The sequence below is a fragment of the Saccharothrix stipae genome (assembly GCF_054781895.1).
Window position 1 is genome coordinate 288,357 of the sequence record NZ_BAAGTN010000007.1, and the last position, 56,324, is coordinate 344,680.

Here is a 56,324-nt window from a genome sequence, read left to right on the forward strand (position 1 = left end):
GGGCTACACGCCGAACCTCTACGCCTACAACCAGGCGTTCGCCTACTCGGACTTCCACTACTCCGCCGCGCTCTCCTTCGCGCTCGGCTTCCTGGTGTTCGTGGTGGCCTACGCGTTCGTGTTCGTCAACAACCGCAGGCGGGGGAAGCGCGCATGACCCTCGGCAGAGGCACCGATCCGATGAAGGTGAGGACCCGGCTCCCGCACCTGTTGATGGGCGTGGGCATCCTGTACTTCCTCGTCCCGCTGCTGTGGGTGGTCGTCGCGGCCACCAAGAGCCAGCCCGACCTGCTCGACAGCCCGGCGCTGTGGTTCGCCGAGTTCAACCTGTTCGAGAACATCGGACAGCTGTTCCGCGAGGACGACGGTGCGTACGGCAAGTGGCTGGTCAACACGGCGTTGTACTCGGGCCTGAGCGCGGTGGGCGCGACGACCCTGGCGGCGGCCGCGGGCTACGGCCTGGCCAGGTTCCGGTTCCCGGGCAAGCGGTTGTTCGAGACGGCGTTGCTGGGCATGATCATGGTGCCGGCGACCGCGCTGGTGCTGCCGACGTACCTGATCCTGTCCGAGGTGGAGCTTGTCGACACGATGTGGGCGGTCGTCCTGCCCTCGCTGCTCAGCCCGTTCGGCGCGTACCTGATCCGCGTCTACGTGGACGAGAGCGTGCCCGTGGAGCTGATCGACTCGGCCCGCATCGACCGGGCGGGCGAGCTGCGCATCTTCTGGCAGATCGTGGTGCCGGTGATGCGGCCCGCGATCGTCACCGTCTTCCTGTTCACGCTGGTCGCCACCTGGAACAACTACTTCCTGCCGCTGGTGATGCTCAGCGACGCCGACCTCTACCCGCTGACCGTGGGCCTGACCACCTGGTTCAACACCGCGCAGCAGGAGGCAGGCACCAGGATGTTGTTCAACCTCGTGGTGACCGGCTCACTGCTGGCCATCGTCCCGCTCATCGTCGCCTTCGTCCTGCTGCAGCGCTTCTGGCGCAGCGGTGCGGCCGCGGGCGCCCTGAAGTAGGAGCACCGTGCTCAACGCCTCCGTTGCCCTCAATCCCGACTACGTCATCGCGCCCGTGCGACGCCGGCTCTTCGGGTCGTTCGTCGAGCACATGGGCCGCTGCGTCTACACCGGCATCTACGAACCCGGCCACCCGACCGCCGACGAGGACGGTTTCCGCGGTGACGTGCTGGAGCTGACCCGTGAGCTCGGGGTCGAGCTGGTCCGCTACCCCGGCGGCAACTTCGTGTCCGGCTACCGCTGGGAGGACGGCGTCGGCCCGGTCGCCGAACGCCCGGTGCGCCGCGAGCTCGCGTGGCACAGCCTGGAGACCAACGAGGTCGGCATCGACGAGTTCGTCCGCTGGGCCCGCAAGGCCGACGTCGAGGTGATGTACGCGGTGAACCTCGGCACCCGGGGCGTCGCCGAAGCGCTCGACGTGCACGAGTACATGAACCACGAAGGCGGCACGCACCTGTCCGAGCTGCGCCGCGCCAACGGCAGCGAGGCGCCGCACGGCGTGAAGCTGTGGTGCCTGGGCAACGAGCTGGACGGCCCGTGGCAGCTCGGGCACAAGACCGCGCACGAGTACGGCCGGCTGGCCGCCGAGACGGCCCGCGCGCTGCGGCAGGCCGAGCCGGACCTGGAACTGGTGGCGTGCGGCAGTTCTGGCTCGGCGATGTCGACCTTCGGCGCGTGGGAGTCCACGGTGCTGGAGCTGACCTACGACGAGGTGGACCACATCTCGCTGCACGCCTACTACGAGGTGCTCGACGGCGACGTGGACAGCTTCCTCGCCTCCGCCACGGACATGGACCACTTCATCGACAGCGTGGTGGCCACCGCGGACGCGGTCGGCGCGCGGCTCAAGAGCAGCAAGAAGATCACGCTCTCGTTCGACGAGTGGAACGTCTGGTACATGAAGCGGTTCCAGGCCGCGCCGCCGACGGAGTGGGAGATCGCGCCGCGGGTGATCGAGGACCAGTACGACGTCACCGACGCCGTGGTCGTCGGCAACCTGCTGATCTCGTTGCTGCGCCACAGCGACCGGGTCGCGATTGCGTGCCAGGCGCAGCTGGTCAACGTGATCGCGCCGATCCGCAGCGAGCCCGGTGGTGCGGCGTGGCGGCAGACGATCTTCCACCCGTTCGCGTTGACCTCGCGGTTGGCCCGGGGCCGGGTGCTGCGGGTGGAGACGTCCTCGCCGACGTACCCGACCAAGCGCTTCGGCGACGTCCCGGTGGTCGACGCGGTGGCCACGCACGACGAGGAGACCGGTGACACGGTGGTGTTCGTGGTGAACCGGCACCGGTCGGAGCCGGTGGACCTGCGGGCCGGCCTCGCCGCGTTCGGCGACGTGGAGGTGGCCGAGGCGTGGACCGTGCACGACCCGGACGGCTCGGCGACCAACACCGAGACCGACCCGGACCGCGTCGTGCCGAAGCCGCAGGACGCGACCATCGCGGACGCCGACCTGCACGTCGTCCTGCCGCCCGTCTCGTGGACGGCGGTGCGCCTCACCCGCACCTCCTGACCCCCGAGAGTCCAACGTTCGCGTCGCGTGAGTCCTACGTTCGCGTCGCGTGAGTCCTACGTTCGGACACCCCGAATTCAACGTTCGGATCGGGTGCCTCACCCGGCTCCGTGCGCTGAGCGTTGAATTCGGGGTTCCTGGATGTAGGACTCTCGTGCGGTGAACGTAGGACTCTCGCGTGCTGGAGGTAGGACTCTCGCGGTTTGGTCAGGCGCCCACGTAGTCCGCCAGGTGCTCGCCGGTCACGGTGGAGCGCTTGGCGACCAGTTCGGCCGGGGTGCCCTCGAAGACGATCCGGCCGCCGTCGTGGCCCGCGCCCGGACCGAGGTCGATGATCCAGTCCGCGTGCGCCATGACCGCCTGGTGGTGCTCGATGACGATGACCGACTTGCCCGAGTCCACCAGCCGGTCGAGCAGGCCGAGCAGCTGCTCGACGTCGGCCAGGTGCAGGCCCGTGGTCGGCTCGTCGAGGATGTAGACCTCGCCCTTGTCCGCCATCTGCGTGGCCAGCTTGAGCCGCTGCCGCTCACCGCCGGACAGCGTGGTCAGCGGCTGCCCCAGGGTGAGGTAGCCGAGGCCGACGTCGGCGAGCCGGTCGAGGACCTTGTGCGCGGCGGGCGTGCGCGCCTCGCCGTCGCCGAAGAACGCCTCCGCCTCGACCACGGACATCGCGAGCACCTCGGCGATGTTCCGGCCGCCCAGCGTGTACTCCAGCACCGACGCCTGGAACCGCTTGCCGTCGCAGTCCTCGCACGTGGTCTCGACGGTCGCCATCACGCCCAGGTCGGTGTAGATGACACCGGCGCCGTTGCACGTGGGGCAGGCGCCCTCGGAGTTGGAGCTGAACAACGCGGGCTTCACGCCGTTGGCCTTGGCGAACGCCTTGCGGATCGGTTCGAGCAGACCGGTGTAGGTGGCCGGGTTGCTGCGCCGGGAACCCCGGATCGCGCCCTGGTCGATCACCACCACGCCCTCGCGGCCCGCGACCGAGCCGTGGACCAGCGAGCTCTTGCCGGACCCGGCGACACCGGTGAGCACGCACAGGACGCCGAGCGGGATGTCGACGTCGACGTCGCGCAGGTTGTGGGTGTCGGCGCCGCGCACCTCCAGCGCACCCGACGGCGTCCGCACCGACGGCTTCACCGCCGCCCGGTCGTCGAGGTGCCGCCCGGTGAGGGTGTCCGCGGCCCGCAGCCCGTCGACCGTGCCCTCGAACACCACCTCGCCACCGCCCGTGCCCGCGGCGGGCCCGAGGTCCACGACGTGGTCCGCGATCGCGATCACCTCGGGCTTGTGCTCCACCACCAGCACGGTGTTGCCCTTGTCCCGCAGCTGCCGCAGCAGGGCGTTCATCCGCTCGATGTCGTGCGGGTGCAGGCCGATGGTGGGCTCGTCGAAGACGTAGGTGACGTCGGTGAGCGACGAGCCGAGGTGGCGGATCAGCTTGGTGCGCTGCGCCTCACCGCCGGACAACGTGCCCGACGGCCGGTCGAGCGAGAGGTAGCCGAGGCCGATGTCCACGAACGAGTCGAGCGTCCGCCTCAGGTTGGTCAGCAGCGGCGCCACCGAGGGCTCGTCCAGCGCGCGCACCCAGTCGGCCAGGTCGCTGATCTGCATCGCGCAGACGTCGGCGATGTTCTTGCCCTCGATCTTGGACGAGAGGGCTTCCTTGGCCAGTCGGGTGCCGCCGCAGTCGGGACAGGTCGTGAAGGTCACCGCCCGCTCCACGAACGCCCGGATGTGCGGCTGGAGCGCGTCGAGGTCCTTGGACAGGTAGGACTTCTGGATGGAGGGGATCAGGCCCGAGTAGGTCAGGTTGATCCCGTCGACCTTGATCTTGGTCGGCTCCTTGTGGAGCAGGTCGTGCAGCTCGCGCTTGTTGTACTTGCGGATCGGCTTGTCCGGGTCGAAGAAGCCGCAGCCGCGGAAGATGCGCCCGAACCAGCCGTCCATGCTGTAGCCGGGGATGGTCAGCGCGCCCTCGTTGAGCGACTTGCCGTCGTCGTACAGGGCGGCCAGGTCGATGTCGTTGACCGAGCCCATGCCCTCGCACCGCGGGCACATGCCGCCGAGGCGGTTGAACGTCGCCTTCTCGGCCTTGGTCTTCCCGCCGCGCTCGACCGTGATCGCGCCGCTGGCCTTCACCGACGGGACGTTGAACGAGTACGCGTTGGGCGGGCCGATGTGCGGCGTGCCGAGCCTGCTGAACAGGATGCGCAGCATCGCGTTGGCGTCGGTGACGGTGCCGACCGTCGAGCGCGGGTTGGCGCCCAGCCGCTCCTGGTCGACGATGATCGCGGTGGTCAACCCTTCGAGCACGTCGACCTCGGGCCGCGCCAGCGTGGGCATGAAGCCCTGCACGAACGCGCTGTAGGTCTCGTTGATCATCCGCTGCGACTCCGCCGCGACCGTGCCGAAGACCAGCGAGCTCTTGCCCGACCCGGAGACGCCGGTGAACACGGTCAGCCTGCGCTTGGGGATCTCGACGCTGACGTCCTTGAGGTTGTTCACGCGCGCGCCCTGCACGCGGATCGTGTCGTGGCTGTCGGCGGCGTGCGGCGCGGGCGACTGGGTGCCCTGTTGGGCGCCCTTCTTGGCCGGGCTCATTCGTGTCTCCATCTGGTCGGGCGGCGGTAGGTCGCGCTGCGGCGCACGTGGGTCGGGGGGGTGCGATCACCCCGCTCCGGCGGCGCGTCGGGGGAGCGGGACGTCGACGCGGGGCCGTGCGCGGGAGCGGGGCGGCACTCATCGGGCTGGGGCACTCACCGGTCTGCGGCACTCATCGGGCTGGGGCGATCGGCTCGGGCTGGGGCGGATCGGCCGCGGTGGCCGGGCGGCTCAGCGCAGCTGCTGGATGCGGATCAGGTTGCCCGCCGGGTCGCGGAACGCGCAGTCGCGCACGCCGTAGGGCTGCTCGGTCGGCTCCTGGACGACCTCGGCGCCGCCGGCCTGGAGCTTGTCGAACACGCCGTCGAGGTCCTTGGTGGCGAGGTTGATGCCGGCGAAGGTGCCCTTGGCCATCATCTCGACGACGGTGCGGCGCTCGTCCTCGGTGATGCCGGGGTCGGCGGCGGGCGGGTGCAGCACGACGGACGTGTCGGGCTGGCCGACGGGGCCGACCGTGATCCAGCGCATCCCCTCGTACCCGACGTCGTTGCGGACCTCGAAGCCGAGGGTGTCGCGGTAGAAGGCCAGCGCGGCCTCCGGGTCGTCCTGCGGGAGGTAGGTCTGGTGAATGGTGATGTCCATGGCCGTCACGCTAGGTGAGGCTCGGGGGTCGGCGCTTCTCGATTCCTGATCGGTCTGGTGACCTGCTTGGCCACGCACGGCGGCATCCCCTCCGTCTCACCCGTCGCCTGCCGCCGGTAAGTGCTGGGTGGCACGCCGACCAGCTCGGTGAAGCGGGTGCTGAAGGTGCCCAGCGACGAGCAGCCGACCGCGAAGCAGACCTCCGTGACGCTGAGGTCGCCACGGCGCAGCAGCGTCTTCGCGCGCTCGATGCGCCGCGTCATCAGGTAGGAGTACGGTGACTCACCGTAAGCGCGTCGGAACTGTCGGCTGAGGTGCCCGGCCGACATGCTGACGCCGCGGGCGAGCGCCTCGACGTCCAGTGGTTGCGCGTACTCCCGATCGATCCGGTCGCGGACGCGGCGCAGCAGCGCGAGGTCGCGCAGGTGCTGCGCCGCAGCTGGTGTGCTCGTCACGTGCGCGATCGTGCCACATGGACGGACGCCGAGCAGGCTTTCGCCGCGACGGGTGGCAGGCTGGCGATCATGGTCACGCGGGAGTTGTTGTTGATCGGCGGTGGCGCCGGGGTCGGCAAGTCGAGCGTCGGTTGGGAGGTCTCCCAGTTGTTGCAGGCGCGCGAGACGCCGCACTGCTTCGTGGAGGGCGACTTCCTGGACCAGATCCACCCGGCGCCGGCGGACGACCCGCACCGCACCGCGATCACCGAGCGGAACCTGGCCGCGATCTGGGCCAACTACGCCGCCCTCGGCCAGCGGCGGCTCGTGTACACGAACACGGTGAGCGTGCTGGAGGAGCCGATGCTCCGGCGTGCCATGGGACCGGGGGCGGTCCGGTCCACGTTGGTGCTGCTCACCGCCGAGGAGGCGACCGTCCGGGAGCGCCTCGCGCGCCGTGAGATCGGCTCCCAGCTCGCGCCGCACGTCGAGCGGAGCCTGGCGATGGCACGCCTGCTGGACGCGGAAGCGCCGCCGCCGACCGTGCGCGTGGCGACGGACGGCAGGTCGGTCGAGGAGATCGCCCACGAGGTCGTGCGCGTCGCCGCCTGGTGAGCCGCCGTCACCGTCACCGTCACGGGAGGGAGGCGGGCAGCCCGAACGCCGGGAAGTGCCCGGCCCCCACGAACGAGGTGACCTCGCAGATCAGGTCGTCACGCAGGGTCAGCACGTTGATCGCCCACGCCAGGTGCGCGCCCGCGGCGTCGTCCCACAGGTAGCAGGCGACGGCGGGCTGGCCGTTCGCGCCGGTCTCGACGTGCCGCCACGGCGGGCAGCCGGTCAGCGGCACCCGCACGGCGAAGTCGGTGACCGCCTCGATGCCCCGGTACCAGTGCGGCAGCGGCGGCATCGACCAGGTGACGTCCTCGGTCAGCAGCGCGACCAGAATGTCGGCGTCACCGCGTTCCAGCGCGCCCGAGAAGTCGGCCACGACCTGCCGCAGGCGGGCGTCGTCGATCAGGCGCAACGTCTGCTGCTGCGTGCGCGAGGGCACCTTCTCCGCGACGACCCGTCGGGCCCGGGCCAGCGCGGAGTTCACCGACGTGGTCGAGGTGTTCATCATCGCGGCGATCTCGGCCGCCGAGAAGCCGAGCACCTCGAACAGCAGCAGCGCCGCCCGCTGGTTGCCCGGCAGGTGTTGCAGAGCGGCGACGAACGCCAGCTCGACGGCCTCGCGCTGCGCGTAACGCCCGTGCGGTCCGCCGTCGCCGAGGCCTGCGTCGGGGTACGGCCCGAGCCAGGCCACGTCGGTCGACGGCACGTCGCCGATCACCGCGCGCTCGCTGGACGGCCCCAGGTCGACCGGGAGGGCGCGCCGACCCCGGCTCGCCGCGGTGTCCAGGCACGTGCGCGTGGCCACCGCGTACAGCCACGAGCGCAGCGAGCCGCGTCCTTCGAAGCGGCCGAGCCCGCGCCACGCGCGCAACAGGGCGTCCTGGAGGGCGTCGTCGGCGTCGTGCGTGGAGCCGAGCATGCGGTAGCAGTGGGCGTGCAGCTCCCGGCGCAGCGGTTCGACCAGGCGGGTGAACGCGGCGCCGTCACCCTCGCGTGCCCGGTCCAGGTCGGGGTCGTCGACCGCCGCCGCGGAACTCGTCGGGGAAACTTCGCTCACGAACGACGATTCTGCCCCACCCCGGGAGTCACTACCGGCGAACGAGCACTTCAGAGGACCTCCGGGAGGAACCGCCATGACCCAGACCGCCACCGTCGACACCCTCCGCGTGCCCGACGCGCTGTTGCACTACGAGGTGCGCGGCCGGGGACCGCTGGTGGTGCTGGTCGCCGCGCCGATGGACGCCAGGTCGTTCGAGCCGCTGGCCGACCTGCTCGCCGCGGACCACACCGTGCTGACCACCGACCCGCGCGGCATCAACCGCAGCAAGGTCGACGACCCGGACCGGGACGCGACCCCGGAGCTGCGCGCCGACGACATCGCCCGGCTGGTCGAGCACCTCGACGCGGGCCCGGCCGCGGTCCTCGGCTCCAGCGGCGGCGCGGTCAGCGTGCTGGCGCTCGTGCAGGCCCGGCCGGACCTGGTGCACACCGCGATCCCGCACGAGCCGCCGCTGGACCAGCTGGTCCCCGACCGGGAGGACCTGCTGCGGCGGACCGACGAGATGATCACCACCTACCGCGCCGGTGATTCCGTCGGCGCGTGGCGGCAGTTCATGGCCATCGCGAACATCCAGATGCCCGACGAGGTGGTCGAGCACGTGTTCGGCGGCGAGCGCGACCCGCAGGACCTGGCCGACGAGCGCTACCAGTACGAGCACATGCTGCGGCCGACGGTCCACTGGGTGCCCGACTTCGACGCGCTGCGCTCGGCGTCGACCCGGATCGTGGTCGGCATCGGCGAGGACTCGGTCGGCGAGCTGTGCGAGCGGACGTCGACGGCGCTGGCGGCCGGGCTCGGCCTGGCACCGACCAGGTTCCCCGGCGGCCACATCGGCTTCGCCGACACCCCGGACCGCTTCGCCACCCGACTGCGCGAGGTGCTCAACCAGTCCTGACCGCCGCGGCGGCGGACGACGCTGGTCAACGCCGTCCGCCGCCACGCCCATACCCGCGTCCAGATGCGACGCTGGGCGACATTGCGCTGATCGTGGCCGCCGACCGGGTGCAGGCTGCGGTCAGGTTGGCGTCCGAGGTGATTGGCCTCGCCGACGAGGCGGCGGAAGCGGCCAGGGTGGTGGCGGCTTTGGCGGCACGGGTGGCAAACGGGGAAGTGGCACCAGGCGTGACGGGTGTCGCGTCAGGTGCGTACGCGGTGGCGGTCGACGGTGACCGATAGGGCGGCCACCGCCAGTCCGGCCAGGCTCAACCCGACGCCGACCCACGCGGTGGAGGTGTAGCCCCAGCCGGCGCCGATGGCGAGACCGCCGAGCCACGCGCCCGCGCCGTTGGCGATGTTCAACGCCGAGTGGTTGGACGACGACGCCAGCGACGGCGCGTCGGGGGAGGCGTCCATCAGCCGCACCTGCAACGCCGATGCCAACACCTGCGACACCAGCCCGATGAGGAACACCGTGCCGAACGCCATCACCGGCGAGGTGGCGGTCAGCGCGAACACGACCAGCACGACCGTCACCGCGATCAGCGAGCCGAACACCGTGCCCATGACCGAGCGGTCCACGAACCGGCCGCCGACCGTGGCGCCGAGAGTCATGCCGAGACCGAACACCGCCAACACCCACGGCACCGCGGACGCGGACAGCGCGGTGACCTCGGTGGTGATCGGCGAGATGTAGGAGTAGACGGCGAACATGCCGCCGAACCCGATCATGCCGGTGAGCAGCGCGAACCACACCTGCGGACGGCGGAACGCGCTGAGCTCGGCGCCCACGCTCGCGTCGCGTGCGGCAGGAACGCGGGGCAGCCACCTGGCCACGGCCAGCGCCGTCACCAGCGCGATCACGGTCACCGCGAGGTAGGCGACGCGCCACCCGATCTGCTGACCGGCGGCGGTGGCGACCGGCACGCCGACCAGGTTGGCCAGCGTCAGGCCGACCATGATCCGGGCGACCGCCGTGCCGCGCCGCTCCGGTGGCACGAGCGTGGTGGCGACCACGGCGGCGATGCCGAAGAACGCGCCGTGCGGCAGGCCGGCCACGAACCGCGCCGTCATCAGCAGGCCGGTGTTCGGCGCGATGGCGGACAGGCCGTTACCGAGCGCCAGCGCGATCGTCAGGCCGATCAGCAGGCCCTTGCGCGGCAGCTTCGCGGCCAGCCCGGCGATGAGCGGCGCCCCGACCACCACGCCGAGCGCGTAGAGGCTGATCGCGTGGCCCGCGGTAGGGATCGAGATGTCGAACGTGGCCGCCATCTGCGGCAACAGGCCCATGGTGGCGAACTCGGTCGTCCCGATGCCGAACCCGCCGAGCGCGAGCGCGGCCATCGCGGCCCCGCCGTTCTTGCCCCGCGGACGGGTCGCGGTGGACTCGACCGTCGCCGTCATGCGTCGCTCCTGTCATCTGTCCCGAGTCGACAGTGACCGCGCGACTGGTTTGCTTAGCTACTGAAACGATTTTAACGGTCCCGCCGCGCGCGTCGGCGCCCGTGCCGCGTGCTGCTGCTCACACGGGGCGGGCGCCGACGCGGCCGGTCAATCCCGCGGTTCGCCCTCCGGGATGTCCAGCGCGGTGCCGTAGAGGCGGGTCGCCGGGAACGTGATGGTCAGGCGGCGGTCCGGCTCGCCGTTCCCGCCCTTGTCCTCCACCAGTTCCGCGTCACCCTCCACCGCGGCGAACGACCACACGTCCGGCCCGCTGACGTGCAGCGCGACCCTCGGGTTGGCCCGGATCTGGCGTGCCTTGAGGCGGTCGGCCGTGGTCGAGACGCGGATGACCCGTTCCTTCGCGTCCCACTGGTACAGCACGGTGGACAGGTGGGGGTGGCCGCTGCGCTTCACCGTGGCCAGCACGCCGAACTGCTGCTTGCCGAGCAGGTCCACCAGCTCGTCGTCGGTCAGGGTGCGGGGCGCGGGGCCGGCGTTGACGGTCATGTCGATCTCCTTCGGGGGATGAGAACGGGGGAGGGTCAGGCAGTGGGGCGCTTGCGCAGCACGATCAGCGTGACCGCGAACGCGGCGGCGAGCAGGCTCGCGGCGACGGTGAAGGCGACGTGGTAACCGGCGGTGAGCGCGGCCGGCTCGGCGACCCCCGATGCCAGCTCCCCCTCGGTCCGCGCGGCCGCCAAGGTGGACAGCACGGCCACGCCCACGGCCATGCCGACCTGCTGGGTCGTGTTGAACAGCCCGGACACCAGGCCCGCGTCGTCCGGCTTCGCGTCGGACATGCCCAGCGAGGCCAGGGCGGGCAGCACCAGCCCGCCACCGGCGATCAGCAGCATGACCGGCAGCAGGTCGGTGACGTAGTCGGCGTCCACCGGGACCGCGGTCAGCTTCACCATCGCGCCCGCCAGCAGCACCAACCCGACCAGCAGCACCGCGCGCTCGCCGAACCGGGTGTTCAGCCGCGCCGAGACGAACAGCGACACGCCGCCGATGGCGACCGCGGCCGGGAGCATCGCCAGCCCGGTGGCCAGCGCGCCGTAGGCCAGCACCTTCTGCATGAACAGCGCGACGATGACCTGGAACGCGAACATCGCCGACAACGTGAGGACCTGCACCAGGTTCGCTCCGACGACGTTGCGGGAGCGCAGGATCCGCAGCGGCATCAACGGTGTCCGCGCCTTCGCCTGCCGAACGGTGAACGCTGCCAGCAACGCGGCCGACACGGCGCCGAGGCCGAGCGTGTGCGCCGCCGTCCAGCCGTACTGCTCGACCTTGACCACGGTGTAGATGCCGAGCATCAAACCGCTGGTCACGAGCGCCGCGCCGAGCACGTCGGCACCCGCGGACAGGCCGGCGCCCCGGTCGGTCGGCAGCACCCGGATCGCCAGCAGCACGGTGGCCACGCCGATCGGCAGGTTGATGAAGAAGATCCAGTGCCAGCTCAGCGCGTCGGTGAGCACGCCGCCCAGCACCTGGCCGATGGACGCGCCGGCCGCGCCGGTGAAGCTGAAGACGCCGATCGCCTTGGCGCGTTCCGCGGGCTCCGTGAACAGCGTCACCAGGATGCCGAGCACGACCGCCGACGCCATCGCGCTGCCCGCGCCCTGGAGGAACCGGGCGGCGATCAGCAGTCCGGGTGTGGACGCGGCGCCCGCCAGCAGCGACGCGGCGGTGAACACGGCGGTCCCGGCCAGGAACATCGTCTTGCGGCCGATCAGGTCGCCGAGCCGCCCGGCCAGCAGCAGCAGGCCGCCGAACGCGATCAGGTAGGCGTTGACCGTCCAGCTCAGGCCTGCGTCGGAAAAGCCGAGGTCACGCTGGATGGCGGGCATTGCGACGGTCACGATGCTGCCGTCGAGGATGGTCATGAGCATCGCGGCGGACAGCACGACCAGCGCGGACCAGCGGTTCGCACGGGGCGTTTCGAGCGGTGTGTCGAGCGAGGGCGACATCGGTCTCTCCTGTTCGGGTGGTGACAGGAGGAACCGTAGCGGATAGTTCCGTTGCAGACAATCTCTTGCGGACTTACCTCGTGCTCTCGCGGGCCCGACGAGCCGTCTGCGGTGCCGTGATCGGGGTGGCCAGATGGCCACTGACCAGCAGGTTCAGTGCGTGCAGGAGGGCCTCTCGATCTTTTTGGGGCAGCGAGTCCAAGGCGGCCCGGTGCACGCCGTCGACGATCGCCTGGCTCTGCGCGGCCAGCTCGGCGCCCTTCTCGGTGACCGCGATGATCCGGGCCCGCCGGTCCGTGCTGGACGGCCGGCGCTCGGCGAGGCCGGCCTTCTCCAGCGCGTCGACGGTGACGACCATCGTGGTCTTGTCCATGTCGCCGAGTTCGGCCAGCTGGATCTGCGTGCGCTCCTCTTGGAGGGCGTGCACGAGCACGCAGTGCATGCGCGCGGTCAGGCCGATCTCGGCCAGTGCCGCGGCCATCCGGGTGCGCAGCACGTGGCCGGTGTGGTCCAGGAGGAACGACAGGTCGGACTCGGTGCGGGCTGGGGCCATGGCGGACATGGCCCCAGTCTAGCTACCGGGACAACACTGGATTATCCGCAAGAAATCTAGTTGACGGGCGGGTGGGCGTTGCGCAGCAGTTCCTGGAACTGCGCCGAGTGCCAGTGGCCGGCCGGCGGCGCGTTGCGCCACGCGCCGGTCGGGTCCGGGCTGGCATCCGGGCGGCCCTGGTAGTCCGGGTCGCACATCCGGTTGTGGTTCTGGTCGCCGATCGGCAGCGGGAGGCTCGCGCCGTCCGACTCGCCCGGCGGCTTCATCCACACGTACGCGTCGACGTTCGGCCGCGGCGCGGCGACGGGCCGTTCGCCCAGGCCGGTGCCGGTCTGGTTGCACCAGTTGTCGATCCGCAGCCTGCGGTCGACCCGGCTGGTCTCGACGTAGGTCTCCACGTTCGACTCCCACCCGGGCCCGGTCGGCCGGTTCGGGCCGCCCCACCCGTTGCGCGAGGTGTCGACCAGCACGCCGACGCGCGGGTCGAAGCCCGCTGCGAACGCCTCGGCCCGAATGCGGTCCACAAAGGACAGCTCGTCGAGGAACGGGTTCCAGTCCACCCACCTGGTCTGCTGGATGTGCTGCCCGTTGATGACGGTCTTGACGATGAACTCCTCCCGCAGCGCCGAGTAGTTCGCCGTGTTGGCGATGAAGCCGTGCACGGCGCCCAGCGTGCTGCCGCCCGAGCTCGCCGCCTTCACCAGCAGCGCCACCGCCGGCTTGCGGTTGTCGTCCCAGCCGATGTGCCCGTGGTGGCTGATGTCGAGGTAGTTGTAGACGTTGCGGATCGCGCCGAGCTTGGCCAACGCGTACCCGATGGCCTCGGTGTAGGCGCCGGACGCCCTGACCTGCTCGCAGCTCAGGGTGGCCTCGTACCGGGGCTGCACGTGCGTGACCAGGAACGGCAACGAGTTGGGCTCCACGACCGCGACCACCCGCAGCCGCGCGTAGGCGGGCTCGGCCAGGATCCGGGCGATCGGGTCGATGAACTCCTGCTTGTAGCGCGGGAGCTCGCCGAAGGCCAGCTCGCCGTTGGTGGACAGCCAACCGCAGTCGCGGCCGGGCGCGTTCCACAGGACGAGCTGCACCAGGCCGGCGCGTTGGCGCAAAGCCTCGTCCAGGTGGGCGCGCAGGCCCATCCTCCCGTCCGAGCCCTCGATCGACGCGATGTCGTCCAGCCACACGCCGGTGGGTTGGCCGGCGACGGCCGTGCCGCCCGGTTCGGCGGCGGCGCGTGCGGCCCACTCCGGGTTGACGTAGGCGCGGGTGCCCACGTACGGGTTGTCCACGCGCGGCGGCACCCAGTGCGGTGCCGCGTCGGCCGGGGCGGTGACCGCGAGCCCGGCGGCGAACACGACCGCCGTCAGCACGTGGCCGACGCGTATGAGAGACCTCATGAACTGCTACCTCCGGTGATCACAACGGTGTGCAGGAGGCGGTGTGCTGCCACCGTACCGCGCCGGCGAACGCCTGGGTGGAGGTGTGCCGCCGCCACCCCTTACCTTCGTCAGGGGTGGATCCGGTCTGCGGCCTGATGCCCGGGCACGCCACCGGTTCGTAGCTTCACCGCATGAGAACCACCCTGATCGGCGCGGTGATCGTCGCCGCGGCCCTCCTGACCCCGGCCGCCCACGCCGAGCCGGCACCGGCCTCCATCGACGACTACATGGCCGGGGTCGTGCACGACACCGGTCTGCCTGGCGTGTCGATCGTGGTGACCCACGACGACCGCGTGGTGCACGCCGCCGGCTACGGCGAGGACTCCGAGGGCGCGCCGGTCACCGCGGACACGCCGATGCGGATCGCCTCGGTCAGCAAGTCGTTCACCGCCATGGCCGTGATGACGCTGGTGGAGGACGGGCGGATCGGGCTGGACGAGCCGGTGGCCGACCAGCTGCCCGGCGTCACCATGGCCGACCCGAGGTTCACCGGCGTGACGGTCCGGCACCTGCTGAACCAGACGTCGGGCTTCTCCGACACCACGATCGACGTGACGGCGCTGGAATCGGCGACGTCGCTCGCGGAGTACGCCTCCGGCTTGGGCGAGGCGACGCTGGCCGCCGACCCGGGCACGCGCTACGAGTACTGCAACGTGAACTACGACCTGGCCGCCAGGCTGGTGGAGGTGGCGAGCGGCCGGTCGTTCGGCGAATACCTGCGGGAGCGGGTGTTCGCCCCGCTCGGCATGGGGCGCAGCGCGGTGTCGGCCGAGGAGGTCCGGCCCGCCGACGGCTACAACTCGCTGTTCGGCGCCTGGGTGAGCCGTGCCGAGCTGCCCGGGTTCCTCGACTCCAGCGGTGGCGGCGGGGTCATCACCACGGCCGCGGACATGGGCCGGTGGTTGATCAGCCAGACCGGGAACGGCGTGGCGCTGGTGTCGCCCGAAGGGCTGCGCACGATGCACACCTCGTCCACTGTGGACGACTACGCCATGGGCTGGATCCCGCGGGACGGCACGCTGGTGCACCCCGGGAACCTGTTCACCTACTCGGCCGTGCAGGCGGTCGTGCCCGGCACCGGGTACGGGTTCGCCGTGCTGGCCAACAGCGCGGCGCTCCAGGACGACACCTACGACATCCTCCTGGGCCTGATCGCGTTGAGCGAGGGGCGGCAGCCGGAGCCCGTCGGTGGCGCGCGGCAGCTGTTCGAGCTGGTGCTCGGCCTGATCGCGCTGCTCGCCGTGGGGCTCGGCGTGCTGGGCGTGCGGCGGTCGGCCCGGTGGGCACGGCGTCGTGCGGGCTCGCCACCGTGGCGGGTGTGGCCGCGGTTCGTGCCGTTGCTCCTGCCGGCGGCCGTGTTCGCGGCCTACCCGGACCTGGTCTCGGTCCTGATGAACGGGCGGGCCGTCACGTGGGCGCAGCTGACCTACTTCGCCGCGCCGCTGTCGATCACCGTGCTGGTGGTGGCGCTCGCGGGCGTGGCGACCGCGATCGCGCGCCTGCTGCGATTGCGTTCGACGGTCCACTGAGGAGAGACGTAGGGTGCGGGCCATGCGGAACGGGGCGGTGCTCGCGGTCGTCGCGGTCGCGGGACTGGTCAACGGCCTGAGCACGGACGCGATGCCGGCGTGGCGGCAGCTGGCGTACGTGGTGCTGGCGGTCGTGGCCTACCTGCTCGGCCGGCACCTGCCGGTGCGTCGCGGCGGGCTGGTGGTGGGCCTGGTGGCCGCGGCCGGACTGGTCATCACCGCGGTGCGGGTGTGGGAGGGCGTCGGCGCGTTGGCGAGCCTGGGCCTGTCCGTGCTGCTGCCCTGGCTCGCCGGTCGGTTCCGGCGGCAGCAGGCCGAGCTGGTCGAGGCCGGACGGGAGCGGATCGTGCGGTTGGAGCGGGCGCAGGAGTTGGTCGCCGAACGCGCCCGGCTGCTGGAGCGCGCCCGGATCGCGGCCGACATGCACGACTCGCTCGGCCACGAGCTGGCGTTGATCGCGCTGCGCGCCGGCGCGTTGGAGCTGACCGCCGACACCGACTCGACCCGTGCGGCGGCGGCCGGGTTGCGCGCGTCGGCGGTGACCGCCACCGACCGGTTGCGGCACACCGTCGGCGTGCTGCGCCAGGGCGTCGGCGCGCCGGTCGAACCGCCGGACGAGAGCGTGGAGGTGTTGGTGGAACGGGCCGCACGAGCCGGGCTGCCCGTGGTCCTCACCGAGGTCGGCGACACGACACCGCTGTCACCGCTGGTGGACCGCGCGGTGCACCGGGTGGTGCAGGAGTCGCTGACCAACGCCGCCCGCCACGCGCCCGGTGCGCCGGTGACCGTCGAGGTGCGCCGATCGGCCGACGAGGTGCTCGTCACCGTGGTGAACCCGGCCGACCCGGTGCCGCCGGGCGACGGCAGCGGGCTGGCGGGCTTGGCCGAGCGGGTCCGGTTGCTCGGCGGCACGCTGCGGTCGGGCCCGGCGGCCGGGCGGTTCACCGTCGTGGCACGGCTGCCCGTGCGATCCGGTGGGGAGGGACCGGCGTGATCCGCGTGCTGCTGGCCGACGACGAGGCGATGGTCCGCGCCGGGGTGAAGGCGATCCTCGCCACCGACCCGGGCATCGAGGTGGTCGCCGAGGCCGCGGACGGGCACGAGGCGGTCGCGTTGGCGCTTGAGCACCGGCCGGACGTCGTGCTGCTCGACATCCGGATGCCTCGCCTGGACGGCCTGGCCGCCGCCGTCGAGCTGCGCCGGTCCGTACCCGAGGTCGCGGTCCTGATGCTCACGACGTTCGACGAGGACGAGTACGTGGCGCGGGCGTTGGGCGAGGGCGCCAACGGCTTCCTGCTCAAGGCCGCCGACCCGAGGGAACTCCTGATAGGCGTGCGCGCCGTCGCCGAGGGCGCGGCCTACCTCTCGCCGAAGATCGCCCACCGCGTCGTGGCCGACCTGCGCGGCGGGCGCCTCACCAGGCTCGACGACGCGCGCCGGCGGGTCGCCGCGCTCACCGGCCGTGAACGCGACGTGCTGGCGCTGGTGGGGGAGGGCCTGTCGAACCAGGACGTCGCCCGCCGCCTGGGCCTCGTGGAGGGCACGGTGAAGGCGCACGTCAGCGCGATCCTGCACCGGCTTGAGGTGGCCAACCGCGTCCAGGCCGCGATCCTGGCCTACGAGGCCGGGCTGACGACCAGGTAGCCGTGCAGGGCGTTGGCCGCTTCGAGCATCGCCATCGCCCGACGACCGAGGTCCGCCTCCCGTGCGGTGATGGCCGCGCGCAACGCGTCCGCGCCACCCGAGCTGCGGAACTCGTCCATGATCGGCTTGATCGTGGGCAGCGGGTAGCGGCTCTGCCGCAGGGTGGCCACCAACCGGGCGTCGCGGACCTCGGTCGCACCGAAGCGGCGGTGCCCGTCGGTGTCGCGCTTGGGCAGCAGCAGACCGGCCGCCTCCCACACCCGCAACGCGGACGGCCGCACGCCCAGCCGCGCCGCCAACTCACCGACCCGCAACCCCGTGCGCGGCACCGCGTCCGGCGGGTGCACGGCCACCGCCTCCAGCGCCTCGGCCGTCGCCCGCAACGCCAGCCGCTGCCCGTGCGCCGCCGCGTGCTCGGCGTCCACCCGCGCCAACGCCAGGTCCGGCGAACCGTCGTGGATCGAGCGCATGATCGCCTTGGCGGCCTCCCACCCGTACCCCCGCCCCAGCGCCCGGTACGTCGTCAACGCCTGCCGGTGCCGCTCGTCGAACCTCCGGTACCCCGCCGGCGAGCGTTCGGCGGGCGGCAGCACCCCGGCGTCGAGGTAGTTGCGCACCTGCTGGGCCGAGATGCCCGCCGCGCGAGCGAGATCCACCGGGCGAAGCGACACCGTCAACTCCCCTGGGTTCAACGGGAATTTGAAGCTTACCCACCCACTTGACCACACCACCAGGCAGGAAGCTGTCAAAACTCTCAACTAGGAGGTTCAACGATACGGTTGAAGCCATGCAAACCGGCGACAACCAGCGACAACGACCGGTCGTGCAGACGCACGGCCTGCGCATGCGGTACGGCTCCACCGACGTTCTGAAGGGGGTGGACCTGACCGTCGGACCAGGTGAGGTGGTGGCGTTGCTCGGTCCCAACGGCGCGGGCAAGACCACCACCATCGAGATCCTGGAGGGCTTCCGCACGCGGTCCGACGGCGACGTCCGCGTGCTCGGCGTCGACCCGGACAACGCCGACGAGGCGTGGCGGGCCAGGTTGGGCGTGGTGCTGCAATCGTGGCGCGACCACGGCCGCTGGCGGGTGCGCGAGCTGCTGTCGTACCTGAGCCTGTTCTACCTGCCCTACCGCGAGCAGGTGTTCGATCCCGACGAGCTGCTCGGCCTCGTCGGCCTGACCGACCACGCCGACCGGAGGATCGGCGCCCTGTCCGGTGGCCAGCGGCGTCGGCTGGACGTCGCGGTCGGCCTGGTCGGACGGCCGGACCTGCTGTTCCTGGACGAGCCGACGGTCGGTTTCGACCCCGAGGCGCGGCGCGAGTTCCACGAGCTGGTGCGCCGGCTGTCCGGCACCTCGATCCTGCTCACCACCCACGACCTGACCGAGGCCGAGAAACTGGCCGACCGCATCGTGATCCTCGTGTCCGGCCGGGTGGTGGCCGACGGCACGGCGGCGGAACTGGCCGCCCGGATCGCGGGTGAGGCCGAGGTCAGGTACCGGCTCGACGGCGCGGAGCACGTGCGGTCCGTGGCCGACTCCACCGGTTACGTGCGGGAGCTGTTCGCCGAGCACGGCAAGGCGGTGCAGGACCTTGAGGTGCGCAAGGTCGGCCTGGAGGACGTGTACCTGGCCCTCGTGCGCGAGTCCGAGGCGGTGGCCGCGTGAACCCCGGGGTGATGGCCGTGCGCGCCGGCGTGCGACGCGGCCGGATCGAGTTCGGCCAGACCATGACCAACCCAGGCGAGCTGATCGGCTGGCTGTGGCTGCCGGTGGTCGCGCTGGTGGTGATGTACGCGTTCGGCGACGGCGCGGCCCCCGGCCTCGACTTCCCGCTCGGCGCGCGGGCGGTGCCCGGCATCCTCGCGATGAACGTCGTCTTCACCGGCCTGATGGGGTTGGCGCTGGCGCTGACCATGGACCGCGAGGACGGCACGCTGCTGCGGGCCAAGGCGACGCCGAACGGTGTGCTCGCCTACGTCGTGGGCAGGGTGCTGGGCAAGGCGGCGATGACGATCGCCGTGCTGGCGGTGGTCCTGGTGCCCGCGCTGCTGCTGTTCGACGGCCTGGCGACCGGCCGGGTGTCGACCTGGCTGACGGTGACGTGGGTGCTGGTCCTCGGCCTGCTCGCGACCCTGCCGATCGGGGCGATCGTGGGCGCGGTGTTCGGCAACGCCCAGAACCTCGGGTTCGTCACCCTCCTGCTCATGGGCCTGGTGGTGGTGTCGGGCGTGTTCTACCCGATCACCGCGATGCCGGCGTGGTTGCAGTGGGTCGGCCAGGCGTTCCCGTTGTACTGGCTGGGACTGGGCCTGCGGTCGGCCCTGCTGCCGGACAACGCGGCCGTGGCCGAAATCGGCGGCTCGTGGCGCCACCTGGAAACCGTGATCGCGCTCGGCGCATGGGCCGTGGTGGGCTTCACCGTCGCACCACTCCTCCTGCGCCGCATGGCCCAACGCGAGTCGGGCTCCTCCGTCGCCGCCCGCAGGGAACAGGTCGCCCAACGGTTCGACTAACCGAGCCCTCACCGATACGAGCGCCCCCACCCCAAGCAACCCCAAAATCAGCCGAACAACGTCGGCAACTCACCCCGCTGCAACGCCGCGAGCACCCGACCAACCCTGACCTCCGGCGCGTTCGGCGCGAGCACCCGCACCACACCGGTCTGGTCACCGGGCTGCTCGGCCGTCGCACCGGGCAGCACCTCCGACCAGGGCGCGGCTTCCAACTTGGTCCGCACGAGGTCCTTGAGGGCATTGGGATTCTCGTCGGGCACGCACACGACCTCCGTGCTCTCACCCGCCGGGGTCGTGCGCACTCCGGCAGCCACCGGCAACCCGCTCTTGGGCTTGCTGATCACCGCCGCCGACACCTCGCCGAGGCACCGGGCCAGTTCACCGATCATGGGGTCCGCTGCCAACGACTTCTCACCCGGCGGCTCGGTCACCCACGTCAACGCCTCGCCGGTGGGGGAGTGCGCAACCGAGCCCGGCTCCACCCGAACCTGCTGGAACCCGCTCACGATCCCCGCTTCCGCCAACGGACCGTCCGCGTCCACCTCGTTGTCCTCACCAGTGACCCAGGCTCCCGAGCCAACCCGACGACCGCCGAGCCCGGCCAGCTTCGCCTCCACCGCCGCCACGTCGACGTCCATGCGCAACACCGCCGCCCACCTGGGCGCCTGCCCCACCCGCAACGCCGTAGCAGCCCGTGCCGGATCGAACCCGACCAACTCAGGAAGCACCTCAACGTGCCCTGCCACACCTGAATACCCATAGCCGCTCAAGCCCGCGAAGCGCCCGGCGTCCTTGTCCAGCAACCCCCGCACCGCCGCGACATCGCCGTACTCGACCAGCACGGACGACTCGGCAGTGGACCGCGCACCCGCCAGCGCCCCGAGCAACCCGGTCTCCGCCATCGTCCGCGGCACCTCCGCCTCAGCCGCACACCCAACCAACAACACCGCGACCAACGCCACGCTTGAACGTCTGTTCACCAATCGGATGGTAGGGCGACCCGCCGCCGAGCACGCCTGTTTTTCCCAAGGTGACGATCAACCCAGTGAGCAAATAGCCAACCGGCCCACCCACAACGGACCCGGCACACCCCCACCGAGCCCACACCCCCAACCCACCCACAACGGACCCGCCGCCGACCCACCGAGGCTCGATTTGACATGGGTTCGGGTGCCATAGGCTGGACGAAGCCGGGCAGGCTTGGCGGGCGCTTTATCCGCCAGGCCTGCCCGGCTTTGGCCTGCCTGGGGTGCCCGTAAGGGCCCCATGTCAAATCGAGCCGGACCCGACCACTCCACCCCCTGGGATCTCACACCCCTGGGATCTCCACCGCTATCTCGTCCCCCAACCGCGCCCCACCCAACAGGTCCAACTCGTCCCCACTCCAGAACCTCCCCGGGTCGTACCAGTTCGCCCGACGACCACCGGGCAACAAGCCCATCGCCTCGTACGTCACCGCCACCACCTCCGCGCAGTACGCCGTCTCCAGCGTCGCCTCCGCGGTCTTGCGCAAGTTCGGCAGCCGACCGCGCAACCACCTCGTGGCCAACCGCGCCGTCGAGGGGAACGGGGTGCCGTTGAGCCGCGCCACCGTCTGGAGCACCGCGTCGTCCTCTTCACGGGTCGTCGGCCGGTCGAGCTGCCGCAGCCACGCCCGCTGCCCGTACTTGCGCGCCCACACCAGCACGGCCTCGCGCAGGTCGTGCAGCTGCACGCCGCGGTGGTGCGTGCCGGTCCACACGTCCGGCAAGGAGCGCCCCAGCTCGGCGTGCCACATCAACGGCGGCAGGTCTTCGACCGCCACGGTCATCCCCACGTGGTTGACCGGGCTGTTCGTGGTCACGCGGATCGCCCGGTCGGCGACCGAGCTGCCGCGGAACAACCAGACATCACCGGTTCGAGTGAGCTCGACCGCCTCGTCCAGACCGATCTTCGTTCCAGCCATCCCGGTAGCCTAGGCAGATGCGCTGGTGGAAGCTGCTCGGCCTGGCCGGTGTCGCGGGTGTCGCGGCGACCGGGGTGGTGATCGCACGCGCGGAACGCAAGCGCCGCGCCTACACCCCCGACGAGATCCGCGAACGCCTGCACGCCCGCGCCTCGGCAGCCGACCCGCCCCAGAGCAAGTAGACCCAGAGCAAGTAAACCCAGATCAGGTAACCCCTCGGGTAACCCAACGCAGCCGCCCAGAGCCACCGACCCGAAGCGGCCGACGAACGGCGGGTTGACCGGGACCGGTCGCCGGGTCTGGGGTAGCCACCATGCGATCCCTGCTCGCGGCCCTGCTGTGCGTGCTCGTCATCGCACCACCGGCCGACGCCCACACTCGACCGGCTGACGCCCACACCCGACCGGCCGACGCCCGCACCCGCCCGGTCGAGAACCTGGACGCCGCGACCATCCCGCACCTGGTCCGCCGGATGGACGCGGGCACCCTCACCTCGGTCGACCTCACCCGCGCCTACCTGCGCCGCATCGACACGGTGGACCGCGAGCTCCGCTCGGTGGTCGCGGTGAACCCCGAAGCGCTCGCGCAGGCCGCGCAGAGCGATCGGCGTCGTCGGCAGGGGCGGGCCAAGGGGCTGCTGGACGGCATCCCGGTGCTGCTCAAGGACAACATCGACACCAAGACCACGGGCAACACGGCCGGTTCGCGCGCCCTGCGCGTGCCGCCGCGCGACGACGCCGAGCTGGTGCGACGCCTGCGTGACGCGGGCGCGGTGGTGCTGGGCAAGACGAACCTGTCCGAGTGGGCGAACTTCCGCTCCACGTCCTCCACCTCCGGCTGGTCGGCGGTCGGCGGGCAGACCAACAACCCGCACGTGCTCGACCGCAACCCGTGCGGCTCTTCATCCGGCTCGGGCGCGGCGGTGGCGGCGTCGTTGGCGCAGGTCGCCGTCGGCACGGAGACCGACGGTTCGATCGTCTGCCCGGCCGGGCAGAACGGCGTGGTCGGGCTCAAGCCGACGCTCGGCCGGGTCAGTGGCGACGGCATCGTGCCGATCTCGTCGCACCAGGACACCGCCGGACCGATGGCCCGGCACGTGGTGGACGCCGCGATCCTGATGTCCGCGTTGGAGGGCAAGGGCGTCGACTACGCCGCCGGCCTCGACTCCGCGTCGTTGCGCGGCAAGCGGGTCGGCGTGTGGCGCAAGGCGGGTCGCAACGGCGACGCGGACCGGGTCGTGCAGTCGGCGGTGGAGGTGCTCCGGCGGTCCGGCGCGACCGTGGTCGAGGTGGAGCTGCCCTACCAGGACCAGGTCGAGGCCGCCGAGTTCCCGGCGCTGATCACCGAGTTCAAGCACGACCTGGAGCGGTACCTGCGGACCCGGCCCGGCGTGCCGAAGACGCTGACCGAGCTGATCGCGTTCAACGAGGCCGACCCGGTGGAGTTGAGGAAGTTCGGCCAGGAGCTGTTCATCGAGGCCGAGCAGGCGCCGCCGGTGACCGACCCGACCTACGTCGAGCAACGCCGCACCGCCACCGCGCTCGCCCGTCGGTCCATCGACGAGGTCCTGGCCGCGCACCGGCTGGACGTGATCATGGCGCCGACGAACGGGCCCGCGTGGCGGACCGAGTACGGCAGCGGCGACGCCTACGAGCTCGGGTCGTCCACGCCTGCCGCCGTGTCCGGCTACCCGAACGCCACCGTCCCGGCCGGGTTCGCGGGGCCGCTGCCGATCGGGGTGTCGTTCATGGCGGGCCACGGGGCGGACATGACGGTGCTGCGCTTCGCCGCCGCGTTCGAACGGACCGCCCACGCCCGGCGTGCACCGTCCTACCTCCCTTCGCTGCCTTGACCCCCACCCCCAGCCCTCACTCCGCGTAGCCCATGCGACGTCTTCGTGATGCGCCATTCGGCCCATGGTGGGATGTTGGGCCCATGCGCGTGGTGGTGTTGGGAACGGGTCTGATGGGCGCCGGCATGGCGCGGAGCCTGCTGCGGGCCAAGGCGGACGTCGTGGTGTGGAACCGCAGCGTGGCCAAGGCCCGTCCGCTGGCCGACGAGGGCGCCGTGGTCGCCGACGACCCGAAGAGCGCGGTCGTCGGCGCGGACGCCGTGATCACGATGCTGTTCGACGCCGACGCCACCGCCGGGGTGATGGCCGAGGCGCTGCCGTCGGTCGAGGACGGCGCGGTGTGGGTGCAGTGCGGCACGGTCGGCTTGGCCGGCAGCGACCACCTCGCCGAACTGGCCGCGATGCACGACGTGCCCTACATCGACGCACCCGTTCTCGGCACCCGTGCACCGGCGGAGCAGGGCAAGCTGACCGTCCTCGCGGGCGGGCCCGTCGAGTGGCGCGCGGCCGTCGCGCCGGTGTTCGAGGCCATCGCGATCCGCACGGTGTGGGCGGGTGAACGCCCTGGTGACGGCCAGCGGCTCAAACTGGCCGCGAACTCGTGGGTGCTGTCGATCACCGCGGCCACCGCGCAGGCCGTGGCGCTGACCCGAGGTCTCGGCCTGGATCCCGACGCGTTCTTCGAGGCTATCGCCGGAGGGCCGGTGGACAGCACGTACGCGCAGGTCAAGGGTCGCGCCATGATCGACGGCGAGTTCCCGCCCTCGTTCGGGGTCGACGGCGCGATCAAGGACAGCGAGCTGATCATGGCCGCGATGGCGACGACCGGCACCGACGACCGGCTGATGCGCGTGCTGAACGAGCACTACCGGACCGCGGCCGGTCGAGTCGGTGCGGGCGCGGACATGGCCGCGGTGATCGCGGCGTTCGGGTCGTAGCCTCCGGTAGGCTGCTTCTCGCAGGCCGTGCGAGAGAACGAGGAGGTGGTACCCGTGGACGTATCGACATGGGTGCTCCCCTCAGGGGTCACGGTCGGGCGATAGGTCGTCCGGGAGCGCCGTTCACGAGCCCTCCCGAAAGGCACGACCATGCGATTCACCGCCGAACAGCGCTTCCCCGACGGTGTCCTCGAACGCGAGTTCACCCTCGACGAAATCCCCGGCATCCTGTGGACGCCCGAACCCACCCCCACCCCCACCTCCACCCCGCTGGTCCTCCTCGGCCACCCGGGCGGACTGCCCAGGATGTACCCCCGACTGGCGGCCAGAGCCCGGCACGCCGCCGCGGCGGGCTTCGCCACGGCCACCATCGAACTCCCCGGCGGCGGTGACCGACCCCGTTTCGCCCCCGCCGAACAGGCCCGCGCCGACCTGCACCGGGCGCTGGAGGCCGGTGAGCCGGTCTCCGACGAGATCGTCGACCGACTCGTCCTCCCGCTGGTCGACGAGGCGGTCCCGGAGTGGCGGGCCACCTTGGACGCCCTCCTCTCGCTGCCCGGGATCGACGGCCCGGTCGGGTACGCGGGCGGGGTGATCTCCATCGGCGTCCGGTTGGCGGTGGTCGAGCCGCGCATCTCGGCCGCCCTCCTGTTCGCCGGGAGCTTCGTGCCGCGCGCCGTGTTCGAGCAAGCGCGGCAGGTCACCATTCCGCTGCTGGTGCTCCTGCAATGGGACGACGAGGGCAACGACCGGCAGATGGCCCTGGACCTGTTCGACGCCTTCGGCTCCGCCGAGAAGACGCTGCACGCCAACATGGGCGGGCACACCGGCGTGCCGCGGTTCGAGGGGGACGACGGGAACCGGTTCTTCGCCCGGCACCTCATGTGAGCTCGTCGCCCGGCGCCTTAAGTGAGCTCGCCGCAGGGCACCTCAGGTGACGTGGCGTTCGGTAGCGGGGCCTGTCCTCCGATAGCAGGTGGGAGTTACCTTCGAACCGGGTACCAGTGGGTGACGGTGCCGGTCGGTGGGGGAGGTGGCGGCAGGTGGGATCGGGTGGGTTGATCGCGGCCGCCGCGCTGGCCGGTGTGGTGGCCGCGGGCGCGGGTGGGCTCGCGGCGCCCGAGGACCCGGAGGAGGTCTGGCGGGACAACGGGCTGCGCGTGGTCGATCGGGCCACCCGGGAGGACGCCGAGTGCGTCTCCCACTCCTTCGGCCAGGTGCAGGAGTTGCTGAAAGCCGTCCCGTGCGTCGCGCTCGACCGGATGCTGTTCACCGTCACCGACGACAAGGGCGGCACGGCCGTGGTGTTCGTCGCCTGGATCGAGTTCGACGACCGCGACAAGGCGCGCGAGTTCAAACGCGTCGAGGACATCCACGGCACCGGTGACATCACCCCGCTGTCGGGATCGTTGCTCCGGATCAACGACGTCCCCTTCACCGCGCTGAACTACGACTCCGACACGGTCGACGGCGTGACCGTGGTGATCGCCGAAGCGGAGAACGTCGTCGGTGGCTTCACCACCGAGTACCTGGACGACATCGCCGCCGTCGCCGTCCGCACACCCCGCCCCTGATCCGATTCCGCCCCCGCGCACCTCGCCCGTGACCCGATTCCGACCCCGCACACCGAACCGCGTGGCACTGATCGGCAGAATGGGCCGCGGAGGAGGTGCGAGTGATCCGGTGGGTTGTGGTGCTCGGGTTGGTGGCGTCCCTGCTGGCCGCGCTCGCCGCGGCGCCGGGGGAGGACGGCGGGACGATCCGGCCCGTGACCGAGTGCTCGGACCTGGTGGGCGACTTCGCGGTGCCCGGCGCCCGGGCGCACGTGACGCAGGCGGAACCGGTGGCGGACGGCGCCGAGGCCGCGCACTGCGCCGTGCTCGGGTACGTCGAGCCGGAGATCCGGTTCCAGCTGAAGCTGCCGACCACCACCTACACCGGCCGCTACCTCCAGTACGGCTGCGGCGGGTTCTGCGGCGAACTCCTGCCGCCCGCGTTCCCCGACTGCGGCCCCGAGATCGGCGGCGTCGCGGTGGCCGCCACCGACGACGGGCACGTCGGCCGCGGTCGGGTGCGGTCGGGCGATGGCCGGTGGGCCGTCGACAACCAGGCCGCTCGCGACGACTTCGCGTTCCGCGCGCCGCACGTGGTCTCGTTGGCCGCGAAGCGCGTCATCGAGGACTACTACGGCGACCCGCCCTCGTTCTCGTACTTCGCCGGCTGCTCGAACGGCGGCCGGGAAGGGCTGTTGCTGGCCCAGCGCTACCCGCACGACTTCGACGGCGTCATCGCGGGCGCGCCCGCCAACTACCAGAGCCCGCTGGTGCTCTACCAGGCCTGGCTGGCCCGCACCAACACCGGCGCGGACGGTCGACCGGTGCTCACCGCCGACCGGCTGCCCGTGCTGCACGACGCCGTCATGCGGCACTGCGACCGCGTCGACGGCCTGGTGGACGGCCTGATCGACGACCCGCGCCGCTGCGACTACGACCCGGCGCCGCTGGAGTGCGCACCGGACGGCGCCGACTGCCTCACCGCGGCGCAGGTCGACGTGGTGCGCAAGCTGTACGCGGGACCCGAGGACGCCCGCGGCAACAGGCTCTACCCGGCCGGGCAGGAACGCGGCTCCGAACTGGCCTGGGAGGACTGGATCACGCCGTCGGACGACGGCGACACCCCCCTGGCCGCGCTGCTCGCGGACGACTACCTCCGGCGCATGGGTTACCCGGTGGGCACGCCGCCCTCGTCGCTGGCCGACGTCGAGTTCACCGCCGAGGAGTTCGCCCGGCTCAACGTCGAAGGCGTGCGCGGCAACGCGATGAGCCTCGACCTGGACGAGTTCCGCCGCGCGGGCGGCAAGCTGATCCTCTGGCACGGGTGGAGCGACCAGGGCGTCCCACCGCGCGGCCTGCTCGACTACTACGAACGGCTGGCCCGGCGCGACGACCACGACATCCGCGGCTGGGCCCGGGTGTTCATGGTGCCGGGCCTGCGCCACTGCGGTGGCGGCGACGAGCTGACCGGCTTCGACCCGATCCGCGAGCTGCTGGCGTGGGTCGAGCAGGGCGTCGCGCCGGAGCGGGTCATCGCCACCCGCCGTGACGCGAACGGCGGCGTCGTCCGCTCCCGGCCCGTGTTCCCGTACCCGCTGACCGCGCGGTACGACGGCAGCGGCAGCATCGACGACGCGGCGAACTTCGTGTCGGCGCCGCCCGCCGCACCGACCCGTGACGCGGTCGACTGGGTGGGCGTCTACCTGCACGGACAGCCCGGACCGACCGCGTCCTGAGCCAAGCAAACCGGACGTCCGGGTTTCGGAACTCCACGATCGGGTTACCCCGGATCGCGCCGACGACTCGGCGCGCGGTCGGTGGACTCCGGGGTGGGGACGGTGGTGCGTGGTGGACTGGGAATTCGATGACGAGAGCGCGGTGCGCGAACTGCTGGCCTACGTGTCGAGGGTGACCCGCGCGCTCGGGCTCAGCGGCGAGTCCTCCTGCGTCCAGTCCGACGGCGCACGCCTCGGCGCCTACCTCGCGCTCGACGGCCACCTGCCCGGGTTCGCCGACCGGGACGTGGCGCTGCTCTGGGACGAGGACCGCGGCTGGTCCGTCGCGGTGGAGAGCGACAGCGCCGAGCCGCCGTTCGTGCTGGCCAGGCTGCGCGGCCCGATCCGCCCGGAACCCGCCGCCGTGGCGCGGTGGGTGGACGGCCTGGAACTGGTCGACGACGACCGGGAACTGCTGGCCGCGAGCTGATCCGGCTATCACCAACCAGCTCGGGCTATCACCAACCAGCGCCTGCTGAAGCCGACCAGCGCCTGCTGAAGCCCACCAACGCCGGTCGACGCTCGCGAGTCAACGCCCGCCGGGCCCGCCGAGGTAGGCCTGTGCCTCGTCCAGCAGCGCCCGCACCCCCTGGAAGAAGCTGCTCGCGCTGTGCAGCGCCGCGTGGAACTGCTCGGCCTTCTGGTCCGACGGGCTGGTGAACACCAGCATCTCGGTCAGCTCCAGCCGCCGGTTCACCGACGCCACCGCCGTGCGCCACCGGTGCAGCAGGTCGATCAGGTCGGCGTCGCGGTGCGGGCTGAGCGCGCCCGACGACAACGCCGAGTCCACCGCCGACTGCACCAGCCTCGGGTACACCCGCCTGCCCCGCGGGCCCTCCGGGCTGAACGCCTCGCCGTCCAGCGTCTCCCGGTTGCGCGCCATCTCCAGCCGGATCGACTCGATCGCCTGGTTGCGCTGCTCGCGCTGCGACGCCCACCGCTCGGCGAAGATGCCGGTGATGCCCGCGAGCAGCGCGAACGAGTTCACCGCGGGCTCCCACCGGTCGCCCGGCGGCGACACGACGAACCAGCTCACGCCCAGCACCACCGCCACCGCGAGCGCGCCGAACGTCAGCGCCGTGATCACGACGCGGGTCATCTTCGGTCAGTTCTCCCAGATCTCGCGGGCCAGGGTGTCGACCGGCTTCGGCGCGGGCGCCTGCGCACCGGGCGCGAGCAGCAGCAGGTCCATCCCGAAGCCCTGCGACGAGCGCGGCACGGCGAAGTCGGAGTGCGTGCCGACGACCTTGCGCATCCCGGCTTCGCGCACGATCCCCTCCAACGCCTTCCGCGCGTACTTGCGGGTCAGGTAGAGCCGGATGGTGTCCCGGTCCGGGAACGGCACCCTGGTGCGGTCGGGCAGCATCATCATGATGTCGCCGCCGGTCTGGTTCTGGTAGACGACCTTCACCCGCAACGCCCGGTCGTCCTCGACCGCGCCCCGGAACTGCACCGCGTCCACGTTGATGGTCAGGTCGGTGTTGTGCAGCAACGCGCTGGTCACGAACTCGCGGTAGGCCCGGCTGCGGGCGTACTCCTGGACCGCGTCCTGCGCCAGGTCGTCGCTCAACGCCTCGGTGGTGGCGACCTCCAGCAGGAACAGGTCCTGCGGCCGGGCCAGCGCGGTGAGGTTCGCGAGCAGCTCGGCGTCGTGGTCGAAGTTCGCCATGGTGTTGCCCAGCAGCGAGTACAGCACCGGCTCGTCGCCGACCAGCCGGTGGATCAGCTCGCGCAGCTCGGCCAGGTTGTCGGTGATGGAGAAGTCCAGCTGCACCGGCACCACCCGGTGCCCGCGCAGGCCGACGCGGTGGGTGGCCTCCTGGGTGCCCAGCCGCAGCATCTCCGAGCTCATGTCCACCGGCAGGTAGAGCAGGGCCGGGTTGCGCTCCAGCAGGTGCTCCAGGATGAGCCGGTCCTTGTGCCCGGTGCCGACGCCGAAGCTGACGTGGTGGAACCCCTCGCCGATCCGGCCGCGCACCCGTGCCCAGCGGCGGGTGAACGAGTCCAGGCTCTGCTTCATCACCAGGTAGAACGGGTCGGCGCAGGCGTGCGCCCAGGCGATCGTCGGTCCGATGCCCCAGTAGGCGTAGCCGGAGGTGATCTGCTTGCCGTCGCCCGCGGTCGACGGCTTGCCGAGCAGGTCGCTGGTGAGGGCGGCCAGCTTGTCCCGCTGGTCCTCGCCGACGAGCACCAGCGACCAGGCGAAGTCCGACTCGTCGATGGCCTTGGCCAGATCGCCGACCAGCCGCCCGTCGCTCGCCGTCACTCGGCCTCCTCCGCTGTGGTCCGCACCGCAGCCTACCGATCACCACCGACACCCACCCGGCTTTCCCGGATGGCGTAGCGCCGGGGTGCTCGACGTGCGCGGCGGCCGTCAGCGCTCCACGAGTCGGGTCGTCAGCGCTTCGCGAGGCGGGCCGTCAGCGCGTCGATGTCGTGCGCGACGATCAGCTCGGTGCGTTCGACGGCCATGCCCAGCTCCCGGTTGACCCGGATCATGTGCTCGTTGTCGGCGTTGGTGAAGGTGTGCACGCGTTCCAGGTCCGGGTGGTCTTCGGCCAGCCAGTGGGCCATGACGCCCTTGATGCCCAAGCCGAGCCCGTGGCCCCGGTGCGCGCCGAGCACGGCCGTGTCGCCTTGGTGGGCCGTGCGCGGCCCGTGCGGCAGCAGCAACACCTCGGTCAGCCCGGCGACCTCGCCGGTGGCCTCGTGCACGGCCACCACCACGCGCTGCTCGACGTTCTCGCCGCGCAGCTCCGCCTCGTTCTCCCGGACCCGCTCGACCGTCCACTCGGGAGGGACGTACTCGGTCGTGCCCATCGGCGCGTCGTGGATCGCGCTCCGCGCGGCGGCGTAGGACGCGACGATCTCCTCCGGCGCTTCGTTCATCCACCGCTCGACCCGGTACCCGTCGGGCAGGTCTACCGACCACCGCGTCCGGTCCGCGTCACCGACCGCCACGCCCATGGCCGCCACCGCCCGCACGGTCTTGAACCCCAGCCGGTGCGCCCACTGCGTGCCCGGACGTCCCTCCACCAGTCCCCAGTCCTCGATCACCGTGCGCCCGCGTGCACGCAACTCCGGCAACATCCCGCGGAGCAACCGGGTGGCGACGCCCCGCCGGCGTGACTCCGGGTGCACGACCACCGTGGCCACCGCGATGTGGCCGTTCTCGTCCTCGGGGAACCGCGCGTACCCGAACGCCACGATCCCGCTCGCGTCGCGCACCACCCAGTGCCCCGCCGGACCGACGCCGGGGAACGGGTTGCGCAGCCGTTCGACCACGTCCTCGTACGACGGCACCGGCTCGTGCGGCGAGTCCTCGTCGACGAGGTGGCTGTCCCGCACCACCCGGTAGTACCCCGCCAGGTCCGCCACGTCCGCCTGGTTCGGATCGAACGACTCCACCGCGCCCCCTTCGCCGGTGGGACACGTTAGCCCCGATGATCGTCGCGGTCGCGTGCTTTCCCGATCAGCACTCCGCCGACCGACCTTCCCCCGGCGAGTCCTTCCCTGGCGCGTCTTCCCGCGGCGAGTCTTTCCCTGGCGGCACAACGAACTCGGGGCCGCAGGCGATTGCCCGCGGCCCCGTCGGTGGAAACCCGCCGGGCGTCACCGGGGCGCCGGTTGCAGGACGCGGCCCGACGCGGTCAGGTGTTCCCAGGTCCGGCCGCGCTGGCTGGGCGGGGCCTCGCCGTCGGCGGTGCACGTCGGGTACACCAGGCCGTAGGGGACGGGTTGGTGGAAGAGGTCGCCGCTGCGGATGTCGATCAGGTCACACGACTGCGCCATCACGACCTCCCGCCGGACCGTCGTGAAGAGGTGGGGATGCCCATGATCCTGCTCCTCGTTGAACCGGGTGGGGGTGCTTCGGATACCCGTTGAGCTGCACTGATATGCCCGGTTCGTTGCGACGTAAGGGTGAAACCGGCGCCGCGGGTCAACGCTGGTGGTGAGCGACCTCCTGCTCGGCGTCGTCGGCGGGCGGGATGCCGCGGTCGACGTGGTCGGCGTGGAAGAGTGCTTGTGCCAGAAGGGATCTCACGTGGTCGTTGGCCGCGGAGTAGTAGACGAACGTGCCCTCGCGGCGGCCCTTCACCAGACCGGCGAGGCGCAGCTTGGCCAGGTGCTGGCTGACCGCGGTCGGCGCGGCGCCCGCCAGGTCGGCGAGGCAGGCCACCGACGACTCGCCCTGCAGCAACGCCCAGAGCACCTTGATCCGGGTCGGGTCGGCGAGCAGGCGGAACGACTCGGCGGCCAGGTGTACCTGCTCGTCGTTGGGCATGTCGAAGTCCGACAACGCGGTGTGCATGACGCCAGCCTACTTACTTGCGTATCTGCGTGATTGCGCAGGTATGCTGCCGGCGTGACGGGCAGAGAACACGGACATGGGCACGGCCATGGACACGGGCACGGCCACGGGCACCGTTCGGTGGACCGCGTCGACACCGCGCTGGAGGGCAGCGAGCGGGGGATGCGCGCCCTGGTCGTCTCGTTCGTGGCGCTGTTCGCCACGGCGGCCGCGCAGGCGGTGTTGGTGCTGGTCACCGGCTCGGTGGCGCTGCTGGGCGACACCGTCCACAACGTCGCCGACGCCCTCACGTCCATACCGCTGGCCATCGCCTTCGTGCTGGGCCGCCGGGCCGCGTCCCGCCGGTTCACCTACGGCCTCGGACGTGCGGAGGACCTGGCCGGCGTGGTGATCGTGCTGGTGATCGCCGCGTCGGCGGCGTACGCCGGGTACGAGTCGGTGCGCGGGCTGCTCGACCCGCAGCCCGTGCGGCACCTCTGGGTGGTGGCGGTGGCCGGCGTGGTCGGGTTCCTGGGCAACGAGCTGGTCGCGCGCTACCGGATGCGGGTCGGCCGGGAGATCGGCTCGGCCGCGCTCGTCGCCGACGGCCTGCACGCCCGCACCGACGGCTTCACCTCGCTGGCCGTGGTGCTGGGCGGGATCGGGGTGGCCCTGGGGTTCCCGGCCGCCGACCCGCTCGTCGGCCTGGGCATGACCGTCGCCATCCTGTTCGTCCTGCGCGACGCGGCGGGCGAGGTCTTCGGCCGGTTGCTCGACGCGGTCGACCCGGCGTCGGTCGACCTGGCCGAACGCGCCGCCGCGCAGGTCGACGGCGTGGTGCGGGCCGACCGGGTGCGCATGCGGTGGACCGGGCACGTGCTGCGGGCGGAGCTGGCGATCGCGGTGGACGCGCGGCTGAGCGTCGAGCAGGGTCACCGCATCGCGCACGAGGTGGAACGGCACCTCAAGCACGCCGTGCCCCGCTTGGCCGCGGTCACGGTGCACACCGAACCCGCCACGGCGACTGCCTGATTTGCCGCCACTGTCCGACTTACCGCCGCTGTCGGTCCGAGGTGGGGACCATATCGACCGACACCAACTACTTAACCACCTCTGACCAGCAAAAACAAGACTTGTTCCGGGGCTGCGAACCCGTCACCCTTGCCACCATGAGGTGGGGACCTTCTGGGGAATTGAGCACTGTCCTGTGGATCGGCGGGGCGCAGTGGACGGGCAAGTCGACCGTCGCCTGGCTCCTGTCGCGCCGATTCGGACTGACCGCGTACCACTACGACTTCCACGACGCCCGAGGCCACTACGACCGCGCGCTGGCGCACGCCGGGCGCTACCCGCATCGGCACGCGTGGCTGACCCTCCAAGACCACGACCCCGACACGACCTGGGTGCGACCGTCACCGGGGGAGATGGCCGAGCACAGCAAGCGCGGCCACGCCGAGCGCTTCGGGATGGTGCTGGACGACCTGCGCGCGTTGTCCAGCGGCCGCCCGCTCGTCGCCGAGGGGTGGGGTCTGCGACCGGAACTGGTCGCGCCGCTGCTCGCCGACCCGCGGCAGGCCGTGTTCCTCGTGCCGAGCGAGGCGTTCCGGCAGCGCCAGATCCGTGAACTGCCCAGGGCGGGCAAGGTGTCCGCCGCCGTGAGCGACCCGGAACGCGCGCAGGCGAACCGGGTCGAACGAGACCGCCTGCTGGCCGAGGACGTGGTCGAGCGGGCCCGGGAGCACGGCCTGCGCGTGATCGAGGTGGACGGCCGGCTCAGCGTGGGCGGCCTGACCACCGCGGTGGCCGAGCACTTCAGCCCCTGGCTGGGCTGATCGGCGAGGTTCGAACGCCCGCCGCGCGCCCTCTCCGGTCGCGCGGCGGGTTCACCGCGACGGCGGGTTCCCGACAGGCGCGGGTTCCCGACAGGTGCGGGTTCACGGCAAAGGCGGGAGTTCCAACGCCAAGGTGATCAGCGAGTGCACGCGGTTGGCGATGGCCGACAGCACGCCGTGCGCCTCCGGTGACGCGTTCTCGGCCGCCGCCTGCAACGCCCGCAGGTCTTCGTCGATCCGGTCCAGCACGGGTCCCACGTCGGCCTGCCGGGTGTTGAACGCGGTCGCGATCTCGTCCAGCGGCACGCCCTGGACCTCCAGCCGCTGCACGAGGTGGATGCGCTCCACGTCGCCGGGCGCGTAGAGCCGGTAGTTGCCCGCCGTGCGCTGCGCGGGCGAGATCAACCCGAGGCTCGTGTAGTAGTCGACGGTGCGGATGCTGACGCCGGCCCGCGCGGCCAGCTCACCGATCCTGAGCAGGACCTCCGCCACCCGCGCCTCCCCGCAACCGTACAGTGCCACGTGCTAGTGTGAAGTATGTCAGACGACGAAGACGGTAGTAGCCGGCCGGGTCGGGCCCGGCTGAACGACACCGCACCATGTTGATCATCTCCGGCACGCTGGCGATCGTGCTGCTGACCATCGCCACCGGCTACTTCGTGGCCCAGGAGTTCGCCTACATGGCGGTCGACCGGGGCAGGTTGCGGCACCAGGCCGAGAGCGGCGACAAGGCCGCCGAACGCGCCTACCGCGTCACGCAACGCCTCTCCTTCATGCTCTCCGGCGCCCAGTTCGGCATCACGGTGACCGCGCTGCTCGCCGGTTACGTCGCCGAACCGCTCCTGGGCGAGGGCCTGGCCGCCGTCCTCGGGCACACGGGCCTGTCGCCCACGCTGACCGTGACGCTGTCCATGGCGCTCGCGCTCACCTTCGCGACCGCGGTCCAGATGGTGCTCGGCGAGCTGTTCCCGAAGAACCTCGCCATCGCGAAACCCGAGGCCCTGGCCAAGGCGCTGAGCACGTCCACCCTGGCCTACCTCAAGGTCACCGGTCCGCTGATCCGGCTGTTCGACGCCTCGGCCAACCGGCTGCTGCGCGCGGTCGGCATCGAACCCGTGGAAGAGCTGCCGCAGGGCGCCACCCCGGACGACCTGAGGCAGATCATCGGTGAGGCGCAGCAGCGGGGCCACCTCGACGCCGAGCTGTCCCGCCTGCTCGACCGGGGCCTGGACTTCCGCGGCCTGGTCGCGGACCAGGCCATGACATCGCGGGTCTCGGTGCACACCGTGCGCGCCGACGAGCCGGTCGCGCGGGTGGTCGGGTTGCTGGACACCGGCCACTCCCGCTTCCCCGTCGTCGGCGACGGCCTGGACGACCTGCGCGGCGTGGTCGGGCTGGCCGAGGTGCTGACCGTCGCGCCCGAGGACCGCGCCACCACACCGGTGGGTGACGTCGCGTCACCCGCGCTGGTGGTGCCGTCGACGTTGCCGCTGCCCGCCGTGCTGGAACGGCTGCGCCTCGAACGCCGCCAGCTGGCCTGCGTGGTGGACGAGTTCGGCGGCTTCGCGGGCGTGGTGTCCCTGGAGGACCTGGCCGAGGAACTGGTCGGCGAGATCCACGACGAGGACGACGTGCTGCGCGACGCGGTGGAGCGACGCGCCGACGGGTGGGAGGTGCCCGGCCGGCTGCGGATCGACGAGATCGCCGACGCCACCGGCGTCGAGCTGCCCGCGCACGACAACTACGACACCGTGTCCGGCCTGGTGCTGCACCGGCTCGGCCGCACACCCGACGTGGGCGACGAGGTCGAGTCCGGCGGGGTGCTCGTGCGGGTGACGGCCGTGGCCCGGCACGTGCCCAGCAGGGTCCTGCTCAGCAAGGTCTCGCCCAGCAGGGTTTTGCCCGGCGGCGTGCGGCTCGGCAAGGGGGTGCGGTGATGAGCACCACGTGGTCGTTGTTCGTCTCCGTGTTGTTGTTGGCGGCCAACGCCTTCTTCGTGGCCGCCGAGTTCGCGCTGATGGCGGCGAAGCGGCACCGGCTGGAGGAAGCCGCGCGGACCAGTCGGGCGGCACGGGCCGCGTTGGCGGGCGTGCGCGAGTTGTCGTTGATGCTCGCGGGCGCGCAGCTGGGCATCACGCTGTGCACGCTGGGGTTGGGCGCGCTGGCCAAGCCCGCGGTGGCCGACCTGGTCGACCCGCTGTTGCTCGCGGTCGGCCTGCCGTCCGGGCTGTCGTACGCGCTCTCGTTCACGATCAGCCTGGTGCTGGTGGTGTTCCTGCACATGGTGATCGGCGAGATGGCGCCGAAGTCGTGGGCGATCAGCCACCCCGAGCGGTCGGCGCTGCTGCTGGCGATGCCGTTCCGGGCGTTCGCGCACACCGTCCGGTTGCTGCTGAGCGCGCTGAACGCGGTCACGAACGCGTTGCTGCTCCTGGTGAAGGTGCAGCCGAAGGACGAGCTGAGCCGCGAGCACCACCCGGACGACATGCGGATGCTGGTGCGGCAGTCGGCCGAGCACGGCCTGATCCCGGAGGGCCAGCGCCGGCTGCTGACCCGGATGTTGCAGCTCCAGCAGACCACCGTGACCCAGGTGATGGTGCCCATCGGGGAGACCGTCACCGTCGCCGAGCACACCGGCGCGCGGGCGATCGAGGACCGCAGCCGCGCGTGCGGGCGGTCGCGGTTCCCGGTGACCGACGCCGACGGGCGGTTCGTCGGCCTGGTGCACATCCGCGAGGCCGTGCGCGCCACCGCCGCCGGCGCCGACACCGCGGCCCGGGACCTGATGACCGCACCGCTGACGTTGCCCGCCGAGTTGCCGGTGGCGGGCGCGGTGACCAGGATGCGCGCCGAACGGGCGCAGCTGGCGCTGGTGGCCGACGCGGAGGGCCGCGTGGTCGGCATCGCCGCCCTGGAAGACCTCCTCGAAGAGCTGATCGGCGACTTCGAGGACGAGACCGACCAACCGAACTGACCACCTCACGGAGGAACTCCAGCCCATGTTCAAGCGGATGCTCAGCGCATTCGGCGTCGGCGGACCGTCCGTCGACACCGTGCTCGACTCGCCGCACGCCCAGCCCGGCCAGGTGATCACCGGCCAGGTGCGCATCCAGGGCGGCAGCAACGAGGCCCGCATCGACCGGATCGTGCTGTCCCTGGTGACCAGGGTCGAGGTCGAGCACGGCGACCACGAGTTCGGCGGCACCGCCGAGTTCCTGCGCCTGGAGGTGGCGCAGGACGTGCGGGTCGCGGCCGGGCAACCGGTGACCGTGCCGTTCCGGCTGGCGTTGCCGTGGGAGACCCCGATCACGGCCGTCGGCGGGCAGCGCCTGCCCGGCGTGACCGTCGGCGTGCGGACCGAGCTGGTGATCTCGGGTGCGCCCGACAAGGGCGACCTGGACCCGGTGCTGGTCGGCCCGCTGCCGTCGCAGGACCGGGTGCTCGACGCGTTCGGGCAGCTCGGCTTCCAGTTCCGCTCCGCCGACGTCGAGGCGGGCCGGATCCACGGCGTGCACCAGGAGCTCGGCTTCTACCAGGAGATCGAGTTCTACCCGCCGGCGCAGTTCGCGGGCCGGGTGAACGAGGTGGAGCTGACCTTCGTGGCCAGTCCGCACGAGCTGGTCGTGGTGCTGGAGGCGGACAAGCGGGGCGGCCTGTTCTCGTCCGGCGCGGACGCGTTCGGCCGGTTCCACGCCTCGCACGCCGACGCGGTGAACACCGACTGGGCGGGCGCGATCGGCCAGTGGCTGGCGCAGGTCGCGGGCCGCGGCGGCCACGCGCACGGCCTGCCGGGACACATGGGCCACCCGGACCACCGCGGTCACCACCGCGGGCCGGGCATGGGTGCGGTGGTCGGCGGTGTCGCGGCGGGGGTCGTGGGCGGCATGGTGGTGGGTGAGGTCGTGGACGAGGTGTTCGACGCGGGCGAGGACTTCGGTTCGGAGGAGTAGCCCGGACGACCGGGTGTGGTGGGGCGGCCTCCCCTCCGCTCCACCACACCGCTTTCCCGCTCGACCCGCCCGTCCCGCGCACCCGACGGTCAGGTCGCCGGGCGCAGCAGGGTGATCCGGTTCGCGCCCAGCTCGGTCACGTACAGGTAGCCCGTGGTCCGGCTCTGGGTGATGTCGAGCGGCTGGTTGAAGCCGGTCATGCCGGTGGCGCCGGTCGTCCGGTTCGACAGCGCGCCGGTCGGGCCCACGTCGAAGAACTGGATGTCCTGCCCGGACGAGTAGCGCACCACGAGCAGCCGCCCGTCGAGCCGCCCGCCGAACGCGGCGCCCCGGTACTCGACGACCCCGTTCGGCGACGCGTGCAGGCCCGCGTCGTAGGTGCCCGCCAGGTCGAGGTTGCGGTCCGGCGCCGTGCCCACCGGGTACGCGGAGGTCTGGAACGGGTCGGCGCCGGACGTCGGGTTGCCACCCGCCAGCACCCACTCGCAGCGCACCGGCGCCGGGTGCCCGTAGTACCTACCGGGCTTCACGTCGAACACGTAGTCGGTCTCGGCGTTCGGGTTGCCCGTCACCGCCGGCACGGCCGGACCGGTGTACGGACCGTCGCGGCGGGACGCGCAAGCGGCGGGCAGCGGTGACGGCGTGGCCGGGGCGTTGCCGCCCGCCGCCGAGCCGTTCGTCGGCACGTACAGGTGCCCGTTGCGGTGCCACACCAGGTCGTAGGCGTTGCGCACGCCGGTCGCGTGGATGGTCACCGGCGCGTTGGCCGCGTAGGGGTTGTACGTCCCGCCCGCCTCGGTGCGCACGTTCACCGGCAGGGTCGCGGGCAGCCGCGCCGGGTGGATCTTCAGCACGGCGGCGCTGAGCAGGCGTTCCGCCCGGTTGCCCCACGTCGTGTCGGGCGCGCCCATCGCGTTCATCGAACCCTGCGCCAGGTACAGGCCGCCGTCCGGGCCGAACGCGAGCGAGTTCGACTCGTGGTCCCTGATCGAGCGCGGCAGGTCGGTGACGACCTCGGTGTAGACGCCCAGGTCCGGGCCGCTGAGCCGGGCGACCTTGCCGGACCAGTCGGGCGCGTTCGACGTGCCGCCGTAGTTGTCCGTCACCCACAGCACCGGCGCCGCCGCGGTGGACGCCGGGTCGAACGCCAGGCCGATCACGGTCCGGTTCGGCGCGCCGGGCAGCCCGGCCGCGGTGGCGTGCGCGCGGACCGTCTCGATGACGGTCGCCGCGCCGAGCGTGCCGTCGGCGTGGACCGGGAAGCGGTGGACCTGCCCGGTGAACGTGGCCGCGTACAGCCGCCCGTCCGGCCCGAACGCCACGCTGGTGAACGGCGCGCCGGTGGCCACGCCGAACACCTGCCGGAACGCGACGGGCCCGCCACCGGGGCCCGCGCCGGTGGTGAACACCGACGAGAACGGCCGGAACGCCCGACCCGCCACGTCCCGCACGCCGGAGGTGACCGAGAACCGGTAAGGCGTGGCCGGTGCGAGCGGCGCCAGCGGCGACAGGTTGATCACGTCGCCGCCACCGCTGGTGATCACGTTGGCGGGCACCGCCGTGCCGTCCGACACGCGGGTCAGCCGGACCGAGGTCGACGACAGCGTGGCCGCGTCCACGGCGCCCGCGGGCAGCCGCAGGTCGGCCACCACCGACGTGGTCGGGTCGACCGCGGTCGCCAGGTTCGCGGGCGTCGCGGCGCGCACCGACGGCGAGCCGTCCGGCAGGCCGTCCACGTCGACGTAGTTCAGCTTCGTGTTCGTTCCCGAGCGCGGGGACAGCGTCAAGCGGCCGTCGGTCACGGTGACCACGCGCGTCGCGGTCGCGTGCTTCGTGGTCGCGGTGGGCTTGAACGCGGCGACGGCGTTCTGGTCCTCGACGTTGAGCCAGTGCGTGCTGTCGGTGGCCGTGCCCGCGTCGCCGACGGCGACCGTGACGGTGTAGGACCCGTTCGGCACGGCGAGCTCCCAGCTGCCCGGCGTCGGCACGCCGGGCGAGGTGGCCGGGAGCTGGGCGTGCACCAAGGTCGCCAGGCGGGGGTCGCCGGAGCCGCCCCGGTTGCGGCCGTTGCCCACCAACGACAACGGGGTGGTGGTGCCCGGCGACACCCAGCCGTAGGTCTGGCCGGTCGGCCGTGCGCCGTAGGGCTCGCCGAAGTCCCGCGCGTAGCCGGCGGCCGGCGCGGTGGCCTGGTCGGAGAAGTCGATCCGCGCGGTGAACGCGGCGGCGTGCGCGAGCCCGGTCGACGGCACGACCAGTGCCGCGGCGGCCAGGGCGGTGACGGGTGCGGTGGCGGCGAGTACGCGCATGACGTGCCCCTGTCGGCGGAGTCAACCAGCGTCGCAGGCCACGTCGGCGGTGCGACCGCCGAAGGGCGGTCCGGCCCCGGGTCGTCCTGCGGGGCACCGAAGGAGCTCGGGAAACAGCCGATCGGCTTGTTGTCGCGGTGTGAACGCCCCTTTACGGTCGGTTGACGTCCCGCCCCGGTCGATGACGATCACCCTGTGGAGGTCCGCGGTGTCGAGGAAACGAGTCAGTGCCGCTGTCGGCGCCCTGTTGCTGGCGGGCTCGGCGTTCTTCGCGATCCCGACCACGGCGGGCGCCGTGGACGATCGGCAGACCGCCGTGGTGTCGCTGGGCGACAGCGCGATGTCCGGCGAGGGCGCCGGGTCCTACGAGCCCGGCACCGAGGGCGAGAACGGCAACTGGTGCCACCGGTCCACCCAGGCCATGATCCACCGCACCCAGCTGGCCGAGCGCACGTTCAACCTGGCCTGCTCGGGCGCGGACTCGGCGAACGTGTCGCTGGCCGACACCGTGCACTACACCGAGGGCTCCCAGGCCCGGCGGCTGATCGACATCGCCCGCCAGTACCGCGTGACCACGGTCGTCGTGCAGGTCGGCGCGAACGACGACGTCCGGTTCGCCGACACCATGGTCGACTGCGTCGCCGCCTGGGTGAACCCGTTCGGCTCCAGCTGCCGGTCCAAGTTGGAGCGCGAGTGGCCCGGCAGGCTGGCCGGGATGGCGCCGAAGGTCGAGAACGCCCTGCGCGACGTCCGCACCGCGATGACCCAGGCCGGTTACGCCACGTCCTCCTACAACCTGGTCCTCACCTCGTACGCCTCGCCGGTGACCGAGAAGATGGACCGCTACCTGCACGGCCCGCAGGGCTGCCCGCTCCGCCTGGCCGACGCGGCCTACGGTCGCACGGTGGCCGTGCCGCAGCTGTCGGAGGCGTTGCGCGGCGTGGCGACGCGCGCGGGCGTGAAGTTCCTCGACCTCTCCCGCGCGACGGAGAACCGCGAGGCGTGCAGCAAGGGCGAGAGCTCCACGGGGGAGTGGCAGCGCCGGCTGACCGTCGACCCGTACGCGTTGGTGACCGGCGGCCTGGACGCCATCGGCCTGCACCTGGCCCAGCAGTCGTTCCACCCGAACGCCGCCGGCCACGCGCAGTTCGGCCGGTGCATCACCGAATTCGTCAACGGGGGCGCGGGCTCGGCCCGGTGCCTCGCCGGTGCCGACGGGAACCTGCACGCGGTCGCCTAGCACCCATTGCCGGAGTCCCACCGATCCTGACCACTTCGGACCAGCTCCGACCACCGGAAACCGCTCTCGCCCCGACCCGGGGTGAGAGCGGTTTCGCGTTGCCGCGCAACCCCGGTCACCCCGCCGGCGTCATATGGGTAAATTGGCGAGACCGGATAGGGGATTCGCTTTGGGGGGACCGGTGTCCAGAAATACCTTCGTCCGCGTGTGCGGACTGGCCGCGGCGGTGCTCACCGCGGCCTCGTGCACGTCGACCGGAGCCGAGCCGCTCAACCCCGAGCTCGCGCCGCGCGGCACCGTGCAGACCACGACCAAACCGACCAGACAGGACCTGTCCAACAAGGTCAGCCTGACCGGCAAGGTCACCATGAACCCGTTGTTCGGGATCGTGTCGCCGGTCGCGGGCCAGGTGCGCTACCTGACCGTGGCCGAGCCGACGAGCACGCCGACCAAGCCGACCCGGATCGCGACGGTCTGGACGGAGGGCAAGCCCAACAACGTCGACGTGCCCGCGGGCTCCACGTTCGGCGGACGCCTGGTGGACGACCGCGCCACGGTCACCGCGGGCATGCCGATCGCGTCGGCGAAGTACGCGGGCTACGGCATCGTCGCCGAGATCAACGGCGAGCAGGCCTACCAGATCTCCGACGCCGCGCAGGGCACCGTGCAGGCGCAGATCAAGAACGGGCCCGGCCCGTTCCCGTGCACCCTGCTCGGCACGATCGCGGCGCTGCCGCCGGGCACCGTGCCCGCGCCGCCGCCGCAGCAGCCGGCACCGGATCCCGGCGCGCCCACCGGCGCCAACCCGCCCGCGCCGCCGCAGCAGCCGCAGGAGCCGGAGAACTCGTCCGAGCCGACCGGTCTGCGCCTGGTGTGCACCGCGCCCGCCGACGTGAAGCTGATCAACGGCGCCGCCGCCACCCTCGAACTGGTCACCGCGTCCGCGCGGAACGCGCTGGTCGTGCCGGTCGAGGCGGTCGCGGGCGGCCAGGGCAAGGGCAAGGTCGACGTGGTCGGGTCCGACGGGGCCAAGCAGACCGTGGACGTGGAGCTCGGCCTCACCGACGGCAAGGTGGTGGAGGTCAAGTCGGGCCTCACGGGCGAGGAGACCCTGGCCGTGCCCGGCCCGAACCTGCCGCCGGGTGAGCCCGCGGGCGAGGCCGAGCCGGGGGCGGGGCGCAAGTGACCACGTCACCCCTGCTGGTGCCACCACCGGTGGCGGCACCGCCGTTGATCCACCTCACCGGCGTGACCAAGACCCTCAAGGGCCAGGACGAGCCGCGCACCATCCTCGCGGGTGTCGACCTGACCGTGCACCCCGGCGACAGCGTCGCCATCCTCGGCCGCTCCGGCTCGGGCAAGAGCACGCTGCTCAGCCTCATCGGCCTGTTCGACCGGCCCGACGGCGGCCAGTACCTGTTGGGCGACCGGGACATCACCAAGATCCCCGAGCGCAAGGCCGCCGCGCTGCGCAGCGCCGAGTTCGGGTTCGTCTTCCAGCGCTTCTTCCTGCTCAAGCACCTGACCGCGGCGCAGAACGTGGCCATGGCGCTGGTCAACGGCCAGGGCTGGCTGCCCAGGCGCAAGCGCAAGGCGAAGGTGCTGGCCGCGTTGGAGCGCGTGGGCATCGGCCACCTGGCCAAGCACAAGCCGCCGCGCCTGTCCGGCGGTGAGCAGCAACGCGTGGCGATCGCCCGCGCCCTGGTGCGCGAGCCGCGGATCCTGCTGGCCGACGAGCCGACCGGCGCGCTCGACACCGACACCGGCAACCTCGTCGTGGAGGTGCTGCGCCAGACCACCGAAGTGGGCTGCGGCCTGGTGCTGGTCACCCACGACCACGACCACGCGGCGAAGATGGGCCGGGTGCTGCACCTGTCCGACGGCCTGCTGCGCCCGGCCGGTCAGCGGGTGGTCGCGTGATCAGGCTCTCGGGCCGGTTCCGGGCGTCGCTGATCATCGGCGGCCAGGGCATCAGGGCTCGCAAGCTGCGCACGTTCCTGTCCATGGTCAGCCTGTTCCTCGGCGTGCTCGCGGTGGTCGTCGTGCAGGCGGGCGCGGAGATCGCGAACCGGGCCATGCTCGCCGACGTCGAGCTGTACCAGGGCAAGGACGGCACGCGGCAGATGTACCTGTCGCCGGAGGGGCAGACCGTCCCGGTGGCCCTGGAGGTGCTGGAGGGCCGCACCGACGCGGTGGCCATGACCAGCGCCCGGGCGATCATCGGCGAACCCGGCGTGAAACCGATCAACGAGGGCGGCGGCCCGATCGACCAGCAGGGCGGCTACGGCGGTCCCCGGATGATGTGCGACGAGTCCGGTTGCTACCCGGTGGACGACGGCAACGCCGGCGCGCCACCGGGCCAGGCGGTGGAGCTGCAACTCATCGGGTTGACCGGCGACATCCGCCAGTTCCGGCCGTTCCGCCCGTCGCAGGGCCAGTGGCTGGACTTCGGCGGCGAGCCGTCGCTGGCGCCGAGGCTCGTGCTCAACGAGGAGGCGGCGAAGGCGTTCACCCGCTACCACGTGCCGGCGGAGATGCGGGTCGACGGCGCCACCGCCAACCCGACGCCGCGGATCATCGGCGTGGTGGACGACGGCAGCGGGCAACCCACCGCCTACGTCCGCTCCGACGAGCTGATGAACTGGCTGCCCGTGACCAGCATGGGCGACGCCAACTCGGGTCCGGGCATGCAGGTGCTGATGACACCGGACGCGGTCGAGGTCGAGCACGTCCTGCGGGCCAGGCTGGTCGCGGCGGGCACGCCGGCGGACCGCATCCACGTCAACACGGTGGAGACGCTGGAGCGGATGTCCACCGAGCTGGCGTTGCTGCGCTGGATCTTCCTCGGCATGGCGGCGCTGGTGCTGCTGATCGGCGTGGCGGGCATCCTCAACGTCGGCCTGGCGACCGTGGGCGAGCGCATCGAGGAGTTCGCGTTGCGCCGCGCCGTGGGCACCCCGCGGCTGCTGCTGGCGGGCATCGTGCTGGCGGAGACGTTGTTGACCGGCCTGCTCACGGCGGCGTTGGCGATCGGCGCGGGCGTGGTGGGGCTGAAGCTCGCGATGACGCTGTTCGGCTCGCGGTTCCCGTCGCTGGAGGGCGTGGCGTTCCCGTGGCAGGCGGGGGTGGCCGGGGTGATCGCCGGTCTGGTGGCGGGCATCCTGGGTGGTCTCGTCCCCGCGCTGCGGGCGGCGCGCATCCCCATCTCCACGGTGATGCGCGCCTGAGAACGCGGTCCAGGGCCCGGTCGAGGGCATCGTCTAGGGCGCGGCGGTCCACGGCCGCACACCGAGCTTGCCGGTGCTGCCGAGGTCGAGGGTGATCGGGTCGCCGCGCTCACCGACCGGGGTGAACACCTGCGTCGGCCGGCCGGTCGCGACGGCGAGTTCGAGGTGCTCGCCGACGACCGGCGGTGCGGACGTGTCGGTGTAGGTGTTGCGCCACAGCAACCCCGTCACCGCCGACTCGCCGGGCGCCACCGCGAGGGGTTGCGGCTCGGCGTCGAACGCCTCCACCGCCGAGATGCCGAACGACCCGGGCCCGACCGCGACGGGCAGCGGTTCCCGGTCGGCGCCCAGGACGGTGACGGACGGGTAGCCGTCGAGCCGCAACGCCTCCGCGCCGCAGTTGGTCAGCTCCAGGGTCAGCACGCGCAACCCCGAGGCGGCTTCCTGGCCCGTCACCGCGTACTCCACGCAGTGCGCGGCCGACGGTGACGGTGACGGGGGAACCGGCGGCGCGGCGGTGCACGCGGACACGGCGAACAACAGCAGGAAAAGAAGTCGGGGCACGCTCTCGATCGTCGCACGACAACTCGAAGTTGCCCGGCCGCGCATTCCCGGGATAAGCTCGGACCCGTGACTGCCGGGTCGGCCTTGGGCCACGAGCGAGAGAGTCACCCGGCCGAGCGTTGATCGCCGGGTGGGCCAGGGGCCCGCCGCACACCAGGGTTTCCGAGGTTTCCGCGCAGGTAGGCGCGACGCACCCGGACCCGTTCCGCACACACCAGCGCACCGGCGCATTCACGCGCGCCCATCGCGGTCCCCGCGCGGGACCGCCCTGCGAGCGCGCCTCCACAAAACCTCCACCGAAAACCACGGCTGAATTCACCCGTGGTGACTCGGTCATGCCCAGAATCAGGGGACGAAACACAGATGGATTTCAACCAGCAGGTGATCGACGAGTTCCGCGCCAACGCCGGCCGCGTCGGCGGACCCTTCGAAGGAGGCAGGCTCATCCTGCTGACGACCACCGGCGCCCGGTCCGGCGCCCGGCACACCAACCCCGTGGGCTACCTGCCCGACGGCGACCGGATCGTGATCATCGCGTCGGCGGGCGGCTCGCCGCGCCACCCCGACTGGTTCCACAACCTCGTGGCCGACCCGGTGGTCCAGGTGGAGGACGGCGTCTTCACCTACGACGCCAAGGCCACCGTCCTGGAGGGCGCGGAACGGGAGGAGCTGTGGGCGCGGGCGGTCGAGGCCGACCCGGGGTGGGCCGAGTACCAGGCCAAGACCACGAGGCGGATCCCCGTGGTCGCGCTGACGCAGGTCGCGGGCGGCCCGCCGAACGCGTCGAGCTGGGGCGCGGCGCTCAAGCTGGTGCACGACGCGTTCCGCCGGGAACTCGCGACCATCCGCCGCGAGGTCGCCGAGTCCAAGCCGACCCTGGCCGCGCAGCTCAAGGTCAACTGCCTGACCGCGTGCCAGGGCCTGCGGTTCCACCACACGGCCGAGGACCGCGGCACGTTCCCGATGCTGCGGGACCGGTTCCCGGAGCTCGCGCCCACGCTGGACCGCCTCGGTGAGGAGCACGAGCGCATCGCCGCCCTGCTGGAACGGCTCCAGCTGACCCTGGAACGGGGTGACGCGGCCACCCTGCGCGCGGACGTGGACCGGCTGATCGGCGAGCTGGAGGACCACCTGATCTTCGAGGAGGAGCAGCTGATCCCCTTCCTCGACGCGTGATGACAACCGGCCGGCCGGTTCGGGACACGTAATGGGTGGGTAGGACTACCCGTCTTTGTCCCGCCGGGCGGGGTGCCGGTCGACGTGGCTCGTTCACAGCCTGTTGAATGCTCATGTTTTCCATCCACCGAGCAAGGAGATGTCCGTGGGTAGAGCAAGGGGCTTGGGGGCCCTGTTCGCCTCGCTGGTCGCCGCGGCGACCGTGGTGAGCGCGACAGGAGGAGCCACCGCCGCGCCGACGACCCGCACGACGCTGAACCCGGCGGCGGTCGCGGAGTCCGTGCGGTACCTGGTCGACAACTACGGGGTCAGCGAAGGGGAGGCGCTGCGCCGGCTGGAGCTGCAGAACGAGGCGGTGCGCCTGGACGGCGTGCTGCGCCGGGAGAACCCGGCCGAGTACGGCGGCATGTGGCTCGACCAGACCTCCGGCGAGCTGGTGGTGGCCATGACCGACCCGGCCGCCGCGGACCGGCACCTGGCGGACGTGCCCGACCGGGCGCACGTGCGCACCCAGGCCGTCCGGCACTCGCTGACCGACCTGACCGCGGCCAAGGACCGGATCGCCGCGAAGGTGGGCGCCGGCGCCGAGGCGGTCTACCTGCCCGCGGTCGACGAGCGCGACAACGAGGTGGTCCTGTGGGAGCGCGCGTGGGTCGCGCAGGAGAAGGCCGCGGTGGCCGCGTCCTCGGTGGCCCGGGAAGGTGACGTCGCACGTCGGGCGGTCGCCGACGAGGCCGGCGTGGCGGTGCGGACCGCGGTGCTGCCCAAGCCGAACCCGTTGGCCGCGACGTACCCCGACCAGGGTTACTGCCACCCGCTCAACTGCGGCGGCTACGGGCCCATGCGCGGCGGCCTGCGGCTGGACATGCAGCGCAACGACAACAGCTGGGGTGGCTGCACGGCCGGTTTCAACCTGCGCTCCACCGGCGGTGGCCACCCGGGCAAGGGCTGGGTGCTGACCGCGGGCCACTGCATGGCGGGCAAGACCAAGAACACGCCGACGCAGCACAACGGCGTCCCGGTGCTCCAGCAGCACGGCATCGAGCGGAACTCGTACCCGTACGACTTCGCCGCCCTGCCGTACGTCGACACGGCGGCCCGCCACATGTGGCTGGAGGCCCACACCGGGCGCAACCGGGTGCTGAAGTACTGCCGCAACGGCGGCACGGACAGCAACGCCGACACCCCGTGCGGCGAGCAGGCGGTCGCGGTGGACGAGTACATCACCGGCATCCACCCGCTGACCGAGGTCAAGGCGGGCTGGGTGGTGTGCGCCTCCGGCTCCGCCTCCAGCGTGGTCGACTACCCCGGCGCGGTCGACAGCGGCGCCGGTGCCGGTTACAAGGTCGGCACCCGCTGCGGCCGGGTGCTGTCCACCGACGTCGGCATCAACACCGACATCTGCGCCCGCCCCGGCGACAGCGGCGGTCCGCTGTTCAGCCAGGTCGACCACACCGCGCTCGGCATCCTGGAAGGCAACCAGCAGGCGCGCCTGGGAGCCTGCAAGTCCGGCGAGCTGAACAACTACGTGCCGATCGACACGGCCCTGAACGGGCTCAACACCAGCTTCAAGAGCCTGCGGTCGACGTTCAAGGTGATCACCACGCCGAACGGCTGACCGTCGGACCGCCTCCCCGACGCGGGGATGCCGTTGGCGAACGCGCCCCGTCGGCTTCGGCCGGCGGGGCGCAGCGCTGGGGAGTGCGATGTCCGGTCCGGTACGTGTGGTGTCCCGACGCGCCGTGCGTCAGATGGATCGCTTGCGCAGCCACCACAGCGACAGCGCGATCAACGCCGCGGCCGCCAGGGTGAACAACCCGGACTCGATGAACTGGAACGCCCAGAACCGGCTGCCCGGGTGCACCAGGTTCGCCGTGCCCGTCAGCCCGGAATCGGCCGCGCACCGCAGGTAGAGCGCGTCACCGGGATCGCCCGGTAGCTGCTCGCACCGCGACAGCGCCGCGTACGCGGCCTCGTCGTCCTCGACGAACCGGCCTTCCAGGTCGCTGAACCCCTGCGCGAGGCTCCACCTGCCGGGGTCGATGGCGGCGCTCTGACCGGGGTCGTCGAACGGGATGGTCGCCACCACCGGAGTCATGTAGTTCGGCCGCGCGAACATCCGCACCGCGTACACCGCACCCAGCGCGCCGACGAGCGTCACCGCCATCGCGGGCAGCGTGCGCCGCAGCAACAACCCCGCCGTGATGCCCAACGCCACCGCGAACAGCGTGTAGCCGATCAGCGCCACCGGCTGTGCCTCGAAGTGCCTGGGCAGCAGGCGTGCCCACGCGTCGAACGGATCGGCGAGCGCCGTCGTCGCCCACCACTGCGTCAGGCCGAGCAGGGCCGCGCCGAGCACGGTCGCCGCCAAGACCACCGCCACCCGCGTGGTGAACCACCGCTGCGGGCTGATCGACTGGCTCAGCGCCAGCAGGTGCGTGCGCTGCTCCCACTCCCGCGCGAACATCGGCGCGCCGACGAAGGCGCCCGCCAGCGCGGCGAAGCCGAAGATCGCCATCCGCACCAGCTGGTTCAGCTGGTAGAACTGGGCGCGCAGGTCCCAGTACCCCAGGGTGTCCTCGCAGAAGCGGTCCGGTGTCTGCCCGAGACAGGCCGCCACCTCCTCGGCGTCGAGCTGCCAGGCCAGGCGGACGTGCACGAACACGACCAGCCCGACCAAGACCACCGCGTACGCGGCCAACGAGAGCAGCACCGCGCGGTGCTGCCGCCAGGCGACCCAGATCACGCCGCCTCCCCGGTCCGCAGGTACGCCACGACCAGCTCGTGCAACGCGGGCGGGCTCGCCCCGGACAGGTCGGGCGGACCGGCCAGCCGGAGCAGGGCGGTGACCTGGCGCTCGCCTTCGCGCGCCGTCACCACCTCGTGGTCGCCGAAGTCGGAGCCACGCGCCGCGACCACCACCCGGTGGGTGTCGATCAGCTCGTCCACGTCCCCCGCCAGCCGCACACCACCCCGGTCGAGCAGCAGCAGGTGGTCGCACATGCCGTCCAACTCGGCGATCACGTGCGAGGACAGCACCACGGTCACCCCGGTCTCGGCCACCGCGACCATGAGCGCCGCCGCGGTCGCCTCCCGGGCCACCGGGTCCATTTCGGACAGCGGCTCGTCCAGCAGCAGCACGTCCGGGCGGCGACCGAGGGCGAGCACGAGCGCCAGCCGGGCGCGGTGGCCGCCGGACAGGCGGCCGACCTTGGCGCCCAAGGGCAACCGGGCCGCACCGACCAGGTGCTCGGCGTAGTCCTGGTCCCAGGTGGGGTTGGCGGCCCGGCCGAAGCGCAGCGTTTCGGCCACCGTGAACCCGCGGTACAGCGGCTTCTCCTGCGCGACGAACCCCACGTCACCGCGCACCTCGACGGTGCCCTCGGTCGGCCGTCGCAGCCCGGCGGCGAGCACCAGCAGCGTGCTCTTGCCCGCGCCGTTCGCCCCGACCAGCGCGGTCACCGTGCCGGGCGCGAGCTCGAACGAGCAGTCGCGCAACGCCCAAGTGCCGCGGTACCGCATGCCCAGCCCGTTCGCGCGTACGGCGAAACCCACATCCGAACCCAACGCAAAGACCCCCAAGAGTGAAGAACGCAGACAGGAACGCAGATCAGAAGCGCTTGTCCAGGACCGCGCGGAACAACGCCTCGACGTCTTCCCGGCCCATGCCGAGCGCGCGGGCGCGATCCATCCAGTCCAGCAGCTCACCGCGCAACGGCGAGTCCTCGGCCGCGCCCGGCGTCACCAGCGAGCGGCGCACGAACGTGCCCAGCCCCGGCATGGGCTCGACCAATCCCTCGCGCTCCAGTTCGCGGTACGCCTTGAGCACGGTGTTCGGGTTGATCCCGGTCTGGGCGACCACGTCCTTCGCGGTGGGCAGCCGGTCGCCCGGCCCGACCACACCGAGCCGGAGCGCCTGCTTCACCTGGTGCACGAGTTGCAGGTAGGTGGCCACGCCGGACCGGCGGTCGATCCGGAACTCGATCAACCTTCAACCCTTCCACTAAGTGATTAGTGGAATAACTGTGGCGCACGGCGCGGCGTCATGTCAAACGCCTCTCGCGGTCGGGCGCTTGTGGTATGTGACTGTTCAGTCATTCATTACTTGTGCACAACGGACGACCGCCGATGCGGGCGGCCGTCCCGACCGGGCGTTCAGTAGTGGCGGATGCCCTTCGCCAGCGTCCGTGCCCACGGCGCGTCGACGTCGTCCGCGTTCACCGCCATCACCAGGTGGCACAACATGCCCCTGGCGAAGAACTCCTGCACCTGCTCCTCGCTGCCGTCGGACATGCCGCGCACGTACTCGACCATCCGGGCCACCCCGCGCTGCACGACCTCGCGCACGGCCGGTTCGGAGATCGCCGCGCACTGGGCGTGCATCTGCACCAGCAGGAGCGTGTTCTCCTCCGCGATCAGACGGGCGTAGGCGTCGCCCATCGCGTAGAGCACGGCCTCCGGTGTGCTGCCCTTGGCCTCGGCGACCCCGTCGGCGAGGCTCTCCCGGATGCGCGCGAAGCAGTGCTCCACCACGGACAGGAACAGGGCCTCCTTGTCCGGGAAGAGCCGGTAGACGTAGGCCTGCGAAATGCCTGCGGACTTCGCGACCTCGCCGGTGGTGGTGCCGTAGTAACCGCGGGCGGCGAACGCGCCCAGGGCGGTGCGCAGGACCGTCTCACGTCGTTCCTCGGCGGTGGAGAGTCGTCGTTCGCTCGTTGCTCCCGGCATGGGTGTAATTCACCACTCACACCTGGTGAAGTCAAGTCGGCGCGCTGGTGGGTGGTGGGCGCGGGCTAAGGTCGCCCGCATGTCCCGTGGTGTCTTAGGTGTCCTCGTGCTGCTGGCCGCGTGCTCATCGCCTCCGGCCGCCGCGCCGCCCGACGCCACGGGTACGACCGGCACCACCGCCATCACCACGACCACCGCGGTTCCCACCACCACAGCGGCCCCGACGTCGACGACGACCCGGTTCACCCCGCCCCCGGCGGGCAACCCGGGCGGCGGTGCGCCGGTGCCACCGGAGGCCGCCGCCGTGGACACCACCCGCCCGACCCGCGTGATCGGCAACGGCACCCCGGCGAGCTGCACGTCGCAAGCCGTGGTCGCGGCCGTCGCGGCGGGCGGCGTGATCACCTTCGACTGCGGCCCCGCACCGGTGACCATCACCATGGCGGTGACCGCGCAGGTCCGCAACGACGCCGCGCCGGAGGTCGTGCTGGACGGCGGGGGACTGGTCACGCTCAGCGGGGCGGGGCAGCGGCGCATCCTCTACCAGAACACGTGCGACCGGGCGTTGGGCATCACGACGTCCCACTGCCAGGACCAGGACCACCCGCGGCTGACCATCCAGAACCTCACGCTGGCGGACGGCAACTCGGTCGGCGCGGCCGAGGGCGGCGGTGCGGTCTTCGTGCGCGGCGGCCGGGTCAAGGTGGTCAACTCGACGTTCCTGCGCAACGCGTGCGACCGGGCGGGGCCGGACCTGGGCGGTGCCGGGATGCGCGTGCTCAGCCAGTCGCAGGGGCGGCCGGTGTTCGTGGTCGGCAGCACGTTCGACGGCGGCACGTGCGCCAACGGCGGTGCGTTGAGCAGCATCGGCGTCTCCTGGGTGGTGCTGAACAGCGTGCTGCGCAACAACTCCGCCGTGGGCCGCGGCGCCAACCCGGCCCGCGCCGGGACACCGGGCGGCGGCAGCGGTGGCGCCGTCTACGCGGACGGCAACACGTTCACGGTCCGCATCGCGGGCAGCGTCGTGGAGGACAACAAGGCCAACGAGGGTGGCGGCGCGGTCTTCTTCGTCAGCAACGACCGCACCGGCACGATGTCGGTGGAGTCCTCCACCCTGCGCCGCAACCCGAGCGCCGGCTTCGAGACGCCCGGGTACAAGGGCATCTTCTTCCTCGGCGCGACCGACCCGTCCGTCACCGCCTCGACGATCCAGTAGTCGGCCGGCACGAACCTACGTCCTACCCGCGCTCGCGCCGGAAGAACTCCCGTCGATCGACGGATTGTCGCCAGGCTGTCCGGCACGCACGATGAGTCGCCGGCCGAGGGGCCGGCTGGATAGCTCCCTGCGATCTCGACGTCCGGCCACCCTGCGAGCACGACCCCGGCCGGGCGCGGGAAGGATCAACCGTGCGCAACACCGCGAGAAGGACGCTTGCCCTGGCCGCGGGCATCGTCGCCACCCTGGCCGCGTTCGCGGGCCAGGCGATCGCCGCACCACCGCCACCGGACGCGGGCAACCCGACGCCGATGGTCGTCGGCGGCACCCAGGCCGCCAAGGGCGAGTTCCCCTGGATGGTCCGCCTGTCCATGGGCTGCGGCGGCTCGATGCTGACCGACCAGCTGGTGCTGACGGCGGCGCACTGCGTCAGCCGCACCGGCAACAACACCTCCATCACCGCCACCTACGGCGTGGTGGACCTGCAGGACACCTCACGCACCACCCGCACGTCCACCTACGTGCACCGCTCGCCCACCTACCCCACCTCCACCGGCGGTGACTGGGCGATCATCAAGCTGGCGAGCCCGATCACCGGCGCCGCCCTGCTGCCCATCGCCACCACCGCGGCCTACAACACCGGTGTGTTCACCGTGGCCGGTTGGGGCGCCACGAGGGAGGGCGGCGCGGGGTCGCGCTACCTGCTCAAGGCGAACGTCGACTACATCGACGACACCACGTGCAAGAACTCCGACCCCTACTACGCGGACCTGATCCCGGCCGCCGAGCTGTGCGCGGGCAAGCTCGCGGGCGGCGTCGACACCTGCCAGGGCGACTCCGGCGGCCCCATGTTCCGGCGTGACGACAACGGCGCGTGGATCCAGGTCGGCATCGTCAGCCACGGCAACGGGTGCGCCCGCCCGGAGAACCCCGGTGTCTACACGGAGGTCAGCACGTTCGCGGCGGCCATCAAGCAGGCGGCGGCCGACCTCGGCGGCACGCCGCAGCCGCCCGGCAAGGTGTTCGAGAACCTCGGCGACGTCACCATCCCGGACGCGGGCGCGGCGGTCTTCAGCAACGTGACCGTCACCGGCGTCGCGGGCAACGCGCCGTCCACCCTGAAGGTCGGCGTGGACATCAAGCACAGCTGGAGCGGCGACCTGGTGATCGACCTGGTCGCGCCGGACGGCTCCACCTACCGGTTGAAGGGCTCCAGCAACTCCAGCACGCCCAACGTGGTCACCACCTACACGGTGAACGCGTCCTCCGAGGTCGCCAACGGCACGTGGCGGCTCAAGGTGCAGGACGTCTACAGCCAGGACACCGGCTACGTGGACGCCTGGAGGCTCACCTTCTGACCCGCACCTCCGCACCACCCCGACGACCGCGCGCCGAGCACTCGGCGCGCGGTTTGTCATAGAGGTGCCAAAAGTCATTCGGGAAAGGCGCTCACAGGTGCTAACCCCTATTTTCTCCGAGCATCGTCCGGTGTCTCGTCTGTGCAGGTGGCGGCCCCTGTAATTGTCCGAAGATGACAATTTTCCGGACTTCTCCCCAATGGGCATTCGGCGGTCTTGCGCAAGTGTTGCGGCGTGGTTAATTTGCCCTTTGCAGCGCGTCTGCGAACCATTCCACCCCTGCCCCCTATTTGCTGGCGTGCGCTCGGCGTCAGGGAGGACGTTCCGTGAGACACACAAGACCAGCCCGCGGGCTGACCAGGCTCGGCGCGGTGTCGACCGCGATCATGGTCGTCGCGGGCCTCGCGATCGGCGTGGGCACCAGTTCGGCCGCGCAGGGCGACCTGACCCAGACCTACAGCTGCCCGTTCCCCCTGATCGGCGACCAGACCGTCTCGGTCGACATCAAGACCACCCAGCCCGGCTCGGTCGCGGCGGGCGCGTTCACCCCGAAGCTCGACATCACCGCCGTGTCCAACGCGGGCCCGACCGCCACCCAGGGCCTGCGCCTGGTCGGCGCCGAGACCATCCGCGGCACCGCCCGCGCCACCTCGAAGGTCACCGCTCCGGGCGACCAGGGCACGCTCACCGTGCAGGTCGCCAGCACCGTGCCCGACCAGCCGATCCCGGCCGTCGGCAACGACCTCGTGCTCAACGCCGTCGGTTCCGCGCCCGGCCTGCGCTTCGACCAGCCCGGCACGGCCACCGTCGAGGTGACCGACCTGGTGCTGGAGATGACCCCGCTGCGGGCCGACGGCAGCCCGACCGACCTCGGCACGTTCGTCGCCGACTGCACGCCGACGCCGAACCAGGACACCGTGCTGCAGACCTACGACGTCACCGGCACGGCGGTCACGCCCGAGACGCCGGCCGGCACGGGCGGCACGCCGCCGCTGCGCCAGGTCTACACCTGCCCGTTCCCGTTGATCGGCAACCAGAACGTCACCGTCGACATCAACGCGAACCTGCCGACCGAGGTCGGTGTCGGCGCCTTCACGCCGCAGATCGACATCACCGCCGTGTCCAACGCCGGACCCACCGCGACCCAGGGCCTGCGCCTGGTCGGCGCCGAGACCATCCAGGGCACGGCGGTCGCGACGTCGCTGGTGCGGTCGCCGGGCGGCCACCAGGCCGTGGCCGTGCCGACGAACGTGCCGAACCAGCCGATCCCGGTGAGCGGCGACCTGGTCATCAACGCCGCCGGCGTCGCCCCCGCGCTGCGGTTCGACCAGCCGGGCACGGCGACGCTGTCCGTGCACGACCTCGTGCTCACCATGACCCCGAAGAAGGCCGACGGCAGCGACACCGGGCTCGGCACGTTCGTCGCGGACTGCACGCCGGTCGACGCCGCCCACCGCACCGTGCTGCACACGTTCACCGTGGTCCCGGCGCCGGACACCGAGGCGCCCGCGGTGCCGACCGGCCTGACCGCCGGCGAGACCACGCAGACCAGCGTGCCGCTGTCGTGGACCGCCGCGACCGACAACGTCGGTGTGACGGGTTATGACGTGTTCAACGGCAGCACGTTGGCGGCCAGTGTGGAGGGCACGAGTGCCACCGTGGACGGGCTGGCGGCCGACACGGAGTACACGTTCACGGTGGTCGCCAAGGACGCGGCGGGCAACCGCTCGTCGGCCGGCGCTCCGGTGACCGCGCGCACGAAGGCCGCCCCGGACACCCAGGCCCCGACCGCGCCCGGCAACCTGGCCTCGACCGGTGCGACGCCGACCAGCGTCGCCCTGGCGTGGGCGGCGGCGAGCGACAACGTCGGCGTGACCGGCTACCAGGTGTTCAACGGCACCACACCGGTCTCCACCACGACCGGCACCACGGCCACGATCGACGGCCTGAGCCCGAACACCGAGTACACGTTCACGGTCCGGGCGCAGGACGCCGCGGGCAACGTGTCCGAGGCGAGCAACGCGGTCACCGTGCGCACGCCCGCGGCGCCGGACACCGAGGGTCCGACCGCGCCCGCCAACCCGCGCTCCACCGGCGCGTCCGCGTCGAGCATCGGCCTGGCCTGGGACGCCGCGACCGACAACGTCGGCGTGACGGGTTATGACGTGTACAACGGCAACACGCTGGCGGCCAGTGTGGAGGGCACGAGTGCCACCGTGGACGGGCTGGCGGCAGACACGGAGTACACGTTCACGGTGGTGGCCAAGGACGCGGCGGGCAACCGCTCCGCGGCCAGTGCCGCGATCACCGCCCGCACCGAGACCGCGCCCGACACCGAGGCGCCGACCGCGCCGACCGGCCTCACGGCCACCGGCGTCACGCAGTCCAGCGTCACCCTGAGCTGGGCCGCGTCCACCGACAACGTCGGCGTGACGGGCTACGAGG

55 protein-coding genes and 1 pseudogene (2 of these 56 cut by a window edge) are annotated in these 56,324 nt (G+C 71.9%); 32 read left to right on the forward strand and 24 right to left on the reverse strand.

The window, feature by feature from the left end; genetic code table 11:
* The 3 genes in view from ACYVLT_RS14050 to arfA are tightly spaced (at most 7 nt apart) and all read left to right on the forward strand, a layout consistent with a single transcriptional unit that may run on beyond the window.
* Positions 1 to 157: the 3' end of a carbohydrate ABC transporter permease gene (locus tag ACYVLT_RS14050; protein ID WP_461120608.1), read on the forward strand. The gene continues 809 nt to the left of window position 1, outside the view; the window shows 157 of its 966 coding nt (coding positions 810–966); its start codon lies beyond the left edge, outside the window; its stop codon occupies positions 155 to 157.
* Positions 154 to 1,020, forward strand: coding sequence for a carbohydrate ABC transporter permease (locus ACYVLT_RS14055; protein WP_461120609.1), 867 nt, complete (start codon positions 154 to 156; stop codon positions 1,018 to 1,020). Before ACYVLT_RS14050 ends, ACYVLT_RS14055 begins: the two co-directional genes overlap by 4 nt.
* A 7-nt stretch (positions 1,021 to 1,027) precedes the next feature.
* Positions 1,028 to 2,533 carry an arabinosylfuranosidase ArfA gene (gene arfA / locus ACYVLT_RS14060; RefSeq protein WP_461120610.1) on the forward strand — a complete coding sequence of 502 codons (1,506 nt, stop codon included), beginning with the start codon at positions 1,028 to 1,030 and terminating at the stop codon, positions 2,531 to 2,533.
* A 207-nt stretch (positions 2,534 to 2,740) separates the two neighbouring features.
* Here arfA and ACYVLT_RS14065 read toward each other — a convergent pair whose 3' ends face one another.
* The 3 genes from ACYVLT_RS14065 to ACYVLT_RS14075 form a co-directional block, all read right to left on the reverse strand.
* A complete protein-coding gene (locus ACYVLT_RS14065) occupies positions 2,741 to 5,140 on the reverse strand; it encodes an ATP-binding cassette domain-containing protein (RefSeq protein ID WP_461120611.1) in 2,400 nt (799 codons plus the stop codon).
* A gap of 231 nt (positions 5,141 to 5,371) precedes the next feature.
* Positions 5,372 to 5,782: a VOC family protein gene (locus tag ACYVLT_RS14070; RefSeq protein WP_461120612.1), complete on the reverse strand. Its 411-nt coding sequence runs from the start codon at positions 5,780 to 5,782 to the stop codon at positions 5,372 to 5,374.
* 5 nt (positions 5,783 to 5,787) lie between these two features.
* A complete protein-coding gene (locus ACYVLT_RS14075; RefSeq protein WP_360451195.1) occupies positions 5,788 to 6,237 on the reverse strand; it encodes a helix-turn-helix transcriptional regulator in 450 nt (149 codons plus the stop codon).
* Between ACYVLT_RS14075 and ACYVLT_RS14080 the strand changes: the two genes are divergently transcribed.
* The gene (locus ACYVLT_RS14080) at positions 6,238 to 6,831 is read left to right on the forward strand and encodes a nucleoside/nucleotide kinase family protein (protein WP_461120613.1); all 594 of its coding nucleotides are present in this window, start codon (positions 6,238 to 6,240) and stop codon (positions 6,829 to 6,831) included. It begins immediately after the preceding gene.
* 19 nt (positions 6,832 to 6,850) lie between these two features.
* On the opposite strand, the gene ACYVLT_RS14085 is transcribed toward ACYVLT_RS14080, so the two are convergent.
* Positions 6,851 to 7,888 (reverse strand): sigma-70 family RNA polymerase sigma factor, encoded by a 1,038-nt coding sequence (locus tag ACYVLT_RS14085; RefSeq protein ID WP_461120614.1) that lies wholly within the window; start codon positions 7,886 to 7,888, stop codon positions 6,851 to 6,853.
* Between the two features lie 76 nt (positions 7,889 to 7,964).
* Between ACYVLT_RS14085 and ACYVLT_RS14090 the strand changes: the two genes are divergently transcribed.
* Complete coding sequence (locus tag ACYVLT_RS14090; protein WP_461120615.1) at positions 7,965 to 8,786, forward strand: alpha/beta fold hydrolase; 822 nt, start codon at positions 7,965 to 7,967, stop codon at positions 8,784 to 8,786.
* A gap of 242 nt (positions 8,787 to 9,028) precedes the next feature.
* Here the strand turns inward: ACYVLT_RS14090 and ACYVLT_RS14095 are convergent, their stop codons facing one another.
* From ACYVLT_RS14095 to ACYVLT_RS14115, 5 genes are all read right to left on the reverse strand, one after another.
* Positions 9,029 to 10,231 carry an MFS transporter gene (locus ACYVLT_RS14095; protein WP_461120616.1) on the reverse strand — a complete coding sequence of 401 codons (1,203 nt, stop codon included), beginning with the start codon at positions 10,229 to 10,231 and terminating at the stop codon, positions 9,029 to 9,031.
* Positions 10,232 to 10,378: 147 nt separating this feature from the next.
* The gene (locus tag ACYVLT_RS14100) at positions 10,379 to 10,777 is read right to left on the reverse strand and encodes a pyridoxamine 5'-phosphate oxidase family protein (protein ID WP_461120617.1); all 399 of its coding nucleotides are present in this window, start codon (positions 10,775 to 10,777) and stop codon (positions 10,379 to 10,381) included.
* A 35-nt stretch (positions 10,778 to 10,812) separates the two neighbouring features.
* The gene (locus ACYVLT_RS14105) at positions 10,813 to 12,240 is read right to left on the reverse strand and encodes an MFS transporter (RefSeq protein WP_461120618.1); all 1,428 of its coding nucleotides are present in this window, start codon (positions 12,238 to 12,240) and stop codon (positions 10,813 to 10,815) included.
* A 73-nt stretch (positions 12,241 to 12,313) separates the two neighbouring features.
* Entirely contained in the window at positions 12,314 to 12,802 is a 489-nt protein-coding gene (locus ACYVLT_RS14110) for a MarR family winged helix-turn-helix transcriptional regulator (protein WP_461120619.1), read from the reverse strand.
* Positions 12,803 to 12,849: 47 nt separating this feature from the next.
* Positions 12,850 to 14,190, reverse strand: a complete 1,341-nt coding sequence (locus tag ACYVLT_RS14115) for a glycoside hydrolase family 6 protein (protein WP_461120620.1) — start codon at positions 14,188 to 14,190, stop codon at positions 12,850 to 12,852.
* A gap of 173 nt (positions 14,191 to 14,363) precedes the next feature.
* Between ACYVLT_RS14115 and ACYVLT_RS14120 the strand changes: the two genes are divergently transcribed.
* From ACYVLT_RS14120 to ACYVLT_RS14130, 3 genes are read left to right on the forward strand one after another with little or no spacing between them, the layout of a single operon-like run.
* Positions 14,364 to 15,761 carry a serine hydrolase domain-containing protein gene (locus ACYVLT_RS14120; RefSeq protein ID WP_461120621.1) on the forward strand — a complete coding sequence of 466 codons (1,398 nt, stop codon included), beginning with the start codon at positions 14,364 to 14,366 and terminating at the stop codon, positions 15,759 to 15,761.
* A gap of 22 nt (positions 15,762 to 15,783) precedes the next feature.
* A complete protein-coding gene (locus tag ACYVLT_RS14125; RefSeq protein ID WP_461120622.1) occupies positions 15,784 to 16,755 on the forward strand; it encodes a sensor histidine kinase in 972 nt (323 codons plus the stop codon).
* On the forward strand, positions 16,752 to 17,405 hold the full coding sequence (locus ACYVLT_RS14130) for a response regulator (protein WP_461120623.1): 654 nt from the start codon (positions 16,752 to 16,754) through the stop codon (positions 17,403 to 17,405). The genes ACYVLT_RS14125 and ACYVLT_RS14130 overlap by 4 nt, the downstream gene beginning before the upstream one ends.
* Here the strand turns inward: ACYVLT_RS14130 and ACYVLT_RS14135 are convergent.
* Positions 17,378 to 18,061 carry a MerR family transcriptional regulator gene (locus ACYVLT_RS14135; RefSeq protein ID WP_461120624.1) on the reverse strand — a complete coding sequence of 228 codons (684 nt, stop codon included), beginning with the start codon at positions 18,059 to 18,061 and terminating at the stop codon, positions 17,378 to 17,380. The genes ACYVLT_RS14130 and ACYVLT_RS14135 overlap by 28 nt on opposite strands.
* Positions 18,062 to 18,192: 131 nt before the next feature.
* Here ACYVLT_RS14135 and ACYVLT_RS14140 point away from each other — a divergent pair, with 131 nt between their 5' ends.
* Both ACYVLT_RS14140 and ACYVLT_RS14145 read left to right on the forward strand, forming a co-directional pair.
* Positions 18,193 to 19,077: an ABC transporter ATP-binding protein gene (locus ACYVLT_RS14140; protein ID WP_461120625.1), complete on the forward strand. Its 885-nt coding sequence runs from the start codon at positions 18,193 to 18,195 to the stop codon at positions 19,075 to 19,077.
* Positions 19,074 to 19,925: an ABC transporter permease gene (locus tag ACYVLT_RS14145; RefSeq protein WP_461120626.1), complete on the forward strand. Its 852-nt coding sequence runs from the start codon at positions 19,074 to 19,076 to the stop codon at positions 19,923 to 19,925. The genes ACYVLT_RS14140 and ACYVLT_RS14145 overlap by 4 nt, the downstream gene beginning before the upstream one ends.
* A gap of 47 nt (positions 19,926 to 19,972) precedes the next feature.
* On the opposite strand, the gene ACYVLT_RS14150 is transcribed toward ACYVLT_RS14145, so the two are convergent.
* Both ACYVLT_RS14150 and ACYVLT_RS14155 read right to left on the reverse strand, forming a co-directional pair.
* A complete protein-coding gene (locus ACYVLT_RS14150; RefSeq protein ID WP_461120627.1) occupies positions 19,973 to 20,905 on the reverse strand; it encodes a hypothetical protein in 933 nt (310 codons plus the stop codon).
* 329 nt (positions 20,906 to 21,234) lie between these two features.
* Positions 21,235 to 21,870: a hypothetical protein gene (locus ACYVLT_RS14155; protein ID WP_461120628.1), complete on the reverse strand. Its 636-nt coding sequence runs from the start codon at positions 21,868 to 21,870 to the stop codon at positions 21,235 to 21,237.
* Positions 21,871 to 21,887: 17 nt separating this feature from the next.
* Here ACYVLT_RS14155 and ACYVLT_RS14160 point away from each other — a divergent pair, with 17 nt between their 5' ends.
* The 7 genes from ACYVLT_RS14160 (at position 21,888) to ACYVLT_RS14190 (ending at position 28,418) form a co-directional block, all read left to right on the forward strand.
* Entirely contained in the window at positions 21,888 to 22,052 is a 165-nt protein-coding gene (locus tag ACYVLT_RS14160; protein WP_461120629.1) for a hypothetical protein, read from the forward strand.
* A gap of 131 nt (positions 22,053 to 22,183) precedes the next feature.
* Positions 22,184 to 23,722, forward strand: coding sequence for an amidase (locus ACYVLT_RS14165; RefSeq protein ID WP_461120630.1), 1,539 nt, complete (start codon positions 22,184 to 22,186; stop codon positions 23,720 to 23,722).
* Between the two features lie 32 nt (positions 23,723 to 23,754).
* Entirely contained in the window at positions 23,755 to 24,660 is a 906-nt protein-coding gene (locus ACYVLT_RS14170) for an NAD(P)-dependent oxidoreductase (RefSeq protein ID WP_461120631.1), read from the forward strand.
* A 150-nt stretch (positions 24,661 to 24,810) separates the two neighbouring features.
* A complete protein-coding gene (locus ACYVLT_RS14175; protein WP_461120632.1) occupies positions 24,811 to 25,548 on the forward strand; it encodes a dienelactone hydrolase family protein in 738 nt (245 codons plus the stop codon).
* Between the two features lie 155 nt (positions 25,549 to 25,703).
* Positions 25,704 to 26,234, forward strand: a complete 531-nt coding sequence (locus tag ACYVLT_RS14180) for a hypothetical protein (protein WP_461120633.1) — start codon at positions 25,704 to 25,706, stop codon at positions 26,232 to 26,234.
* 101 nt (positions 26,235 to 26,335) lie between these two features.
* A complete protein-coding gene (locus ACYVLT_RS14185; protein ID WP_461120634.1) occupies positions 26,336 to 27,949 on the forward strand; it encodes a tannase/feruloyl esterase family alpha/beta hydrolase in 1,614 nt (537 codons plus the stop codon).
* 112 nt (positions 27,950 to 28,061) lie between these two features.
* Positions 28,062 to 28,418: a DUF6292 family protein gene (locus tag ACYVLT_RS14190; RefSeq protein ID WP_360451134.1), complete on the forward strand. Its 357-nt coding sequence runs from the start codon at positions 28,062 to 28,064 to the stop codon at positions 28,416 to 28,418.
* Positions 28,419 to 28,517: 99 nt separating this feature from the next.
* On the opposite strand, the gene ACYVLT_RS14195 is transcribed toward ACYVLT_RS14190, so the two are convergent.
* From ACYVLT_RS14195 to ACYVLT_RS14215, 5 genes are all read right to left on the reverse strand, one after another.
* Positions 28,518 to 29,087, reverse strand: coding sequence for a hypothetical protein (locus ACYVLT_RS14195; protein ID WP_461120635.1), 570 nt, complete (start codon positions 29,085 to 29,087; stop codon positions 28,518 to 28,520).
* Positions 29,088 to 29,093: 6 nt separating this feature from the next.
* Complete coding sequence (locus ACYVLT_RS14200; RefSeq protein WP_461120636.1) at positions 29,094 to 30,254, reverse strand: L-histidine N(alpha)-methyltransferase; 1,161 nt, start codon at positions 30,252 to 30,254, stop codon at positions 29,094 to 29,096.
* 131 nt (positions 30,255 to 30,385) lie between these two features.
* Positions 30,386 to 31,396 carry a GNAT family N-acetyltransferase gene (locus ACYVLT_RS14205; protein ID WP_461120637.1) on the reverse strand — a complete coding sequence of 337 codons (1,011 nt, stop codon included), beginning with the start codon at positions 31,394 to 31,396 and terminating at the stop codon, positions 30,386 to 30,388.
* 204 nt (positions 31,397 to 31,600) lie between these two features.
* On the reverse strand, positions 31,601 to 31,780 hold the full coding sequence (locus ACYVLT_RS14210) for a hypothetical protein (RefSeq protein WP_360451123.1): 180 nt from the start codon (positions 31,778 to 31,780) through the stop codon (positions 31,601 to 31,603).
* 148 nt (positions 31,781 to 31,928) lie between these two features.
* On the reverse strand, positions 31,929 to 32,300 hold the full coding sequence (locus ACYVLT_RS14215) for an ArsR/SmtB family transcription factor (protein ID WP_461120638.1): 372 nt from the start codon (positions 32,298 to 32,300) through the stop codon (positions 31,929 to 31,931).
* Between the two features lie 54 nt (positions 32,301 to 32,354).
* Between ACYVLT_RS14215 and ACYVLT_RS14220 the strand changes: the two genes are divergently transcribed.
* Together ACYVLT_RS14220 and ACYVLT_RS14225 are read left to right on the forward strand one after the other, a co-directional pair.
* Positions 32,355 to 33,311: a cation diffusion facilitator family transporter gene (locus ACYVLT_RS14220; protein ID WP_461120639.1), complete on the forward strand. Its 957-nt coding sequence runs from the start codon at positions 32,355 to 32,357 to the stop codon at positions 33,309 to 33,311.
* Between the two features lie 161 nt (positions 33,312 to 33,472).
* The gene (locus tag ACYVLT_RS14225) at positions 33,473 to 34,111 is read left to right on the forward strand and encodes a hypothetical protein (protein ID WP_461120640.1); all 639 of its coding nucleotides are present in this window, start codon (positions 33,473 to 33,475) and stop codon (positions 34,109 to 34,111) included.
* Positions 34,112 to 34,213: 102 nt separating this feature from the next.
* Here ACYVLT_RS14225 and ACYVLT_RS14230 read toward each other — a convergent pair whose 3' ends face one another.
* Positions 34,214 to 34,633 (reverse strand): helix-turn-helix domain-containing protein, encoded by a 420-nt coding sequence (locus ACYVLT_RS14230; RefSeq protein WP_461120641.1) that lies wholly within the window; start codon positions 34,631 to 34,633, stop codon positions 34,214 to 34,216.
* A gap of 77 nt (positions 34,634 to 34,710) precedes the next feature.
* Here ACYVLT_RS14230 and ACYVLT_RS14235 point away from each other — a divergent pair, with 77 nt between their 5' ends.
* From ACYVLT_RS14235 to ACYVLT_RS14245, 3 genes are read left to right on the forward strand one after another with little or no spacing between them, the layout of a single operon-like run.
* Entirely contained in the window at positions 34,711 to 36,048 is a 1,338-nt protein-coding gene (locus ACYVLT_RS14235) for a hemolysin family protein (RefSeq protein WP_461120642.1), read from the forward strand.
* Positions 36,048 to 37,085, forward strand: a complete 1,038-nt coding sequence (locus ACYVLT_RS14240; RefSeq protein ID WP_461120643.1) for a hemolysin family protein — start codon at positions 36,048 to 36,050, stop codon at positions 37,083 to 37,085. Before ACYVLT_RS14235 ends, ACYVLT_RS14240 begins: the two co-directional genes overlap by 1 nt.
* A gap of 25 nt (positions 37,086 to 37,110) precedes the next feature.
* Positions 37,111 to 38,061, forward strand: coding sequence for a sporulation protein (locus tag ACYVLT_RS14245; RefSeq protein ID WP_461120644.1), 951 nt, complete (start codon positions 37,111 to 37,113; stop codon positions 38,059 to 38,061).
* An 89-nt stretch (positions 38,062 to 38,150) separates the two neighbouring features.
* Here the strand turns inward: ACYVLT_RS14245 and ACYVLT_RS14250 are convergent, their stop codons facing one another.
* On the reverse strand, positions 38,151 to 40,370 hold the full coding sequence (locus ACYVLT_RS14250) for an Ig-like domain-containing protein (RefSeq protein ID WP_461120645.1): 2,220 nt from the start codon (positions 40,368 to 40,370) through the stop codon (positions 38,151 to 38,153).
* A gap of 208 nt (positions 40,371 to 40,578) precedes the next feature.
* Between ACYVLT_RS14250 and ACYVLT_RS14255 the strand changes: the two genes are divergently transcribed.
* From ACYVLT_RS14255 to ACYVLT_RS14270, 4 genes are all read left to right on the forward strand, one after another.
* Entirely contained in the window at positions 40,579 to 41,610 is a 1,032-nt protein-coding gene (locus ACYVLT_RS14255; protein WP_461120646.1) for a GDSL-type esterase/lipase family protein, read from the forward strand.
* Positions 41,611 to 41,815: 205 nt separating this feature from the next.
* Positions 41,816 to 42,796 carry an efflux RND transporter periplasmic adaptor subunit gene (locus tag ACYVLT_RS14260; RefSeq protein WP_461120647.1) on the forward strand — a complete coding sequence of 327 codons (981 nt, stop codon included), beginning with the start codon at positions 41,816 to 41,818 and terminating at the stop codon, positions 42,794 to 42,796.
* Positions 42,793 to 43,530: an ABC transporter ATP-binding protein gene (locus ACYVLT_RS14265; RefSeq protein ID WP_461120648.1), complete on the forward strand. Its 738-nt coding sequence runs from the start codon at positions 42,793 to 42,795 to the stop codon at positions 43,528 to 43,530. Before ACYVLT_RS14260 ends, ACYVLT_RS14265 begins: the two co-directional genes overlap by 4 nt.
* Positions 43,527 to 44,837, forward strand: coding sequence for an ABC transporter permease (locus ACYVLT_RS14270; RefSeq protein ID WP_461120649.1), 1,311 nt, complete (start codon positions 43,527 to 43,529; stop codon positions 44,835 to 44,837). The genes ACYVLT_RS14265 and ACYVLT_RS14270 overlap by 4 nt, the downstream gene beginning before the upstream one ends.
* A gap of 33 nt (positions 44,838 to 44,870) precedes the next feature.
* On the opposite strand, the gene ACYVLT_RS14275 is transcribed toward ACYVLT_RS14270, so the two are convergent.
* Positions 44,871 to 45,401: a DUF4232 domain-containing protein gene (locus ACYVLT_RS14275; protein ID WP_461120650.1), complete on the reverse strand. Its 531-nt coding sequence runs from the start codon at positions 45,399 to 45,401 to the stop codon at positions 44,871 to 44,873.
* Between the two features lie 363 nt (positions 45,402 to 45,764).
* On the opposite strand from ACYVLT_RS14275, the gene ACYVLT_RS14280 reads away from it, so the two are divergent.
* Both ACYVLT_RS14280 and ACYVLT_RS14285 read left to right on the forward strand, forming a co-directional pair.
* Positions 45,765 to 46,577, forward strand: a complete 813-nt coding sequence (locus ACYVLT_RS14280; protein WP_461120651.1) for a nitroreductase/quinone reductase family protein — start codon at positions 45,765 to 45,767, stop codon at positions 46,575 to 46,577.
* 139 nt (positions 46,578 to 46,716) lie between these two features.
* A complete protein-coding gene (locus ACYVLT_RS14285) occupies positions 46,717 to 48,195 on the forward strand; it encodes a chymotrypsin family serine protease (protein ID WP_461120652.1) in 1,479 nt (492 codons plus the stop codon).
* Between the two features lie 129 nt (positions 48,196 to 48,324).
* Here ACYVLT_RS14285 and ACYVLT_RS14290 read toward each other — a convergent pair whose 3' ends face one another.
* From ACYVLT_RS14290 to ACYVLT_RS14305, 4 genes are all read right to left on the reverse strand, one after another.
* Entirely contained in the window at positions 48,325 to 49,323 is a 999-nt protein-coding gene (locus tag ACYVLT_RS14290; RefSeq protein WP_461120653.1) for a hypothetical protein, read from the reverse strand.
* The gene (locus ACYVLT_RS14295; RefSeq protein ID WP_461120654.1) at positions 49,320 to 50,132 is read right to left on the reverse strand and encodes an ABC transporter ATP-binding protein; all 813 of its coding nucleotides are present in this window, start codon (positions 50,130 to 50,132) and stop codon (positions 49,320 to 49,322) included. Before ACYVLT_RS14295 ends, ACYVLT_RS14290 begins: the two co-directional genes overlap by 4 nt.
* A gap of 55 nt (positions 50,133 to 50,187) precedes the next feature.
* The gene (locus ACYVLT_RS14300; RefSeq protein WP_461120655.1) at positions 50,188 to 50,565 is read right to left on the reverse strand and encodes a GntR family transcriptional regulator; all 378 of its coding nucleotides are present in this window, start codon (positions 50,563 to 50,565) and stop codon (positions 50,188 to 50,190) included.
* Positions 50,566 to 50,732: 167 nt separating this feature from the next.
* The gene (locus tag ACYVLT_RS14305; RefSeq protein WP_461120656.1) at positions 50,733 to 51,305 is read right to left on the reverse strand and encodes a TetR/AcrR family transcriptional regulator; all 573 of its coding nucleotides are present in this window, start codon (positions 51,303 to 51,305) and stop codon (positions 50,733 to 50,735) included.
* A gap of 79 nt (positions 51,306 to 51,384) precedes the next feature.
* On the opposite strand from ACYVLT_RS14305, the gene ACYVLT_RS14310 reads away from it, so the two are divergent.
* The 4 genes and pseudogenes from ACYVLT_RS14310 to ACYVLT_RS14325 form a co-directional block, all read left to right on the forward strand.
* Positions 51,385 to 52,521, forward strand: a complete 1,137-nt coding sequence (locus tag ACYVLT_RS14310) for a hypothetical protein (RefSeq protein WP_461120657.1) — start codon at positions 51,385 to 51,387, stop codon at positions 52,519 to 52,521.
* Between the two features lie 191 nt (positions 52,522 to 52,712).
* Positions 52,713 to 53,513 (forward strand): annotated as a pseudogene (locus ACYVLT_RS14315) (S1 family peptidase); the annotation flags it as partial.
* A gap of 87 nt (positions 53,514 to 53,600) precedes the next feature.
* Positions 53,601 to 53,879: a proprotein convertase P-domain-containing protein gene (locus ACYVLT_RS14320; protein ID WP_461121120.1), complete on the forward strand. Its 279-nt coding sequence runs from the start codon at positions 53,601 to 53,603 to the stop codon at positions 53,877 to 53,879.
* A 326-nt stretch (positions 53,880 to 54,205) separates the two neighbouring features.
* Positions 54,206 to 56,324, forward strand: the 5' portion of a protein-coding gene (locus ACYVLT_RS14325) for a fibronectin type III domain-containing protein (protein WP_461120658.1). 1,244 nt of this gene lie beyond the right edge of the window; only the first 2,119 of its 3,363 coding nucleotides appear in the window; it begins with the start codon at positions 54,206 to 54,208; the stop codon falls past the right edge of the window.

Excerpts from the sequence above, each read along its gene's own strand:
- ACYVLT_RS14055 (WP_461120609.1), top strand. The coding sequence starts at position 154 with ATGACCCTCGGCAGAGGCACCGATCCGATGAAGGTGAGGACCCGGCTC.
- ACYVLT_RS14065 (WP_461120611.1), bottom strand. The coding sequence starts at position 5,140 with ATGAGCCCGGCCAAGAAGGGCGCCCAACAGGGCACCCAGTCGCCCGCG.
- ACYVLT_RS14070 (WP_461120612.1), bottom strand. The coding sequence starts at position 5,782 with ATGGACATCACCATTCACCAGACCTACCTCCCGCAGGACGACCCGGAG.
- ACYVLT_RS14090 (WP_461120615.1), top strand. The coding sequence starts at position 7,965 with ATGACCCAGACCGCCACCGTCGACACCCTCCGCGTGCCCGACGCGCTG.
- ACYVLT_RS14095 (WP_461120616.1), bottom strand. The coding sequence starts at position 10,231 with ATGACGGCGACGGTCGAGTCCACCGCGACCCGTCCGCGGGGCAAGAAC.
- ACYVLT_RS14100 (WP_461120617.1), bottom strand. The coding sequence starts at position 10,777 with ATGACCGTCAACGCCGGCCCCGCGCCCCGCACCCTGACCGACGACGAG.
- ACYVLT_RS14105 (WP_461120618.1), bottom strand. The coding sequence starts at position 12,240 with ATGTCGCCCTCGCTCGACACACCGCTCGAAACGCCCCGTGCGAACCGC.
- ACYVLT_RS14110 (WP_461120619.1), bottom strand. The coding sequence starts at position 12,802 with ATGTCCGCCATGGCCCCAGCCCGCACCGAGTCCGACCTGTCGTTCCTC.
- ACYVLT_RS14115 (WP_461120620.1), bottom strand. The coding sequence starts at position 14,190 with ATGAGGTCTCTCATACGCGTCGGCCACGTGCTGACGGCGGTCGTGTTC.
- ACYVLT_RS14120 (WP_461120621.1), top strand. The coding sequence starts at position 14,364 with ATGAGAACCACCCTGATCGGCGCGGTGATCGTCGCCGCGGCCCTCCTG.
- ACYVLT_RS14125 (WP_461120622.1), top strand. The coding sequence starts at position 15,784 with ATGCGGAACGGGGCGGTGCTCGCGGTCGTCGCGGTCGCGGGACTGGTC.
- ACYVLT_RS14140 (WP_461120625.1), top strand. The coding sequence starts at position 18,193 with ATGCAAACCGGCGACAACCAGCGACAACGACCGGTCGTGCAGACGCAC.
- ACYVLT_RS14155 (WP_461120628.1), bottom strand. The coding sequence starts at position 21,870 with ATGGCTGGAACGAAGATCGGTCTGGACGAGGCGGTCGAGCTCACTCGA.
- ACYVLT_RS14160 (WP_461120629.1), top strand. The coding sequence starts at position 21,888 with ATGCGCTGGTGGAAGCTGCTCGGCCTGGCCGGTGTCGCGGGTGTCGCG.
- ACYVLT_RS14165 (WP_461120630.1), top strand. The coding sequence starts at position 22,184 with ATGCGATCCCTGCTCGCGGCCCTGCTGTGCGTGCTCGTCATCGCACCA.
- ACYVLT_RS14170 (WP_461120631.1), top strand. The coding sequence starts at position 23,755 with ATGCGACGTCTTCGTGATGCGCCATTCGGCCCATGGTGGGATGTTGGG.
- ACYVLT_RS14175 (WP_461120632.1), top strand. The coding sequence starts at position 24,811 with ATGCGATTCACCGCCGAACAGCGCTTCCCCGACGGTGTCCTCGAACGC.
- ACYVLT_RS14195 (WP_461120635.1), bottom strand. The coding sequence starts at position 29,087 with ATGACCCGCGTCGTGATCACGGCGCTGACGTTCGGCGCGCTCGCGGTG.
- ACYVLT_RS14210 (WP_360451123.1), bottom strand. The coding sequence starts at position 31,780 with ATGGCGCAGTCGTGTGACCTGATCGACATCCGCAGCGGCGACCTCTTC.
- ACYVLT_RS14215 (WP_461120638.1), bottom strand. The coding sequence starts at position 32,300 with ATGCACACCGCGTTGTCGGACTTCGACATGCCCAACGACGAGCAGGTA.
- ACYVLT_RS14235 (WP_461120642.1), top strand. The coding sequence starts at position 34,711 with ATGTTGATCATCTCCGGCACGCTGGCGATCGTGCTGCTGACCATCGCC.
- ACYVLT_RS14240 (WP_461120643.1), top strand. The coding sequence starts at position 36,048 with ATGAGCACCACGTGGTCGTTGTTCGTCTCCGTGTTGTTGTTGGCGGCC.
- ACYVLT_RS14245 (WP_461120644.1), top strand. The coding sequence starts at position 37,111 with ATGTTCAAGCGGATGCTCAGCGCATTCGGCGTCGGCGGACCGTCCGTC.
- ACYVLT_RS14250 (WP_461120645.1), bottom strand. The coding sequence starts at position 40,370 with ATGCGCGTACTCGCCGCCACCGCACCCGTCACCGCCCTGGCCGCCGCG.
- ACYVLT_RS14280 (WP_461120651.1), top strand. The coding sequence starts at position 45,765 with ATGGATTTCAACCAGCAGGTGATCGACGAGTTCCGCGCCAACGCCGGC.
- ACYVLT_RS14285 (WP_461120652.1), top strand. The coding sequence starts at position 46,717 with ATGTCCGTGGGTAGAGCAAGGGGCTTGGGGGCCCTGTTCGCCTCGCTG.
- ACYVLT_RS14305 (WP_461120656.1), bottom strand. The coding sequence starts at position 51,305 with ATGCCGGGAGCAACGAGCGAACGACGACTCTCCACCGCCGAGGAACGA.
- ACYVLT_RS14310 (WP_461120657.1), top strand. The coding sequence starts at position 51,385 with ATGTCCCGTGGTGTCTTAGGTGTCCTCGTGCTGCTGGCCGCGTGCTCA.